The following is a 53765-nucleotide window of genomic DNA, read 5'->3' as shown; positions in this document are numbered from 1 at the left end:
CGGCGCGCAGCAGCCGTTCCGCGCCGCCGCGCCACTGGAAGAACAGCGCGTACCAGCCCTTCAGCTTTTGCATCGCCCCGTCGGTGGCGTAGGCCAGCGGATGGCCGACGGACAACGCGGCGTAACAGCACACCCGCTGCGGACAGGCCATCGCGAAACGCCAGGCGATCACCGCGCCCCAGTCATGCCCCGCCAGCCGCACCGTGTCGACGCCCAGGGCGTCCAGCAGGGCTTCCAGGTCGGCGACCAGCCGCGTCAGCCGGTAGTCTTCGGTTCGGTCGGGCGCGAAGGAGTCGCCGCAGCCGCGCAGGTCCGGGACAATGACCCGGAACCCCGCCGCCGCCAGCGCCGGAATCTGGTGCCGCCAGACCTCGCCGTCGTCCGGAAAACCGTGCACCAGCAGCACCGGCGGTCCTTCCCCGGCCAGCGTCACCCGCAGCTCGCCCTCGCCGACGGAAACGGCCTCTCGCCGCACCGTGTCCATGCGCTTAGCCCTGGAAGCTGGAAATATCGACCGGCGTCAGCCCGGTCGCCGCGCAGAAATCCAGATAGCGGCGCATCACCGTTTTCCAGTTCTCGATGGCCAGCACCTGATCGTTTTCGCCGAGGATGATCCAGTCGCCCTGCACGATGTTGAGGGTGATGATTTCCGCGTCGCCGACACCGACCGGCGTGTGCGCGGTGCCCGCTGTTTCAAAGACGAAGCTGCCTGCGGTCGCCACCCAGTCATGCTCCTGGTATTTCCAGCTGCCGCTGAGGGTGTAGACATGCACCGTGCCCGAGTGGTGGTGCTTGGGCAGCACCATGTCCGCCGGCGCTTTCAGCAGGGTGATCCATTCCCCGCGCACGGGATCGACCTTGATGGCCTTGACGAAAGCCTTGTCGGTGTAAGGCAGGAACGGCATCCAGGGCAGCGCGTCGACATCGATGACGCCGGTGTTGATACCTTCAAAGAACATGCTCATGGCAGAAACCCTCGTGATTGCGGAAATGGCGGGCCTGTGCTTGGCAGGCCGCGCTCCCGATCAATCTAGCGCGCGGCCGGGGATCAGACTTGTGATAATTGAGCAGATAACTTATGATTTTTGAGCAACCGGAGACGCCGCATGCCGCTCTACCAACCGATCATTCCCACCCGCTACGCGCAGCCGTTGATTGCCCTGCTGTCGGGCATGGACGCGTCGCTGCTGCTGGGATTGCGGGAAGACACCGGCATTGACGCCGCCCGCCTGTGCAGCCCCGACGCCGAGCTGACCATGGCCGAATTCGACATGCTGATGCAGGCCCTGCACCGCCGCACCGGGCGCAGCGACCTCGGCTTCGAACTGGGCAACAGCATCACCCTCGCGTCGCACGGGTTGCTGGGCGCGGCGATGGCGCGCTGCCGCACGGTGGGGGAGGTGCTGTCCCTGGGCGCACGGTTCACGCGGCTGATGTCGCCCAGCTTCACCCTGCGCTACCGCGCCGACGCCGATGCCCACACGCTGGTCTGGCAACCGGCGGCGGGCATGTCCAGCTTCACCCTGCATGCCTTCTACGAAATCCATATCGTTTCCCTGTACCGCCTGCTGGAAAGCCTGGTCGGGTCGCGGCTGCCGCCGTTTGAAACCCGCTTGCCGATGCCGCGCCCGCCGCACGCGGCGCGCTACGACAGCCTGCCCAAGCTGAAAGTGCAGTTCGCGGCCGCGGATCTGCCGGCCGTGCGCACGCGCATTCCGGCCTCGCTGGCGGCGTTGCCGACGGCTTGGGGGGCGGAAGGCGATTCCCCCTCCCTGGAGGATTTGCAACGGTTGCAGGCGTCGTTCCCGCCCGCGCGCCAGTGGCGGGCCTGGGTGGAGTTGATGCTGCGCGAATGCGAGGGTTGCCAGCCGACGCAGGCCGAGCTGGCGGAATTGCTGAATGTCAGCGCGCACACGCTGGCGCGGCGCTTGCGGGAGGAGGGCTGTGGTTTCCGGGAGCTGGCCGGGGAGATCCGGCATCAGCGGGCGCTGGCAATGTTGCGGGAAGGGCGGTACACGGTGGAGCAGGCGGCGGCGCGGCTGGGCTACGCGCACGTGTCCAATTTCAGCCACGCGTTCTCGCGCGCGGAAGGGGAAAGTCCGCGCGCGTCGCGCCGCCGGGGGTGAAGCCGCTTACGAGCCTCCCAACACCCGGATCAACCCCAGCATGGTGGCATACGGTGCGCGCCGCTGCACGAAGTTGGCGGCCCACAGCGGCACCTGCCCGCCGGGGTCGACCAGCAACTGGCTGCTGAAACGGCTGCGTCCGTGTTCCGCCGCCTCGATGCGCAGGCTCAGGTTCATGTCGGGAATCCGCACCGCCTCCGTGGCGTTGGCCGGAAAGCCCGGCACATCCTGCGCCTGAATCAGCGTCACGGGCGGATTCAGCGAAGTCTGGATCTGGTAGCGCAGCACCACATCGCGGTCCGGCAAGCCGCCGGGGGTGCGGAAAACCAGATGCAACAGGAATTCCTCCGCTGAAACCTGTCGCAGCACCGTGATGCTTTTCAGGTTCCACAACCAGCCGGTAAAGCCGGAGAAATCGGTCAGCACGCGCGTTACCTGCGTCACCGAGGCATCCAGCTCCGCCTCGGCCTTCATCGAACGCAGCCGCCGTCCTTCCTCGATCTTGCTGAAGATGTTGATATGGCGCAGCTTGTCCGTACGAATCAGCACCCAGCCCAGATCATGCGGCGAATTCTGCAGTTCACGCCAGTCCGGCTCGTCATCCGCGCGAACCGGCGCCTCCCTCATCCATCCCGCGATTGCCAGGATCAGCAGGCCCAGCCGGGCGGCGCGCCTGTTCACGGAGTCTCCGGCGCGGAGGAACGTTGCGGCGTCAGCCCGAAGCCTTGCACCTTTACCGGCCGATGCGATTCATGGAAGGTCTGCCGCGCTTCCCAAGCCTGCTTCATGCGGTAGAACGGCACGGTGGGGTAGAGGTGATGCACCAGATGCCGGTTCTGGCCCGCCATCAAAATGGTCAGCAGCCACTCGTGGCCCTCGCGCATCGACGACGCGCCGTAGATGTCGTCCTTTTGCAGCACATCGTGCGGGTGATGCGGCAGGTAGACGAACACGAAGACGATCAGCCACAGCCCGAGCCGCGAGGCCAAAAACCAGAACAGCAACAGCTTCCAGCCGCAGAAAACGAACAGCAGCCCCAGCGCCGCCAGCCCGGCGGGCAGTTGCCACAGGATTTGCCGCACTTCCGCCTTCGGCCGGGTGTGCGCCTGCTTCAGGTATTGCGGCAGGTAGAACAGCTCGAAGAAGGGCCACAGCACCAGCGCGCCGTACCAGTGGTTGGTCAGCAGGCGATCCGGGTCCTTGCCCACTTCATTGGTGAAGCGGTGATGCTGCATGTGCCCCCAGCGCAGCAGCTTCGGCGACACATAGGGCAGCAGCAGGTTGATGGTCAGCGCCGCGATCAGCGTGTTCACCCATTCCTTGTTGGAGGCGGAACGGTGCACCGCCTCGTGGATGGGCGTGAACAGGTAATACCCGACCAGCGCGCCGGGCAGCGCCGCCAGCACCGGGTTGATCCATTCCAGCGTCACCGCCACGATCAGGGCCAGGGCCACCGGCAGGGCGACGGACAGGATGCCCACCACCGGCCAGGAGATGGGCGGTTTGACATGTAGTTGCTTTAACCACTCGGGGTTATCGTTCTGATGTTCCACGTGGAACGCGGGGTTGTCGGCGGTCATGGTCTGCCGCTCCGTCAGGCTCGGGTTGGGCATTTCATGATCAGGCCCGGCCTGCTTGGTCGGAAGGGACATCCCTGCCAAGGGGGGAGACTTTGCTGCCAAAAGCGGTGAAAAGTCCCTTGCGCCAGGTCAAGGGTGCGTGGCCGGGCCTCAGCGGCGCTGCCGGTCCAGATATTCCCGCACCGACATGCCGAACCAGCGCTGGAAGGCGCGGCGGAAGCCGGAGGGGTCGCTGTAGCCCAGCGCCAGCGCCAGCGATTCGCCGGTATGGCGCGCGTCCTGCAAATGGATACGCGCCTGACGATGCAGTTCGGCGTCGTGCAGCGCCTGGTAGGTCTGGCCTTCTTCCTTCAGCCGCCGCATCAGCGTCCGCGCCGACAGGTTCAGCGCCTCGGCCACTTCCGGCAGCGTCCACAGGCGGCCGGGGTTGGCGCGCAACAGCGTGACGATGCGGGTGCTGATGGCGCTGGGGGCCTGCTGCAAATCCTGGAACTGCTGCTCGCATTGCTGCTCGGCCTGCAGCTTCGCCACCGGGTCGGCATGCAACGACGGCGTCTGCAACAGCCGGATCGGCAGCACCAGCGCTGTTTCCGCGCAACCGAAGCGCACCGGCATGCGGAAGTGCTCGTGATAGAGCGCCGCATGCGCCGGAGCCGGGTAGCCGATCTCCAGCCGCGCCTCGCGCAGCGGCCCGCCGGTAATGAACTCGATGCCGGTCTGGGCGCTGGCGAGGAAGGCTTCGATCAGGAACAGGCCGGTATCGTCGAAGGCGCTGCGCAGGCGCAGGCTGAAACTGAGGAATTCGCCGTCGCTGTGCAGGCCGATGTCGATGAACTGGCCGCGGATGCTGTAGAAGCGGGCGATGGTGGACAGCGCCTCGCCCAGCGTCGAACTGGTGTAGGCGGCCACGCCGATGGGGCCGTGGGTGGCGATGTGCAGTTGCTGGCCGACGCGCAGCGCGAAGCCGGGTTCGGGACGCAGTTCCATGATCTTGCGCAGCAGGTCGAGGTGTCCGTCCAGCGGCAAGTGGCTGTTCAGGCTGAACAGTTCGTCCGGAGCAATGCCGCTGCCGGACAGCAGCGCGGCCTGATCCGCCTCGTTCAGCGACAGGGTTTTTAGCAGCAGGCGTAGGTAGGTGGTGGCGACCAGCATGGCATCGGTTCGGGGGAAAACGGATTCCGATCATGCCACAGCTTTTGCTTGGTGGCCGCCACCGCCACCGTTCAGGCCGGTTGCTTCAGGTTCATCGTGATCTCGGCGGTGAAGACGACCGCGTCATCACGGTCGCGGATTTCCACCGGCACCACAATGTTTCCCTGACTCCGCCAATCGATCCCGTCGCCCCGCGCCACCGCGGTCAGGTCGCTGCCCGCCTTCTTGCGATAACTCACGGTCATGCCGACCGGAATCCAGCGCGCTTTGTCCGGAATCGACACATCCGTCATCAGCCCGCCCGCCAGTTCGGCCATGTTGCACATGGCGATGGCATGCACCGTCCGCAAATGGTTTTCAACCCTGCGGTGCTTGCGCAGGGTCACGCGGGCGTAGCCGGGCTGCAGTTCTTCCACCTGCGGCGCAATCGAGGCGAAATAGGGCGCGGTCTTGCAGACGCCCAAGGTGAACAGGCGGGTGCCGCCGGGCAGCTTCTTCAGGCGATTGAACAGGGTCAGGGTTTTCATAATCGGCTCCGGGTCAGTCCGCCAGCTTGACGTTCATGGTGATGCGGGCGGTGAACACCACCTGGCCTTCTGGATCGGTCACGATCACGTCGACTTCCTTGTCGCCGGAAGTGCTCCAGTCAACCTGGCCGCCATCCGCCACGGCGCGGACATCGCCCCTGGCCTTGGCCAGATAGGCCACGGTCATGCCCTTGGGTATCCAGCGGGCGCCCGACGGAATGGAGGCATCGGTCATCAGGCCGCCGACAAACTCGGCGACATTGCACAATGCAATCGCATGCACCGTGCCCAGATGATTGGTGATTTCCTTGCGAAAGGGTACGACCGCCTCGGCGCGGCCTGGTTGCAGCGCTGTCAGCTCCGGGTTGATGGTGCTGAAGTAGGGGGCCATGGTGCAGACCATCTGGCTGAAATGGGCGCCGCCGACACTGTTGAACATGGCAAGGGCTTGACTCATGATGCGCACTCCTTATAAAAACAGAATATAGTTCTGTAACAGAACAATATTCTTTATATGGCAGGAGGTCAAGCTTTACTTGCCGAACGGTAATGGTCACGATATCGGCTTCATCCGGCTGACGAGAACCGCAGATTGGCCATTCAAGAAGTGCTGGAGCGCCAGTATCCCGGCCGTCGCGCCCAGCTGAAACGGGATATCCTGTCGGCCGCGCTGGCCTGTTTCAATGACAAGGGTCTGGAGCCGACCACCATTGAGGACATCCGTGTCCGTTGCGACACCAGCGTCGGCAATATCTATCACCACTTCGGCAACAAGGACGGACTGATCGCCGCCCTGTATTTCTGCGCCCTGGATGACCAGGCCCGGCAGCGGACGGACTACGTGAAAGGCACCGCCTCGGCCGAAGCCCGGGTGGCGGCGCTGGTTCACGCCTATCTGGACTGGGTCACGGCCGAGCCGGAGCTGGCCCGATTCCAGTTCCAGGCTCGGTCGGCCGTGGCGCAGGGGCCAAATGCGGCTGAACTGGCAGACCGCAACCGCCAGCGCAACCGGCAGGTGCGAGAATGGCTGGCCGATCCCGAACAGCTCGGTCAATTGGCCTCGGTACCGATGGAATTGCTGCCCTCGCTGATCATCGGGCAGGCGGAAAGTTACTGCCGCGCCTGGCTGTCGGGCCGGGTGCAGTCGCCGCCGGACCGCTTCAGCGAGCCGCTGGCCCGCGCGGCCTGGGCATCCATCGCAGCTTGCCGTTAGGTTCTCCGGGGGAGTGTTTCGCAACACGAATTGAACGCGAGCCCGCTTTCACATTACCGTCCCTTGACCTGTCTGTTCCTCCTCAAGGTGACCCCATGACCCGTGACCTACCGAATCTCCGCCTCGACGGCCGCACCGCGCTGGTGACCGGCGCATCCGGCGGTCTGGGCCTGTATTTCGCGCAAGTGCTGGCCGCCGCCGGGGCCGAGGTGGTGCTGGCGGCGCGGCGGCTGGAAACGCTGCAGGCCGAAGTCGCGGCGCTGCGCGCGCAAGGGCTGAAGGCGCACGCGGTGGCGATGGATGTGACCGACAAGCTCTCGGTGGCGCAGGCCTTTGCCGACGCGGAAGCGGCGCTGGGCGGACGGCCGGTGCAGCTGCTGGTGAACAACGCCGGATGGTCCGGGCGAAGCCTGTTCGTGGATCTGGAAGAAGCGGAATGGGATGGCGTGGTCGACACCAGCCTGAAGGGCGCGTACCTGGTGACGCGCGAGCTGACCCGCCGCCTGATCGCCGCCGGGCAGCCGGGCAGCGTGGTCAATATCGCCTCGATCCTGGGCCAACGGGTGACGCCTTCGGTGTCGCCGTATTGCGCGGCCAAGGCCGGGCTGATCCATCTCACCAAGTCGCTGGCGCTGGAACTGGCGCGTTACCGCATCCGGGTGAACGCCCTGGCGCCGGGCTACATCGCCACCGACATGAACCGCGATTTCTGGGAAACCGAACCGGGGAAGCAGATGCTGAAACGCATTCCGCAGCGGCGGCTGGGCCAGCCGGAAGATCTGGCCGGACCCTTGCTGCTGCTGCTGTCGGACGCGGGGGCCTTCATGACCGGCTCACTGCTGACGGTGGACGGCGGACACGTCTGCAACAGCATCTAGCCTCCGCGTGCGGCCTTACTTCAGCGCCGCGATCGCCGCCGCGTAATCCGGCTCGTTCACCGTCTCGGCCACCTGTTCGGTGTGGATGACCTTGCCGTCGGCATCAATCACCACGATGGAACGCGACAGCAGGCCGCGCAGCGGGCCGGTGGCGAAAGTCACACCATAGTCCTGACCGAAGCTGCCGCGGAAGCTGGAACCGGTCTTGACGTTGCTGAGGCCTTCCGCGCCGCAGAAACGGCTGTGGGCGAAGGGCAGGTCGGCGGACACGCAGAGCACCACGGTGTTGTCCAGTTCGCCGGCGCTCTGGTTGAACTTGCGCACCGAGGTGGCGCAGGTGCCGGTGTCGATGCTGGGGAAGATGTTGAGGATGACGCGCTTGCCCGCGAAATCGGCCTTGCGCAGTTCGCCGAGGTCGGCGCCGGTTACGCTGAAATCCGGGGCATTGCTGCCGACGGCGGGCAGGTTGCCAACAGTTTCAAAGGGGTTGCCTTGCAGGGTGACGGTGGCCATGGGCGGAGTCCTTTTTCGGTTTGAGTTGAAGGGGGATAGTGCGGCGCGGCGGGGGAAAGATCAACGGAGCGGGAGTGTGGATATTCAGTCCCACTCGCGTAAGATGGTGCAGGAACCCCACTTGCGGAATTCCCCGCCCCCGCCATGACCACCCCGAAACCCGTCGCCCTGCCCGAGATCGACCCCGACCAATGCACCGGTTGCGGCCGTTGTGTGGCGGCCTGCCCCCCGCACGTGCTGTGGCTGGAGGCGGAACGGCCCAACGGCTGGGGGAAGAAGCGGGCGGTGCTGCATGATGAGGAGGGATGTACGGGGTGTGCGAAGTGTTATGCGGTGTGTCCCTTCGACGCCATCCGCATGGTCAAGGGCTGACCGCTCACCCGTCCTTCCGTACCCCGTCAATCAACAGCCTCAACGTCGCCTCCACCAACCGCTCCCGCCCCTCCACATCATCCGGCTTGTACAAAAACCTTAGCGCCCCGCCCAGCAGCAGCCCGATCACCGCATGGCTGGTCGCCTCCGCATCCAGGTCCGCGCGCAGGAAGCCCTGCTTCACCCCGTGCGCCAGGTATTCCGCCGTGATCCGCGCCCCGAATTCCTGCAGCAGCATGATGCGGTTCGTCATCTCCGCATCCACCGACGTCGCCTCGAACAGCACCATGCGGATCATGTCCGGGTTTTCCGCCATCACCGCCACGAAACGGTTGCCGATGCGGCGGCACTGCTCGCGGTATTCCGCCAGCGAACCGGCCGCGCCGGGCGCGTTTTCCGCCGCCAGCGTCTCCATGATCTGCCGCGACACCTCGTTGATCACGTGCTCCAGGATGTCGCGCTTGTTCTCGAAGTAGCGGTAGAAGGTGCCGTGGCCGATGCCCAGCCGCTTGGCGATGTCGGCGATGCCGGTCTGGTGATAGCCGCGCGCCGAGAATTCGGCGAAGGCAGCCTGGATGATCTCGGCGCGCAATTGCTGTTTCTGGCGCTCGGCGCGGGACAGGGAAGCGTCGGTCATAGTGGTCCTGAAAATGTGAACGGACATTCGGTTCCGATATTGACACTACATTCCGGCGGTGACAATATGATCCGACCAATGGTACGAAAGTACCACATTCATACCGACCCAACCCCGCCGGAGCCCTGCGATGACCGACGCCCCGAAAGCCGCCAAACCCCGCCGCCCGAAGGCCGCCAAAACCGCCGTCCCGGCTGCCGGGTCCGTTGCACCGACGCCGGTGCGCGAGGTGGAGGCGCTGATCATCGGCGCCGGTCCGTCCGGGCTCAGCGCCTGCATCAAGCTGAAGGAGCAGGGCGTTACTGACTCCGTCATCCTCGACCAGGCCAACCGCATTGGCGGCACCTGGGCGGTCAACGACTACCCCGGCCTGCAATGCGACGTGCCCAGCGAGATGTATTCCCTCGGCTTCGCGCCAAACCCCGAGTGGACACGCACCTACGCGCCGCAGGCGGAAATCCAGCGTTATCTGGAGCGGGTGGCGCATGACTTCGGCATCGTCGGGCAGATCCGCCTCAATACCCGCGTCGAGGACGCGCGCTGGGACGCCGCCGCCGCGCGCTGGCGCGTCACCACGGCGGGCGGTGAAGTCTACCGCGCCCGCTTCTTCATCCCCGCCGCCGGTTATATCGGCGAGGCGAAGATGCCGCACTTTCCGGGTCAGGACACGTTCAAGGGCGCGGTCTTCCATTCCGGCCTGTGGAACCACGACTACGACCTGCGCGGCAAGCGCGTGGCGGTGATCGGCTGCGGCGCGTCGGCCATCCAGTTCCTACCCGCCATCCAGCCCAAGGTCGCCCATCTTTACAGCTTCCAGCGCACGCCCACCTGGGTGCTGCCGAAGCCGGACTACGCGGTGCCGGAGCCGGTGCGCAAGCTGTTCAAGCGCGTGCCGTTGCTGGAAAAGCTGGTGCGTGAATCGGCGCTGCTCGGTTTCGAACCGTTGCTGCCGCTGTTCCTGCGGGAAAACCTGGTGAAACGCTTTGGCAACCGGTTGGGGGAAATGAACATCCGGCTGGGCATCCCGGACCCGGCGCTGCGCAAGGCGCTGACCCCGAACCATACCTTCGGCTGCAAGCGGCCGTTGCTGTCCAACGACTGGTACCCGGCGCTGGCGCAGCCCAATGTCACCGTGCTGTTCCAGGGCCTGAACCACATCACCGAAAACGGCGTGGTGGGCGATGACGGCGTGGAGATTCCGGTGGACGCGATCATCTTCGGCACCGGCTACGCGGTGGCGGAACCGGCCATCTACCGCATCATCAAGGGCGCGGACGGCCGCAGCCTCAGCGAGCACTGGCAGGGTTCCCCGCGCGCCTATCAGGGCATGGCCATCCACGGTTTCCCCAACATGTTCATGATGCTGGGCCCCAACTCGCACAGTCTGGTGGGGTCGGTGATGTGGACCTCCGAGCACCAGGCGATCTACATCGCGCAGGCGGTGAAGGCCTTGCAGCGGGGCGGTCATCGCGTGCTGGAAGTGCGGAAGCCGGTGCAGGATCAATTCAACGCAGGCATCGAAGGACGACTGGCGAAGATGCCGATCCGCGCCGATGTCTGCGAGAGCTATTACCTCGACAAGGGCGGCCGCAACCAGTTCGTGTGGCCGGAGTACGGGGTGAACATCAAGAAGCGGCTGACGCGGTTCGAGGCGGCCGATTATGCATGGGGCTGAATGTTTCATACCCCCCTGTGAAACAGGGGGGAGGCCCGCAGGGGCCGGGGGGGTCAACGGCGGCGGTCTGAACAGGTTCTTGACATGAGGATGTGTTTGGCCACTGTCCGCAACCCCCCTGTCACTGCGTGACATCCCCCCTGTTCCACAGGAGGGAAAGATTCCAATATGCCCTTTGGGGCCGGAGCAATAACATGTCAAAACCCCTGAACCTGAAGGGCGCGGTGATCGCCATTACCGGCGGCGCGCGCGGTATCGGCCTGGCCACGGCGAAGGCGCTGACCGCTGCGGGAGCGCGCGTCAGCATCGGCGATGTCGACCTGGAACTGGCGCAGCAGTCGGCGAAAGAGCATGGCCTGCACGCGGCGCATCTGGACGTGCGTGACCCGGCCAGCTTCGCCGAATTCATTGCGGCCACCGAGGCGGCGCTGGGGCCGCTGGACGTGCTGGTGAACAATGCCGGGATCATGCCGATGGGCGGTTTTCTGGAGGAAGCGCCGGGTCTCAGCGACGCGCAGATCGACATCAATTTCCGGGGGGTGATTCACGGCATGCGCGCGGCGCTGCCGGGCATGCTGGCGCGCGGTCGCGGCCACATGATCAACGTTGCCTCGCTGGCCGGACGCTTCGCCATTCCCGGCGCGGCCATCTACTGCGGCACCAAGTTCGCCGTGGTCGGCATGACCGAGGCGGTGGCGGGGGAATACCGCGATTCCGGGGTGAATTTCACCGTGATCATGCCCAGCGCGGTCAGCACCGAGCTGGCCTCGGGCACGGACGAGGCCGCGAAGGGGATGCTGCCGGTGGTGTCGCCGGAAGATGTGGCGAACGCCATAGTCAGCGCCATCCGCGCGCCGCGCCTGATGGTGGCGGTGCCGGATTACCTGAACAAGGCGCATGCCTTCTACGGCCTGATGCCACAGGGACTGGTGGACGCGGGTCGCCGTTTCATGGACGACCGGCGTTTGCTGACCAAGCTGGATCATGCCGCGCACGCGGGCTATGACAAGCGCATCAAGGGGCTGACGCGGTGATCCCATGAACAGTGCAGTGACTTTCTACGCACCCCGCCGGCGGGCCCTTTGCCATCCTCCGTGACGGCGGGGAGGTCTTCGTGCAAGTGGCCGGATCACTGCGGGAAGGCTTCCTGGTCGAATTCCGCGAGCGGTACGAAATAGGAGGCAGATCCTTATTTCCCTTTGCCTTCCACATGCCGTGCGAAGTTGTCGAGAATGGCTTGCCATCCCTGCTGTTGCTGCTCAAGGGAATGGGTTTCCTCGGCATCAAAGGTAACGCGCACATTGACCCCGTCCGGAGTCTCGATGAACTCCACTTTGGCCGACCTGTCCCCAAACGAATATTCAAGCAGCTGCTTGGGGATAACCTGGGTATAGGTGCCTGCGAAATCAAAGCCGAAGCTGCCGTCCTTGGCCTCCATCCGCGATGAAAATGCGCCGCCTACGCGCAGGTCAACGTTGGAGCGGGTGGTGTGCCAATCGTCAGAGGCGGCGTTCCATTGAACGATGTCTTCCGGGGTGGTGTATGCCAGCCAGACCTTTTCGCCGGGGGCGCGAACGAGTTTTTCTACGGTGATTTTCATAGAGGTTCCGGTAGTTTTATGGGGGCTTACGCATAGGGTTATGCTGGGGAACGTAAAAATAGGGGATAGACATCTATTCCTCTCGCTGCGCCAGCCTTTGCATCAGCAAACGTTACCATAGGGTCCAGTGTAAAGCGGGATCTTCTGAGAGTCGCACCAAGCCGTTAACTGGTTCCGAACTTCCTCCCAGTATGGCTTGGCCCAAACAGGAGCGTCACGCTCCCACGTATCTTCTGTGGGGAATTCTACAGAGACAACCCCCATAGGCATCGTAATCACGAAGGAACCAAGATCGCAGGAGCAAACGAGTTCCTCCTTCCACCGTGGCTGAAACCTAAACGTTGGAGTCTGCATAGGCCAATCCTCAGTGGGTTAACGTTTGAGCTCAGGCCGCGGCCCGTCAGGGCCGTCGCGCCTGCAGCGAATGGTTGGGCACGACGGTACGGTAACGCAAAGCCAACCAGATGATGACCCCTAACGCCGCAAACCATATGGGAAACCGGAATACCGCGAACATAAGCAGCTGAAATGAGACTTCGTTGGCATATGGGTCTGGGAGCGGACCTGGCACCAGAACGGATGAGACGTAATACCACCCGTGCGCGATTACTGCGGCCAACCAGGCCAGCATGCAAATCGCAATTTTCTTCGCGTTACTGAGCTTCATGCTCGCTCTCTCGAGAGTGCCCAACTATATTTAGGCGACAGAGTTCGCATATCACTTTGTCGCCTATAAAGATTGAGTCCCATAAAAACACTTTAAAAATTAGCCGCTTGCAAAGTGTGTCACCTTGTTAGGCGAACTAAATCCCTGGGACGGAATACTTGAAAACTAGCAGCCCCCGCCAACCCGGTCAACCTCAACGCTCCACAATCCCGTAGGGGCGCACTGCGTGCGCCCTTCATCGCTGAACAGGCAGCGATTGGCAGGGAAAATATCGTGTTTGTCGAAGAGGGCGTACTCAGTACGCCCCTACGGCCATTCTGAATAACAGCGCCTCGTTCCGCTTTGTCCAATTCCCTCATGCCGCCATTCCGATTCAAAAATGGGGACAGACCCGATCAAGCCCAACGCAATAATCGAGTCGGCACCCATACACGCCTCTCCCCAACCGTGCCGCTTGTTGCCTCTGCCGGGCTGTTTCATACTGACCGCAGCCCGGCCCCCTCCCGCTCCGTGGCGTTTTCAGGGTGAGAACCATGCCACTTTTCCGGACAAAGACTCCCACGCATCCTGCCCGAGCCTTGGGCGCTTTGCTCTCGGCAGGCATCAGCCCTGCCCAGGCGGCGGCCTCGCTGCGGGATCAGGAGGATATCCCCGCGCTGGTGCGGCGCAGGCTGGAACCCGCCGCCCGCCTGCTGGCCGAGGGCAAATCCTTTGTTGAGGCCTTCGGGCCGACCGGACTGTTCCAGCGGTATGAACTGGAAATCCTGCGGGTGTCCGAGATCGGCGGCCAATTGCCGCAGGCGTTGGTCGCGATGGCGGACCGTGCGGAAAAAGCGCAGGCGCGGATCAGCACGCTGCGCGCCCGGTTTGTCCTGCCTGCCGCCGTACTGGTGATCGCCATGCTGGCCGGGACCGTGCTGGACGCCTTCCGTGACGGCCCGCAAGCGGTGACCGTACTTGGCAATCTGGTGACGTTGCTGGCGGTCTACGTCCTGACGCGTGGGCTGATGCGGCTGGTGACCATGGACGGTCTGGCGTGGGCGGCGGTGTTCTGGCAACTGGGGCTGACCCGGCGCTTTGCGGTCTGTCGCCGCCAGTTCGAGTTTTACTGGTACGGGCTGTTCATGGCGATGATCGAGGCGGGTGTCGATTTCCAGGCCGCGCTCAACGGCATGATCGGCCTGATCCGGGTGCCGTCCTATCAGGCGCAGGCGCGCAACGGCTACCGTCAGCTGGGGCGGGGGACTGCGCTGTCGCAGGCGCTGGCCGATAATGGCCTGATACTGACCGAGCCGTTGCGGCTGGCGGTGCATGTCGGCGAGCGCTCGGGCCGCCTGACCGATGCCATCCGGCAGCATCTGGCGACGCAGCAGCGGTCCTTCGAGGTGCTGGTGCAAAGCCTGGATGACTGGCTGCCCCGTGCGTATTACCTGGTGGTGCTGGTGGTGGCTGTAAGGGCGTTTCACTGAGGGGGCGACTGATGAAGAATATCGTGTCTGACCCCATTTACCTATGACCCCATTTACCTACCTGACCATCCCGCTCGACGGAATAGTTAGGATGCTTTCGGGTTGTGCTTTGCATTGATTCTTTTGGCCAACTCAGCCATTTTCTCGGAGCGCTTATCGAGAATTTCGACTAATGAATTTTCAAGCAACTCTAGTGCGTCGAGAATGTCGTCCTTGGTAAGTGTGCTGCTGTGGCTCCCTGCATTCCCAAGCCACTTGATCGCCATCAGTTGTTGGCCTACTAGTGGATTTTCATTTGTGTACAGCTCTATTCTTCGATGCAGCGTCAGATCAACTTGCTTTCCATTTTCCTTTGTCTCTTCAGTTGGGATTCCAATATGTGATAGCAATGCTTCAATTGCAACGCGGATTCGCCCAGCGCAGGCATCTGGTTGAGACCAAAAGCACGCAAATGCATCTTCAAGAATTTGCTTTACGGCTTTTGGGCAGCGAGATGGAATCTCGATCATGCGAAGTGTTGGTGTAACGATTTTTGGATAGAAAAAAGTTACCCACTCGGTTGATCCATCTTCATCGCCTGTGTATTCCTGCTCAATGCCTCCAATGCCTGCAATCGCAAACGATTGCTTGCAATTTTCATTTATGCAATCCGCCCAAGCATTGAATGTAAATTCGATTTCTTCTGGGCACCAATCGACGGATTGTTGGCTACGTTTAGATGCCACAGTTTCTTCGTAATTGAGAGACTCTCGGCGAAGACGTAGGGAGCCTCTGCTACAAACGGGGCAACCCCATAGCGGACAGCTGCTTGGAGAAATGTGCGATTTCCAGAGGTGGCGTCTCATACCAAGCCCTAAATATATTTGGTCGACAGAGTTCACATATCACTTTGTCGCCTATAAAGGTTGAGTCCCTTAAAAACGCTATAAGAATTAGTCGCTTGCAAATCATGTCACCTTGTTAGGCGAACTAAATCCATGGGACGGAATGCCTGAAAGCTAACAGCCCCCGCCAACCCGGTCAACTTCATTTCTAGGCAACCCCGTAGGGGCGCACTGCGTGCGCCCTTTGTCGCCAAACAAGCATCGATCTACCGGGAAAACATCAAATTTTCATCATTGTAGGTCGGGCTTCAGCCCGACAACACCCTCCGATCAGGGGACATCGTCGGGCTGAAGCCCGACCTACAAGGCATCGACAATTTTGGGGGAAATCGGCGTGTTTGTCCTAGAGGGCGTACGCAGTGCGCCCCTACGATCATCATCCAAAATCACCCCGTTCCCCTTTGTCCACTTCCCTCCCGTTGCCATTCCGATTCACCTAGCACTATCGCTCCCCGAGTCGCCGCCCATGCACCAAAAACCCCACCTCCCCACCAAACCCTGCGCCGCCTGCGGCCGCCCCTTCGCCTGGCGCAAGAAATGGGAAAAGGTCTGGAACGACGTCCGCTACTGCTCCGAACGCTGCCGCCGCCAACGGAGCCGCCCGGCATGACCACCCTGCGCCTCATCCTCGGCGACCAGCTCAACCCCCGCCACCGCTGGTTCGACCAAATCCGCCCCGACGTCCTCTACGTCCTCATGGAAATCCGCCAGGAAACCGACTACGTGCTGCACCACGCCCAGAAGATCCTCGCCATCTTCGCCGCCATGCGCGACTTCGCCCGGCAGTTGAAGGAAGCGGGCCACCGCGTGCGCTACATCGCCATCGACGACGCCAGCAACCGCCAGTCGCTGCCCGCCAACCTCGACGCGCTGATCGCCCATTACGACGCGGCCGCGCTGGAATACCAGCACCCGGACGAATGGCGGCTGGACCGGCAACTGGCGGACTATGCCGCTGCCGCCCCGATTCCCGTCCGGGCGGTGGACAGCGATCATTTCTACACCAGCCGCGACGAGGCCGCCGGCATCTTCGCGGGCCGCCGCCAATGGCTGATGGAACATTTCTACCGCACGCTGCGCCAGCGCCACGGCGTGCTGCTGACGGCGGACGGCAAGCCGGAAGGCGGGCAGTGGAACTTCGACCAAGACAACCGCAAGCCCTGGCGCGGCGAGCCGCCGGAACCGCCGGACCGCCGTCGCCGCCACGACCATCGCGCCTTGTGGCAAACGATCACGGACGCGGGTGTGAAATCCTTCGGCAACCCCTCGGCCGAGGCCTTCCCCTGGCCGCTGAACCGCGCCGAGGCGCTGGCCGATCTTGATGATTTCCTGACGCAGCGCCTGCCGCATTTCGGCGATTACCAGGATGCGATGAGCCGCCATGCGACGAACCTGTTCCACTCGCTATTGTCCTTCGCGCTGAACGTGAAGCTGCTGGACCCGCGCGAGGTGGTGGAGCGGGCGGAGGCGGCATGGCGGGCCGGGCGCGCACCGCTGGCGGCGGTGGAGGGCTTCATCCGCCAGATTCTCGGCTGGCGGGAATACGTGCGCGGCGTCTACTGGGCGCGCATGCCGGGTTACGACACGCTCAACGCGCTGGACCACCACACGCCGCTGCCGCGCTGGTTCTGGGACGGCCAAACAAAGATGCGCTGCCTCGCCCACGCCATCGGCCAGTCGCTGGATACCGCCTACGCGCACCACATCCAGCGCTTGATGATCACCGGCAATTTCGCGCTGCTGGCGGGGGTCGATCCGGCCGAGGTGCACCGCTGGTACCTGGGCATCTACATCGACGCCTTCGAGTGGGTCGAACTGCCGAACACGCTGGGCATGAGCCAGTTCGCCGATGGCGGGCTGCTGGCCACCAAGCCCTATGTCTCCGGCGCGGCCTACATCGACCGCATGAGCGATTACTGCCGCGACTGCCCCTACGACCGCAAGCAGCGGGTGGGGGAGAAGGCCTGTCCCTTCAACGCGCTGTACTGGGATTTTTTCGACCGGCACCGCGAGCGGCTGGGGCGCAATCCGCGCCTGGGCATGGTTTACCGCACGCTGGAGAAGATGGGGGAAACGGAGGTCACGGCGATCCGCGAGCGGGCGGTGTTCCTGCGCGCGCGGCTGGACGAGGTGTGAGATGACGGCGGTCGGGGCAGTCGCCCTGTGGTGGATCAAGCGCGATTTCCGGCTGTATGACAACCCGGCTTACTGCCGCGCGCTGGCGGAGGCGGAGCTCGTGTTGCCGGTGTTTTTTCTGGAACCGTCGCTGATCCGGGCGGAAGACACCGGCCGTTTCCACGGGCACGCACAATACCAGGCGCTGGCGGCCTTGCAGCGCGAGCTGGCGGGCGCGGGCGGCGGTGCGCGGGTGATGGCGGCCGAAGTGGTGGACGGACTGGAACAACTCTGGCGGGAACAGCCGTTTCAGGCGATCTATGCCCATCAGGAAACCGGCGTCGGTTATACCTTCGAGCGCGACAAGGCGGTAATCCGCTGGTGCCGGGCGCGCGGCGTGCGACTGGTCGAGCTGCCGCAAAACGGCGTGATCCGGGGACTGGTCGAACGCGACGGCCGCGAGAAATTCTGGTGGGCTTACATGACCGCGCCGCGTCCCGGCCGCGCGCCGCTGCGGCCCCTGCCGCCGGACGTGCGCGCCCGTTGGGTGACGCCATTGCCTGAAATCACGGACCTCTTCCGCCCGTGGGCCGGCTCGCACGACGCCCGCCTGCAAACCGTCACTGAAAGCGCCGCCTGGTCGGTGCTCGATTCCTTCCTGCAGGAACGCGGCCTGTTTTACCGGGGCGGCATCAGTTCCCCCAACCGCGCCTTTACCGCCGGGTCGCGGCTGTCGCCGCATCTGGCCTGGGGAACGATCAGCCTGCGCGCGGTGTTCCAGGAAGCGCGGCAACGGCGCGAGGCGCTGGCGAAATCCGACCACCCCGACGATGCCCGGTTCGCCCGTTCGCTGACGGCCTTCCTGTCGCGCCTGCACTGGCACGACCATTTCATCCAGCGGCTGGAAAGCGAACCGGCGATGGAATTCCACGCCCTCAATCCGGTGTTCGAGCAGCCGCCCTACGTCTCCGGCGCGCTGGCTGACGACCGGCTGGCCGCCTACCTTGACGGCCGCACCGGTTTTCCGATGATCGACGCCTGCCTGCGCTGCCTGGCCGCCACCGGTTTCCTCAATTTCCGCATGCGCGCCATGATCACGTCCTTCGCCTGCCACGCGCTGCGGCTGGACTGGCGCGTGCTGCATCCGCCGCTGGCGCGGCTGTGGCTGGATTACGAGCCGGGCATCCATCTGGCGCAGTTGCAGATGCAGGCCGGGGTGGTGGGCATCAACACCTTCCGCGTCTATTCGCCCCTGAAGCAGTTGCAGGACCAGGACCCGCGATGCCGGTTCGTGCGGCGCTGGCTGCCGGAGCTGGCGGGGATGACGGACGAGCAGATCCTCTCCGGCCGTCACGACCTGCTGGCGGGCGTGGCGCCACCCATCATCGATTTCGCGGCGGAAACGGCGGTAATGAAGCAGTTCCTCTACGAGCGCAAGCGCAGCGCCGAGAACCGGGCGGTGCAAGGAGCGGTGCTGGCGAAGCATGGGTCGCGCAAGGCGGGGAAACCGAAAACCGTCCCGTCCGGCACCTCGCGCACTCGCCGCCGGAAGGCCCCGGAGGTTGCGCCGGTCCTGAACGATGACCTGTTCGCCGGGATGGACGGGGATCCGGCGGCGGGATGATTTCCCCGCCGCGCCGTTGTCATTCCTTGTACTTGAATGGCGTCTGGAAGTCGTTGCTCTCGTAGTACTTGACGATGCGCTGGATGCCCAAGGCGTTGCGATACGGCGCGGCGCGCTGGACGTAGTTGACCGCCCAGGCCGGTGCATTGCCGCCCGGATCGACATAACCTTCCGTCACCCCTTTCATCATCCCGTTTCCCAGCGGCGTGTATGTCGCCGTCATTTCCCAGGCGGGGATGCGCACGACGCCGGGCTGGGGCGGCAGTGCGTCCGGCGCCGCGCGCAGCACCAGTTTCAACGCGCCGGTGCGGGCGCTGTAGGGCTGGATCGTCGCTCGCACCACCACATCGCGCGGGGGTTGTCCGGGCGGGGTGTCAAAGAGTTGGTAGTACAGGAATTCGGTCGGGGAGATTTGCTTCACCATCCGGCTTTCGCGGTTCATGTGGAACCAGCGTGGGTAATTCGCAATATCCAGAAGCAGCTTGGCCGTCGCGTCGATGGAGGCCTCGAAGGTCAGTTCCTGCCGGAAGGAGCGCAGCCGCTTGTTGTCTTCCTGCTTGGCGTAGGTGGTCACCTGATGCAGGCGGTCGTTCTTGATGACGATCCAGGCGTTGGCGTCGTAGGAGCGCAGCTCTTCGAGATCGCCGCGTTCGGCGAAGGCCGCGCCGGACAGCGTCAGAGCGATCATGGCCGACAGGACGGCGGGGGAAAATTTCCGGGACATGGTGGAACCTCGTATTCGTGTTCGGCGGGGTGGGTTCAGGCTCCGTCCATGGAATCATTTGGGGTCGAAGATATCGCTCCGCCTCAGGATGGGTACAGCGGTCGCGGATGAACGGCCGGAAATACGCGCCTTGCGGAAGACCATGAAGTTAGTATGGTTTTTAGAGCATGCCGTAGCCCTTGGCCATCATCGCCGCGCAGAACAGTACGCCGACCAGTCCGGCCAGCTCCGCCCGCACGACGCGCCGCAGGCGCAGCAGCTGATCCGGTGCGACCTCCGGGCATTCCCCCTGACGCAGGCGTTTCCCCCAGCGCAGGAACACCACGGTCGGGTACGCCGACAACAACCCGACCGCGCCGAACAAGGTCATTTTCGCCATGAAGAAGACGTTATGGCCGTAATAAGACGGACCCTTTTCGAACCAGAACACCCGCGCCAGCCCCACCAACACGATCACGCCCGCCGCCAGGCCGTACCACAGGTCGGTACGTTGCAGCTGGCGCATGCGTTCACGGTCCAGCGCGCCGTTGAGCAGGGCGGCTTCCACCACCAGCGTGCTGACCAGCAGGAAGGCGGCCAGATGATGGATAAAGGCAGCGAGAGCGTTCATGACAGCCTCCAGAGGTTCAAGTTAACAGTGATTACATCTTGATCGTAAAAGTTATCAGTGTCAACATGAGCGCAACTTCCGCTTGATCCTGATGACCCGGAGCCCCGCATGACTGCTGCCGAATCCCGTCCCTTCCACCATGGCGACCTGCGCCAGGCGCTGCTCGCCGAGGCCGCGCGGCTGGTCGAGGCACAAGGGGCGGAAGCCTTCAGCCTGCGCGAGGCGGCGCGTGCGGTCGGCGTCTCACCGGCGGCGGCCTATCGCCATTTCGAGGACAAGGGCGCGCTGCTGGCCGCGCTGGCCAGCGAAGGCTTCGTGCGGCTTGCGGCGGCCATGGAAATCGCCATGGACGAGGCCGGGGCCGATCCCGTCGGGCGGTTGCGTGCCAACGGGTTGGCCTACATCCGTTTCGGCTTGGGTGAGCCGGCGATGTTCGCGCTGATGTTCGGCCCCTTTGGCGCGGGGGGGCAGTATGCCATTGGCGGCGTCGGCCCGCGCACCGGCCTGTCCGCCTACGAACTGCTGTGCCGGGCGCTGGATGATCTGGTGAAGGCCGGGCGCATCACCCCGGCGCGGCGCGCGGGCGCGGAAACCCTGCTGTGGACCAGCGTGCATGGCCTGGCGACGCTGGCCAACGCGCGTGTCCTGCACGGCCCGGCGGAGGAGGCCTTTGAGGGTATGTTCGGCATGCTTCGCGAGGCACTGGGGATGGAGCGCGCCGCGAAGCCGGGCGGGAAAGCGGCGGCGGCCGTGCCGCAGATGCCCGACCTGTTTGCCGGGATTGGGGATTAAGGCCGCCGGTTACGCCGCTTTCGGCAGACGGGCGACCGCTTCAAACAGCAGCGCCACGCCCGCCACCAGTTCCGCGCGGGGTTGGGTGTAGCCGGTCATCAGCCAGTCCTTGGCGCTTTCACTCACCGCGCCGATCAGTCCCATCGCCAGCACCCGCGCCGTGTTGCCGGACACGTCCCACTCCGGCAGGGTGAGGCGTATCAACAGCAGCATCAGGTCCGCGAAACGGCGCAGCACGCCGTTGTACAGCGTGTCGATGCGCGGACTGACGCCCAGCACTTCCAGCCAGATTACCCGCGCAGTTTCCGCATCCTCCGCCTGCCGGAAAAACGCGTCCAGCCCGTGGCGGATCAGGGTGTCCAGCGGCGCGTCGGGGCCGGTGGCGCGCACCGCCGCCAGCACGGCGGCTTCCAGTTCGGCGGCCCGCTCCTCGTAGACGGCGGCCAGCAGGTCTTCCAGCGAGGCGAAGGATTCGTAGAAGTAGCGGTCGGTAAGGCCTGCGTGCGCGCATAGCCCGCGCATGGTGGTCTTGCGGTAGCCGACGGTGCCGAACAGGATCTTGCCGCTGTCGATGAAACAGCGGCGACGGCGCGCCCGGCGGGCTTCGGGCGTTTCTCCGGCATAGGGGCGGGGAGCGGGGGCGGCGTCGGTCATCGGCGGTATCCGGCGGCAGGGGGGATGGTGCGGAAGTATCGCTGTTCGCCAAGTTGACGACAAGCGTCGTCAGTTATATTCTGACGACAATTGTCATCAGAAATGTTCCGGTGACCTTTCCTCCCCCTGATTCCGGAAGTCCAGACCATGCAGATTCCCGCCAAGGTTTTCATCACCGGCGCCAACGGCTTTATCGGCCGCGCCATTGCCGACCGTTTCCGCGCGCTGGGTTCCGGCGTGGTCGGCGTCGACCTCAACGCCAACCGCGAACTGAACGTGCATGCCGCCAATGTCGCGCAGCCGGGCGATTGGCAGCAGCTGGCCAAGGGCTGCGAGCTGGTTATCCATACCGCCGCCGTGGTGTCGAATGCGGCCCCGGCGGCGCTGTACCGCTCGGTCAGCCTGGGCAGCGCCCGGCTGGCGGTGCAGGCGGCGGTGCAGGGTGACGCCGGCCGTTTCCTGCACCTGTCGTCCATTGCCGCCTACGGTCTGGATTTCGACAGCGACCGCACGGAAAGCGACGACATCGCCCTGCTCAGCGGCTTTCCCTATTGCGACGCCAAGGCGGCCAGCGAGCATCCGGTGCTGGCGGCGCACGCGGCGGGCGAGATGGCCTGCACCATCGTGCGGCCGGGTGATGTCTACGGCCCCGGTTCGCGGCCATGGGTGCTGATTCCGCTGGACATGATGAAGAAGCGCCAGTTCCTGCTGCCGGCGGGCGGGCGCGGCCTGTTCAGTCCGGTCTACATCGACAACCTGCTGGACGGCATGGTCGCGGCGGCGCTGAACCCGGCGGGCAGCGGCCAGATCTTCAACATCACTGATGGCAAGAGCGTGCCCTGCGTCGACTTCTTTACGCCGCACTGGCGCTGGGCGGGAAATCGCGGCAAGCCGCCGGTGCTGCCGACGGCGGTGGCGAAGACGGTGACCCGTGCCGGGGAATTCCTGCTGAATGATGTGCTGAAGCAGAACACCGAGATCAGCGCCGGGTCGCTGGCGATGATGACGCGGCGCGCGGGGTATTCGATCGCGAAGGCGGAGCGGGTGCTGGGTTATCGTCCGGCGGTGGATCTGGAAACGGGCTTGCAAAGGACGGGGGAATGGTTGCTGCAGCAACGCCTGGTGTGAGGGGAAACCGCGACGCGGCTCAGGCTTCCCGCCGCGTCAGTTGCAACTCCGCCCACTTCACGTCCCGGTGCACCAGCGCCGCCCAGTCCCCCGGATTCCACACCGCCGACAGATCCTGTTCATCCCCGGACAGCGTCCAGCCCTGCGGGGCCAGCGCCCGCACCAGCCGCCACACCAGCTCCGGGTCGGTGGTGAAGCCGAGATGGAAGCCCAGGCAGTCCGGCATCTTCCAGTAACGCTCCGGCGGCGACAGCAGGTAAGGCCCGCACGGCCCCAACGCCTCCGCCAGCAGGGGCCACAGCCCCGGCGTCATGCCGTCGATATCGAAACGCACATACAGTTGCAGATGGATCGAAGCGGTCGTCATCACGGCGGTCCGGCAGGGAAGTCTGTGCCGATTCTACGACTTTCACTGCCGGAAGACAGCGCACAGGCGCGCCACAATCACGTTCCCGCCACCCGCCGGTAAAACGCCTGCAACTCCGCCTCGATCAGCGGCTCCAGCGCCAGCCCGGCGGTGTTCAGGAACCCCGCCAGCATTTCGTAATGCCCCACCAGCAGCGTCAGTTCCACCAACTGCTCCCCGGAAAACCGGGCTTGCAAGCGCTCCCAAGTCGGCGCGCTGACCCGCTTGTCCCGGCACAATTCGTCGCAGGCATCCAGCGCCGCCGCATCGTCGTCGCCCGCCCAGCCGTGTGGTCCGCGCGCCACCGCCACGATCTCCGTGTCCGTCAGCCCGGCGCGCAAGCCGATTTCCACATGCTGTCCCCACTCATAGCGGCTGCGGCAGTGCCACGCCGTGCGCAGGATCAGCTTCTCCCGCGTCACCGGCGGCAGCTTGCCGTAGGGCATCATCCGCGAGGCGAAGGCCAGCCACGGCCAGAACAGGCGCGGGTACTGGCCCAGCAGCGCGATCACATCCGGCACTTCGCTGCGGCCCATCAGTCGCGCCACGCCGGACAGGGCGCGGAACAAGGGCTTGCGGCCGGTGGGCGGGGGCGGCGTCAGTCGGTCGGACGGGGCGAACCAGCCGCCTTCGGGTTGCAGGAAATCGGTCATGGCGGGGTATCTCCGGAATCAGGGGAAAGGGCGGCGCGGCACGCCCCGGGCGTTTGCCCGGTCAGCCGCTTGAACCAGCGGACAAAGGCCGGATAGGTGGCGAAACCCAGCCGGTCGGGCAGTTCGCTCAGGGGCAGGGCGGTGTCGGCCAGCAGGCGGCGCGCTTCGTCCAGCCGCACCGTGTCCAGCAGGGCCTGGAAGGTGGTTCCGGCCTCGTCCAGCCGCCGTTGCAGCGTCTTGGCGCTGAGGCCCAGCTGCGCCGCCACGGCCTCCTTGGCGGGCAGGCCGTCCGGCAGCATCGCCGTCACCAGCGTGCGCACCGCCGTGGTGATGGAGCCGGGCCGGGGCCGACGGCGCAGCAGGGTGTCGGCCTGTTGTTCCAGCAGCGATTTCAGCACCGCGTCGCCATGACGCAGGCGGCGTTTCAGCGCGTCGGCGGGCAGCACCAGCGCGGTGTCCTGCCGGTCGAAATGCACCGGCGCGGCGAACACGGCGAAGTATTCACGCAGCAAGGCGGGATTCGCGGGCGCGGCATGCGGGAACTCGACGGCGCGCAGCAAGTCCCGGTCACTGTCTTCCAGCAGCAGCCGGATCACCGTCACGAAGATGCCCAGTACATACTCGGCGGCCTGACGGCGGAACTGTTCCCCGCCCGCCGCCGCGCGCCAGCACACCCGCACCGCGCCGGGCGCGAATTCCAGCCGGGTTTCCCCGAAGCTGGTCAGCAGGCCGTTAAAGCGGATCATGGCGTGCAGGGCGTCGGCCAGCGTGGCGCAGGACTGGAACACCAGCCCCAGCGCGCCGAAGGTGGGCGGCTGCACGGTCGCGGCCAGCTTCAGGCCGGGCAGGGGATTGCCGCCGCCGGCGAACCAGACGCCGAGCATCGTCTCGACGGCGGCCATAGGCACCATGGCGTCGGCATCGGCCAGATCGGAGCGGCTGAGGCCGCCCGCCGCCAGCACCGGGGCCATGTCCACCCCCAGCGCCTCGCCGCGCGCCAGGATATGGCGCAGGTGACGGGCGGAAATCCAGTCGCCGGGTTCGGTCGGGGCAGGCGTGTTCATGGCGGTTCCGGGGAAAAGCACGGGATGGGGCCATCCTCGCACAAAACCGCGCGGAGGGACGAGGCTGGCCCGATAAGGCACCGGAATTGTCCCGTTCGGGTAACTGTCCGCAGACCGGAGAGCGGCATGATGTGGTCATCAACCACGCCGAACGGGGATTCCGCCATGCGCTCACGGACATTCTGGACCGACAAACTCTGTTTCATCACCGGCGCTGCCAGCGGCATCGGCAAGGCAGTGGCGACGGCCGCCGCCCGGCGGGGCGCGCGGTTATTGCTGACCGATATCCGCGCCGAGGAACTGGAGCATACGGCGGCGGAAATCCGCGCCGGGGGCGGCCGGGTGGAATTCCTGCGTGCCGCCGACATTGCCGATTACGACGCGGTGAAGGCGATGGCGGACGAAATCCACGCCCGTTTCGGCAGTGTCGATGTCGTGATGAACATTGCCGGGATTTCCATCTGGGGCCGCATCCAGGACCTGGAGCACCGACACTGGCGCGACTGCGTCGAGGTCAACCTGATGGGGCCGATCCAGGTGCTGGAGTGTTTCGTGCCGCCAATGATTCGCGCCGGACGCGGCGGGGCGGTGGTCAACGTCTCCTCGGCGGCGGGGCTGTTCGGGCTGCCGTGGCATGCCGCCTACAGCGCTTCCAAGTTCGGGCTGCGCGGCGTGTCGGAAGTGCTGCGCTACGACCTGGCGCGGCATGGCATCCAGGTCAGCCTGGTGTGTCCGGGGGCGGTGGATACCGGGCTGGTGCGGACGGTGCGCATTGTCGGCGTGGAGCGGGATGATCCCCGGATGCAGGCGCTGACCGGGCGTTTCCAGAAGCATGCCATGTCGCCGGAACAGGCGGCGGCGGCGATTTTGCGCGGGGTGGAGCGGGGCAAGTACCTGGTGTTCACCTCGCCGGACATTGCCGTGGGGCATTGGTTCCAGCGCAAGTTTGCGTGGCCGTATGAACTGGTCATGCGGGGCTTGAATGCCTATGCGGAGCAGGTGCGGGGTGGTTGAGACATACGCGACTTGAACACGAATAAACATTCACGTTAATTTCCCCGCCATTCCCCCTGCCGCAATCCCGCCCCGGATCACCGCCATGCCCCAGTACGTCGCCCCACTGCGCGAGATGAATTTCGTCCTGCATGAATTGCTCCACGTTCAGGAACACTACCGCCGCCTGCCAGTCTTCGCCGACACCGACCGCGACACCCTCGACAGCATTCTCGCCCTGGCCGCGAAGTTCAACGAGAACGAACTCTCGCCGATCAACCGCTCCGGCGATGAAGAGGGCTGCACCTTCGACAATGGCGCGGTACGCACGCCGACGGGCTTCAAGGAAGCGTACGCCCAATATGTCGAACTCGGCCTCGGCGCGCTGGCCGAACCGGCATCCCGCGGCGGTTCCGGCCTGCCCGCGACGCTGGCCGCCGCCTGCAACGAGATGATCGGCGGCGCCAACCGCGCCTGGGGCATGTATCCCTGCCTCAACCACGGCGCGATCAAGACGCTGGTCCACCATGGCAGCGCCGAACAGCAGCGCGACGTCCTGCCGAAACTGGTGTCCGGCGAATGGCTGGCCACCATGTGCCTGACCGAACCGCAGGCCGGGTCCGACCTGGGGCTGGTGCGCACCCGCGCCGAAGCCAACGCCGATGGTACTTATGCCATCACAGGCACCAAGATCTTCATCTCCGGCGGCGAACACGACTTCACCGACAACATCGTCCACATCGTGCTGGCGCGCCTGCCGGACGCCCCCAAGGGCACCAAGGGCATCTCGCTGTTCCTGGTGTCGAAGCATCACCTCAATGCCGACGGTTCCCTCGGCGCGCGCAACGCCGTCAGCTGCGGTTCCATCGAGCACAAGATGGGCCTGAAGGGCTCCGCCACCTGCGTGATGAACTTCGACGGCGCCACCGGCACGCTGATCGGCCAGCCGCACAAGGGCCTCAGCTACATGTTCCTGTTCATGAACTCCGCCCGTCTGGGCGTGGCCTTGCAGGGCGTGGCGGGTATGGAGGCCGCGTGGCAGGCCTCGCTGACGTATGCGAAGGACCGGCTGGCGCTGCGTGCGTTGTCCGGCCCGCAGTACCCGGACAAGCCCGCCGATCCTATCGTGGTTCATCCCGCCGTGCGCGCGATGTTGCAGACGCAGAAGGCCTTCACCGAGGCCGGGCGCGCGCTGGTCTACTGGCTGGCGACGCAGGAAGACGTGCTGCTGGGCAGCGACGACGAGGAACAACGCCGTCACGCCGAAGCCGTGCTCGGCCTGATGACGCCCATCGCCAAGGCGGTGCTGACCGAACTGGGGCTGGAAGCGGCCAAGCACGGCATCCAGATTTACGGCGGCCACGGCTTCATCCGCGAATGGGGGCTGGAACAGATGGCGCGCGACGCCCGCGTGGCGACCCTGTACGAAGGCACCACCGAGATCCAGGCGCTGGACCTGCTGGGCCGCAAGGTGCTGGCCACGCAGGGACAATCGCTGCAGCTGGTCACCGGCGAGATTCGCGCCTTCTGCGCGGCGGAAGCCGGGCACGCGGCGGTGGCGGAATTCCTGCCGCCGCTAGCCGCGCTGTGCGATGAATGGGAAAGCCTGACGCAACGCATCGGGATGAAGGCGCTGACCAACCCGGACGAGGTGGGCGCGGCGGCGGTGGATTACCTGTACTTCGCCGGTTACACGGTGCTGGCCTGGTTCCAGGCGCGCATGGCGGCCGTGGCGGCGCGCGCGCTGGCGCAAGGCGCGGCGGAGGCGGATTTCTACGAGGCCAAGATCCACACGGCGCGTTTCTACTTCCGGCGCATATTGCCGCGCACGCGCGGGCATGCCGAGGCGGTTGACGCCGGGCTGGACACCTTGATGCCGGTGAAGTTTTTCTGAGATTCCGGAGCTGATACCCATGAAAGAAGCCGTCATCATCGACGCCGTGCGCACACCCATCGGGCGCGGTCATGCCGAAAAGGGCAGTCTGCGCGGCTGGCATCCCGTCAACCTCTACGCCCACGCCATCAACGCGCTGCTGGCGCGCACCGGGCTGGCCCCGGCGAAGGTGGAGTCGCTGATTACCGGCTGCGTCACGGCGCGCGGCGAGCAGGGCAACAACGTGTCGCGGCTGGCCGGTCTGTTGTCGAACCTGCCCCCGTCCACCGACGCCTTCACCGTGGTGCGCGCCTGCGGTTCCTCGCAGGAGGCGGTGCATCTGGCGGCGCTGAAGGTGATGGCGGGTGATGCCGAGTACGTGATCGCGGGCGGGGTGGAGAGCATGGGCCGGGTGCCGATGTTTTCCGATATCGGCTCGCCGGACAATGTGAATCCGGACCTGAAGCTCAAATACGAAATCATCCATCAGGGTGAGTCCGCCGAGCGCCTGTGTGAAATCCACGGCCTGATACAGGATGATCTGGACGGCTTCGCGGCGGAGTCTCACCGGCGAGCCTGGGCGGCGCAGCAGGCGGGGTTTTTCCGGTCGCAGATTGCGCCGCTGACGGGGCTGGATGCCGCCGGGCAGCCGGTGACAGTGGCGACGGACGAGGGCATCCGGCAATCGGTGGACGCGGCGAAGATGGCGGCGCTGCCGCGTCCGTTCCGGCCGGGCTCGGGGCTGATTTCGGCGGGCAATGCGTCGCAGATTGCCGACGGGGCGGGGGTGATGCTGGTGGCCGACCGGATGGCGGCGGAACGTGACGGTTTCCGGCCGCGGGCGCGGATTCTGGCGCGGGTGTGCGCGGCGGGTGATCCGACGCTGGCCCTGATGGAGGTGATTCCGGCGACGGAGCGGGCGGTGAAAAAGGCGGGCTTGTTGCTGGCGGATATCGACCTGTTTGAGATCAACGAGGCCTTTGCGCCGGTGCCGTTGATCTGGATGAAGGCGCTGGGAATTCCGGCGGAGAAGGTGAATGTGAACGGCGGGGCGATTGCGCACGGGCATCCGCTGGGGGCGACGGGGGCGATTTTGATGGGGAAGCTGCTGGCGGAGATGGAGCGGCGGGGCGCGCGCTATGGCTTGCAGACGATGTGCATTGCGCAGGGGATGGCGACGGCGACGGTGATTGAGCGGTTGTAGCCTGTGGGTCGGGCTTCAGCCCGACGCTGCTGACAGGGCGGAGGGTCGTCGGGGGAAAATTGGGGACAGGTGCCTATTCCCTCCCGATTGGTTCCGGTTGTTTTATGGCGATAACGTAGAATTGGGCTTTTCAGCGTTCATAGAACCACTCCATGAACTCGCCGGCCACCTCGGGCGAAAGCTCCAACACTGCTTCGGCAACTGAGGGCTGCCCTTTCGCCGCGGCAACCGCTGAAAGAGCGCAACATAGAAACCCTTCGTCCCATGGGCGCGCGGCTGCTGCACCCACAAGCGAGGGCAGCCGAGACAAGGACTCAAAGTAGGCTGGGGCAATGTCTTCAGGAACCGAAACGCTCTTCTTGGTGCGGCAGACTTCAACCCAGGCCGGAAATTGAAAATAGGAGAAATCGGCTTTTAACGGGGCAGAGGCGAGCGCCTCTATTACGTGTGGCACGGCAGCGAAAGAAGCTGTGTAGACGTCGCCTTGATGCGCCAATGCGCTCCAGATGGAGAACCAAGGCTCGTTGTCGTTTTCGGAGGACGGTAGATCGGCGAGTTGTTTTAACAACGCAGGGATATCCGCAGCCGTGCCATAAGCATGTTTGAGCTCGTACCAACGAGGATCATCAAGATCGAGCAAAATGTGGCTCCTCTAAAACGCCCAGGTTAGGCAGCAAGTGACCGCTGGGACTTGGCGAGTCATGTTTGTTGCTGAAGTTCAGAGGCAAAGCGCAAACGGTTGCCGTCCGGATCGGTCAGCAGAAATTCGCTTGTACCCCACGATGTATTTGACAGTGGGTTGGTGGCAACGACACCATGTTGCTCAAACTCGGACAAAGTGTGTCCGGCATCTTGGACGATGAAGTAGACGGCGCCTCCGACTTCACAGTCGCCCATATGCTCTGTCAGAAAGATCGTTTGGCCTTGCCTCGTGAGTTGAACAAAAAGCGGGTAGCGGGGACCGAATCGGTGCTGCCAGTCAATCTTGAAGCCGAGGCCGTTGACATAGAAGCCAAGGCTTTGTTCTGAGTTTGTGATGCGTAGTTGCGGAATGACTGTTTGCGGCACTGTTCGTCTCCCTTGATGCCTAACTATATTTCGGCGACAGAGTTTGCATAACAATCCATTCGCCTAAACAGCAATGAGTCAGAGTCATTTGCCTTTCAAATTAGCCGCTTGTCAGGAAGCCTCACCTTGTTAGGCGAACTAAACCCATAGGATGAAGTTCCTGAAAGCTAGCAGCGCGCGCCACCCTCCGTCAACCTAAGCTAAACACAGGGGGACTGGCCCCTATTTCTGATTCCGCCCCGGCTAAGGGACTACAGCCTCCAAGGGGAAAATCTTCCAAACGGCCACGCTTGTCGTTTGCCTAGGACAGCCATAACATTCGCAAGGGTCGCGCTAGCCGACTTGCCGAAAATCATAAGAACGGATTTCACATGCATTTAAATTTCAGTAAACGTCGCATTTTCCCGTCAGTTGCGGCAGTCCTCGGATTGGGTCTGACACTGACAGCCGGCGTGTATGCCTACAACCACTGGCAGGAAAACCAACCCACGGCCGCCAATTTCGATCCTGTAGTCCGCGCCCTTTGGGAACAGCATTCCGGGGGCGAGCAAGGAAAACGGTTGTGTCTTTCCCTGCCGTCCTATCCTGCTCCGGATGTGGGCACGAAGACCCGTGAACCGTTGGCGTGGTCCATGGATTTCTATACCGATGCTCCGGAGTCTGCTCCCCGTCAGGAGCAATTGCGGAAACTGGATGCACTGAGCCAGGCCGGTTTGCTGGAAAAACTGACATTGACCCTGAACGGTCGCCCGGCTATCCGTTACCGGCTGTCTGAGTCGGGCTGGCTGAAATCGGGTCCGAACCGCAATGCCAGCTGTTTCGAATACGGACAGCCACATTACCTCGGCATCGATCAAATCACTCCGCATCCGCCGGGCAGTCAGGCAGGGCAAAGCCAGCCGTTTTACGAGGTCACGGCCCGGATCGGGCTGGATGCAACATCAGCAGAATCCGCATGGGTAAGAAATCCCGCGCTGCTGGCGGCTTTCCCGGAAATCGAAAAGAACAGTGCCGGGCAGATGTTCAAGGTTCAGTTGGTTCGTCAAAACAAATCCTGGGTTGAGTGTCGGCACTTGGTCCGGGATGGGCAAGGGCCGTGTGGTCGCGCCCCTACGGTTTACAGCCGCGATTACAAGGATGCTTATGTGGATGCCACGCAAAAGGATGGCGGCCGGGCCGAATACGAAGCGATGCTGTCGCGGCTGGCTGCCCTGCGTATCCGCAAGATGGAGGCCCTGAAAGCCTTTGCACCACCGACGGTGGATGAAATTCGACGTCTGCTGGCGGAGATGCATGGTCATGGCAAGGCTGGTCAGTGGCCCGGTACCTGTCTGGCCCTGCCGGGCAGGGGAAACTTGCCGGTGGACAAATCGCTGTTTGAAGGCGAGTCGGACCACTACGCCGTGGCCATTTTCCCGTCCAAGGGGCGATCAGGCTGGGATCCGGTTGCCCGCAAGACGATACCCTATCTCGAATTACTTGAACGCCTGGGGGTGATGCAAAGGAGGGCTGGACAAGACATTCAGCTTGAAGATGGCCGGCGCCAAAAGGCCGATATCTTTGAGCTGACGGCAGGCTATGCAACCGCGGTCGATCCCAAACGCCCGGATTGTCTGCCCTTGGGGGTTGCTTCGGTCGATATTGTGGATGCGCAGCTGATCAATGATGACCCCTATGACACGGAAGGAGATGCGTTCCGGTACAAGTTGCGGATCAAATACGCGAATCCCCCCGAGTGGGCGAAGAACAAGGATTTGCTGGGGCAGTGGGATGAACTGCGTGGTGCGCTGGAAAGAGGGCGGGCCTGTCAGGGCGAGTTCCATTTTGACCGGAAGACACGGCATACGTTTGGGGGCGGCGGTTCATGCTGGTGGGCGTTTGACAGCTTGGACGGGGGCTAAGGTTTGAAGATGAAAAACTGGGGCAGGGACCAGAAGTAGCCAAGCAGGCCTGAGCTTTCCGGGGCTGTTCGTGAGTTCCGTTCCTGTCCGTACCTAACGAATGAGCCCAGCTCGCGGCCCGTCAGGACCGCCGCACCTGCCGCGAATGGTTAGAGCCAACTCGTTCATTTATCCGATTCTCTTGGAGAGAAGCGCGCGAATAACGCATAGCCCAGACCAGGTATGCCTGCCAGTATGAAAAACTTAGCCGCGTTAAGAATGGATGGGTCGGCGTCCATGCCTGAAATGATCGGCCCGGAAGATAACTCTGAGACTAGATACCAAGCCGCAGCCATGAAAACCAGCGCTCCGATGAGCCTTCCAAAAAAGACCCTGACTTTTCCGGTTGTAATGCAAGCCACCGTAATAAAAAGACAGAACGAGCCAAAGACATAGAAGAACCAAGGAGCCTTGGCCGCATGCCCCATAAAAATCATTCCAACACCAAACAGGCCGGCGACGACGCCCAATAAGATCCGGCTGAACAAGCTTAAGCCCTGCTCAAGAACCTCTTTTCCTGCGCTATACATATGAACCTCCTTGTTGGCTCTAACGGTTGCTTAAGGAGTGGGCTTTAGCCCGTCCCAGTGAGCGCAGCGAACGATGTGAACGAACCACTAGTTAGGGCTGCTCTCCAAATGTAACTTCATAAAGCCCTTGATCCCAAGCGTTTGCTAGTGGGCTGGGCTTTGATATGGCTTTAGAAAAGCCATATTTTTCTGAGGCTGAAGCAAATGCAATCGGTTTTCCATTTCGGAGTAATGCTACGGCGTTACCATCAGATGACCATTTAAAAGAAAACTCAACCTCTGAAGGGTTTGCAATAACTGCCTCTGAACTTGCAACATCTTTTGATAGTGGCGGGGTATCGCCCTTCTCTTTGATTTTTTCCCAATCGACTTTCAGAGCGAGGGGATGGCGAGAGTAGGCAACGGCATCTTTGATGGGGCGTTGAGTTCCGACTTCCGTTAGATAAAGAAAAGCAATGCTTTCATTATCCTCTAGTATGGCGAATCGATTGGAGGTGGGATTGTGAGAGTGGATAAATATTTCATTTGCATTTGAGCTCATAGAAACCCCAATAAATATTGCAAATCTGATGGCTTTGATCATGTTTAGCCCTAACTACCGGCGCTAAGGGGTAACGCCCCACAGCAAAATAAAATCTGAGACGTACCTCAGAACCATCAAAAAATGCCCCATAAGTGGCTGGGGCGTTATCCCACTTGAGCGCAAAGTTGGGCAAGTGCAGCGCTAAAAGCTTTGGACAACTAGGGTCAGTTTAAAGCTCTATAGCACACGCCTCAATAACTTAAACAACAGCAGCGATTACCTCGCGAAGTGGCTGAACAATATCAAGCACAATGCTATTTTGCTCTTCGACTGAGCAGCCAGATCGAACAATTTTCAAAAGTTCGGATGTAGTGGTGTTTAAGAGTACTGCAAACGATGAATTAGGTAGTGCCTTGGTTGTGGCAAACAGAAGCGCATAAATGTCTACAACACTCGATTCTTGATCGTAAAGTCTGTCAAACGAATCAAGTAGATTTTCGAACAGAGCTATTTCATCAACATCCACGATTTTGGTGCCCAACTATATTTCGGCGACAGAGTTCGCATATCAAACCGTTCGCCTAAACAGGAATGAGTCCCCATAATTTGCCTTTAAAATTAGCTGCTTGGCAGGAAGCCTCACCTTGTTAGGCGAACTAAATCCATGGGACGGAATGCAACAACGCTAGCAGCCCCCGCCAACCCGGTCAACTTCAACTCCCGGCAATCCCGTAGGGACGCACTGCGTGCGCCCTTCATCGCTGAATGTACGGTTTGTCCGGCTAAGCCAGGCTCCCCCCTCCCAACGTCTCGATGATTTTCCCGCACGGATACCGCACAATGGCAGCCCGTCCGTGCCGGTGCCCTATCCCATGACCCCCGCCGCCAAATCCGACCTCATGCTCGTCGGCGTCACCCTGCTGGCCGCCGTCAGCTGGATCATGTCGCGCGAGGCGGTGCTGCTGATGCCGCCGCTGCTGTTCATGTGCCTGCGCTTCCTGCTGGCGTCGGCGTTGCTGGCCGCCATCGGCCACCGCACCCTGCGCAGTCTGGATCGTCATGCCCTGCGCCGCAGCATCGGGGTCGGACTGGTATTCGCGGTGGCCATGAGCTGTTGGGTCATGGGCATCTTCACCGGCAGTCACGTCGGCGAGGGCGCGTTCCTCACCAGTCTGGGCGTAGTGCTGGTGCCGGTGATGGGGCGGCTGTTCTTCGGCGAGCGACCGCCGCGCAGTACGTGGATTGCGCTGCCGGTGGCGGCCGCGGGCCTCGGCCTGCTGTCCCTGCGCCACGGTTTCCGTCCCGAGGCGGGGCAGGTGTTCTACGTCACCTCCGCCGTGCTGTTCGCCCTGTTTTTCCGTTTGAACATGCAGGCGGCCAACGCCCGCCAGCATCGCCGTCCGGACGGCAGCCACAAGCACGTTCCCGGCGTGCCCGCCATTGCCTTGACCTCGGTGGTGCTGGCCATGGTGGGCCTGGTGTCCGGCGTCCTGTCGCTGGCCTTCGAGGCCTGGACGCCCGTGTTCGGTCATTTCACCCCGGCCATGGGCGGCTGGATCGCGGCCAGCGCCGTGATCGGCACCGCCATGCGCTTCCTGTTGCAGACGCACGCGCAAAGCCTGTCCGGCCATACGCATGGCGTGGTGATCATGGTGGTGGAGCCGGTGTGGGTGGCGCTGCTGGCGGTGGCCTGGCTGGGGGAAACCATGGGCGGCGTGCAGCTGGCGGGCTGCTCGCTGATTTTCGGTTCCCTGCTGATCAACCGCGCCGCCCTGTTGCGGGAGTGGCTGCGGGTCTTGTTTCAGCCCCGGCCGGTTTCCTGACACCCAGCGGTGATATCAGGACGTTGCGGTATGGCGGGGTTTCACTTCAGTAACCCGGGCCAGACCATGCTGAGCAAGCCGAGGATGACGATGACCCATAGCGCCACTCCCAGCACAATCCAGACGTAATTGGCGGCGGTCAGCTTATGGTTGGACGTGCCTTCGGCATCACCGGCAGCCAGGTTCAGGCCGTTCTGGGCTTGGGCGAGGGTGCGGTAAACCCCGTACAGCATCCCCAGTGCCAGCAATTGCGGGAAGGGTTGGCTGATCGTGATCCGTTCCAGCACGTTCTTGCCGATCACCAGCACAATGTATTTGGTCGCCAGGCTGTGGATATCCCAGGGATGCGTTTCGCCTTTTTCAGTCAGCCGCTTGTCGGCCAGCTGATACAGGTCGAGGACGAAGAAAATCGAAAAGAGGCCGCGCATGACCGGCATGATGTCCGCGCCGGTGGCCTGCTTCTGCAAGGCCCAGTTCTTGTAAAACAGATACAGCACGTAGTTGCCGAAAGTACCCCAGAACAGGATGGCCAGTTTCCGCGGTGAAACGACGTAGAAGGTTTGGGCGTTATCTTGCCCGGCGTCGATGGCGGTGATGGTTTTGGGCGGTGCGTAGAGGTTGTCCGTCACGGCTACGTCCTTGATTCAGTGATAGCGGGTGCACAGTGTAACCGAGCGCCGGGGCGGCTGCCTCCGCTTCCTCCGGCCGCCGTTACAAAGCAGTTGGGCTGAATGGCAGTCCTGGTCAAAAATCGGCAGGGGCCGTCAATACGCCGTTAATCCCGAGGGAGGATCATTAATACCAGCATTTTGTATGGCTTTTGTCGGAAGTCCGGCGAGCCGTGTTCCATTTCCGAGCGGGCGTCAGACCCTTGCGGGGTGAGGACAATCCGCCCGGGGCGGACAGGGGGAAGGGAAGCGGGGATGAAATTCATGAGCCTTTTGTTGTCCGACGTCAGTGCGGTTTGCCGCCTGGCTGACGAGAAAGAGCGCCATGGACCGCCTGTGGTTCCCGACGCTCACGATATCCTTCCCCTGTTTATCGACCATGAACAGTTTGACCGGCAGATGGTTGCCCGGCTGTCTCCCGCCGGTATCGCCTTGCTGCGTTACCTCCAGCGTTTGCAGCCATCGGCGGTCGCCGAGTTGGCGGCGCTGGCCTGGTTTGGTCGCGGCGATGCCCCGATCGACCAGCTTCGCCATCACGCCGAATCCTCCTATCACCCTTCCCTGAGCTATTACCTGGCGGAGATGCCGTCGCTGGGGGATCACTTGCGGGCAGCGTTGGCGCGGTTGCCGCTTTAGGCCCGCTCAGGCGGTATCACCTGCCCGCCGCCCGCAATTGCAGCAGGTCACGGTGAAGAGGACGACATGTTCCCGGCCGACAAAAATATGGCTGCAGACCGGGCAGCGCAGGCGGCGGATCACCACCGTCAGCACGGCTCCGGCCGCCAGCGCTGCGATCAGGATCATCACCATCCCGTTGCTCAGGCAGAGATTCTCTACCAGGAATCCCGGCAGCATCAGCATGGCGGTGATGAGGCAGAACCGACAGAGATTTTGCAGCAGGCGGATACGGGCGATGGTCATCGGGTTCCTCCGGACAGATGAGGGGCGCCGCCGGAGGGGAATCCGGCGTCCGGTCATGATCGCGCCGCCGTTCCGGGCTGTCTTGACCGTACCGTCACTTTCTTGACCAGACCTGCCGGGCTTCCGGGATTGTCGATGATTTGTTGGATGGACGCCGGTAGTTGCGACGTGATCGGCGCAAACGATTCCTCAACCCCGATATCCGGATAATCGCCGCCCGCCATGCGGGAGCAAGTGTTTCCGGTGACATCAAGGATTTTCCGCCGCCTAAGACGAGGAGACAGATAGCCGCATGTTTGACCCTTGTGAGCCCCCGGCCATGTATGTCGCCGGTACCGCCGCTGCGTTGTTGCTGGACTTCATGGGCCGGCAGGGACTGGAGTTGCCGGCGTTGCGCCAGCAATTACTGGATCTGGCGGCGCAGCGCATCATTCCGTTCCGGGAATGGTGGCGTGCTATCGAGGCGATTCGGGAGTCCTGCGTTTTGCCGGCGCTCGGGCTGGAAATCGGGCGCTGCATTCGTCCTCATCACATCGGTGTGGTCGGTTATGTGGCGATGTATTCCGGTACGGCCATGCATGCCCTGATGCGTTTCAACCGGCTGGAGCCGCTGCTGCACAACCTGACACCGTCTGCAGTGTCCGTTGAAGGGGATGATGTGGTGCTGACCTGGGACCACGGAGACTCCACACTGGTCGTGGACGAGCTTCTGGCGGCCGGGCTGTATACGCTGCTATGCCAGTTCCTGGAGGGTTGTGAGAAGCCGGTGGCGCGGGTGGAGTTCCGCTATCCGCCGCCACCGGATACGTCACCGTATGAAGCCTTTTTCGGGTTGCCGCCGGTCTTTAACGCCCTCAGGCAGGCTATTCACCTGCCGGTCAGGTGCCTGAACCAGTCCTTGAACCGTTATGACCCCTTCCTGGTGCAATTGCTGGAACAGCAGGCGGAAGCGGCGCTGAAATCCATACCGACCAGTGACGCCCTGCTGCAGTCATTGCAGCAGCAGATCATGTCGGTATTGCAGGACGGCCAGCCGGAGCTGGCGTATGTGGCGGAGCGTCTTGGGATTTCCGAGCGCTCGCTGTACAGGCAACTGCGTGAACGCGGGCTGCGCTACAAGCAGGTTCTCAACTCCCTGCGCTATGAACTGGCGAAGGACTACCTGCGTAATCCGTTGCTGGCGTTGCCCGAGATCGCCCTGCTGCTGGGGTTTGCCGAACAGAGCGCGTTCAGCCGGGCCTTCAAGTCCTGGTCGGGCATGTCGCCGCTGCGCTATCGGCGGCGACAGTCGGAATGAGCGCGTCGGCTAGACTGCCCGCCGCAGCCGCACGCGCGTAATCTCCGACGGCGCGCCGAAGCGCATCGGCGGCCCCCAGTAGCCAGTGCCGCGGCTGGTGTACACCCACAGGCCGCCCAACTGTTTCAACCCCGCCACGAACGGTTGCTGCAAGGGTACGAAGTGGTTCCACGGCCAGAACTGCCCGCCGTGGGTATGCCCCGACAGTTGCACATCAAAACCCGCCGCCTCGGCCGCCGCCGCCGAGCGCGGCTGGTGCGCCAGCAGCAGTTTCGGTCCCTGTTCCGGCGCGCCCGCCAGCGCGCGGTGCGGGTCGCTGCGATGCGCCTCGTCAAACAGGTGGGCTGAATAGTCGGTGACGCCGGCCAGCGTGACCGGATGGCCGTCGTGATCCAGCGCCACATGTTCGTTGATCAGCACGGTCACCCCCAGCCGCCGCAGCTCCACCACCCAGGCGTGCGCGCCGGAGTAGTACTCGTGGTTGCCGGTAACGAAGAAGGTGCCGTGGCGGGCGTTGATGTTCGCCAGCGACGCCGTGTGCGCCGACAGGTCCTCGACGCTGCCGTCGACCAGATCGCCGGTAATCGCCACCACATCCGCTTCCAGGCTGTTCACCCGCGCTACGATGGCTTCCAGGTAATTGCCCTTGATGGTCGGCCCGACATGGATATCGCTGATCTGCACGATGGTGAAGCCGTCCAGCCCCGGCGGCAAATCCGCGACCGGAATGTCCACCTCCACCACCTTGGCGGTGCGGCGGGCGAACACCAGCCCCAGCAGCGTCACCAGCACCGACAGTCCGGCCACGGCCAGCGCGCTGTCCCGCACCACGGCTTCGGGCAGCGGCATCGCCAGCCCGGCCAGCCCCAGCGCGGCGTCGCGGATCACGGTCAGCACCAGCACCCACGAGAAGAAGCCCATCGACAGGGTCGACAGCCAGATCAGCAGCGGGTGGTCGGTGCGCCAGAAGCGCGGCACCATCGGCATCAGCAGGCAGGAGGCCGCCAGCATCAGCAGGCCCAGCGCCTGCGCGGGCAGCGGCAGCCACGGCAGCAGGCGCAGGCCGATATAGGTGTGCAACAGCACCAGCAGGCTGATGAACACGATCAGGACAGGACGAATTTTCATGGATGGCGGGCCTGCAGTCGGCAGGCGCTTCCTCGGACGGTAGGGCTGTGGTATTGAAGGGGGTTATGAGGTTGCGACGGCCGGGTTGCAAGGGGCGACACCTGCCGTTCGTCGGGAGAATTTGATGATCGTCGAACTGAAGGAGCGGAAACCGGTGACCGTCGCCTGCCTGCGCTACACCGGACCTTATGGTGCGGGCATCGAACCGTTCTGGCGCAACACGGTGTACGAGTGGTTGCGCGAAGAAGGTTTGCTGGGGCGGGGCCGGTATGGCATCAGTCTGGACAACCCTGGCGTGACGCCGCCGGAACAGTGCCGTTACGACGCCGGGGTGGAAGCGCCGCTGGGCTATTTCCCGACGCAGAACGCGCATCTGACCACGCTGCCGGGCGGTTTGTACGCCGTGACCCGTTTTCAGGGCAAGCCGTCGCAGATCGGCGCGGTGTGGCAGGCGTTGCTGGAGGCATGGCTGCCGGACAGCGGCTACCGCCACGCCGGGTCGCCGCCCTATGAATATGTGCCGCCGGATGCGGCCTTCAATCCCGTCACCGGCGAGATCAGTTGTGAGATCTGCGTGCCGGTGGTGAAGTGCTAGCCGTGCGGCTGACGCAACGGATGAGGCATGATGGCTTACGATACCGAACTGGCTGATCGCATTTACCGCGTCTATGGCGACTGGTCCGCGCTGCACCGCAAACGCATGTTCGGCGGTCTGGCGTACCTGTTGCACGGCAACATGGCCTTTGGCCTCATCGGGGACGAACTGATGGTGCGTTGCGGTCCCGTGCATTACGCCGAATGCCTGGGTCGCGAAGGCGTGCGCGAATTCGATTTTACCGGGCGGCCGATGAAAGGCTGGGTGGTGGTCAGCGGCGACCTGCTGGAAAGCGAGTCCGAACTGCGCGCCTGGATGAAACTGGGACTCGATTTCGCCGCCACCCTGCCGCCCAAGGCCTGACGCCGTGACCCGCACCGAACGCCTGCTGCAGCTGATGCAGATCCTGCGCCGCCACCGCTACCCGGTCAGCGGCGCGACACTGGCCGCCGAACTGGGCATCAGCCTGCGCAGTCTCTACCGGGATATCGCTACCCTGCAGGGTCAGGGCGCGCGCATCGAGGGCGAAGCCGGGGTGGGTTACCTGCTCTTGCCCGGCTACCTGTTGCCGCCGCTGATGTTCAGCGATGAGGAAATCGATGCCCTGGTTCTGGGGTCGCGCTGGGTGGCGCAGCACGGCGATCCGGCGCTGGCGGCGGCCTCGCGCAGCGCCCTGTCGCGCATCCTGTCGGTGTTGCCGGAAGAGCGCCGCCAGGATCCGGACAGCGCCGCGTTGCTGGTCGGGCCGACCGGGGGCGATCATGCTGATGACAGCCGGCTGACGCTGCTCCGGCAAGCGCTGCGCAGTGAACGCAAGCTGGCCTTCGGCTACCGTGATGCACGGGGCGAGGTCACGCAGCGCACGGTATGGCCGGTGGCGCTGGGGTATTTCGAACAGGTGCGGATGCTGGCCGGCTGGTGTGAGCAACGGCAGGCCTTCCGCCATTTCCGGGTTGATCGCATGCACGATGTCCGGATCCTGGACGATCGTTATCCCCGTCACCGCCGGCAATTGCTGCATGAATGGCGGCGGCAGGAACAACTGCGCCCCCAGTAACCGCTTTCCGCCTCCTGCTGACAAAAACTGGCAGCACGCCCTGTCATCCTGACTTCGGACAAATCACCGGAGTATCGTCATGAACAAATCGTGGATTGCCGTCGCCTCGGCGGAGCATGTGCGGCGCGGCCGGGCGGAGGGTTTCATGCAGGTCTGCCATGGCAAGGCCGGGCCGCTACGGCGGTTGCGGCCGGGAGACCGCGTGGTCTATTACTCGCCCACTGTCACCTTTGGCGGCAAGGACCGCTTGCAGGCGTTCACCGCCTTGGGCGCGGTGCGTGCGGGTGAGCCTTATCCCTTCGACATGGGCGGCGGTTTTGTGCCGTTCCGCCGCGATGTCGATTGGCTGGCGGTGGGACAGGCGTCGATCCTGCCGCTGCTGGCGCGTCTGGAGCTGACGGCGGGGAAGAAGAATTGGGGTTATGCCTTCCGCTTCGGGTTGCTGGAAATCAGCGCGGCGGACATGGACCTCATCGCCGCCGCCATGCAGGCGGCGGCGATTGCGCCGGACTAGCCCGCGATGAAGGCCTCCACGGCCGCCGTAGCCAGATGGTCGCCGATATCCTTGCCATAGAAGGCGGTACGGATGATGCCCGCTTCATCAATCAGGAAGTCGGCGGGTACGCGGTTCATGTCGCCTTCCACCTTGCCGGGCAGGAAACCCTTTGCCGTCGCCTTGGCGATATCGGCGGCGCGCAGGCCGGACTTGGCGAAGGCCAGCCATGAACTCTCCACGCCATAGGTCTTGTACAGTGTCATCTCCGGATCGGGAATGATCGGGAACTCGACCGTTTCCCCGGCGCTGTATTCCAGGATCGAGGCGGCGGGCGACTGGAACACCGCCAGCATCACCAGCCCCTTCGCTTCCCAGACCGCCGCCTGCTGCCGCAGCTGATGGATGCGCAGGTTGCAGAACGGGCAGGAGGCATAGCGGTAGAAGGACAGCAGCACTTTCCGGCCGCGATAGTCGCTCAGGCTGCGGGAGACGCCGGTGAAATCGGTGACGGTGAAGGCAGGCGCGGCTTGGCCGGGTTGCAGGCGCATGGGAATTCCTCGCGGGGTGGGTGAAGGATAATGGTTTGATGCTGGTCGAACTGTTTTGTTACAGCGGCCAGCCGACATTCCTGTCGGTCCGGCCGCTGATCTTCAACCGCGGATGAATGCCACCACGACTTCCGCCAGCTTCTCTCCCTGATCTTCCTGCAGGAAGTGCCCGCCATTCTCGATGGTGGTATGCGGCTGACCGGCGCAGCCCGGAATCAGCTTTTGCAGCACCGGCGCGGCCTTGGCGGTGATCGGGTCCTTGTCGCTGAAGGCGCAGAGGAAGGGCTTGTCGAACTTCATCAGCGTTTCCCACGCAGCGCGATTGGCGGGCGCGGCGGGGTCCTCCGGCGTCACCGGCACCAGCAGCGGGAACTGGCGCGCGCCCTCCTTGTAGCTTTCGTCGGGGAAGGGGGCGTCATAGGCGGCGATCACTTCCGGGGCCATCGGCGTGGCGCAGCCGCCCATCACAATGAAGCCAACGCCGAATACCGGCGTCTTCTGCGAGAAAGCCTGCCACTTCAGGAAGGCCTCGCCGGGATGGTGGTCACCGGTGGGCAGCATGGTGTTGGCCGCCACCACCCGCGCAAACCAGTCCGGATGTTCCCCCGCCAGCCGCAGGCCGATCAGCCCGCCCCAGTCCTGGCACACCAGCGTCATGTCCTTCAATGCCAGTTGCCGCAGCAGCGAGCGCACCCAGTCGACATGGCGCTGGTAGGTGTAGTCCGTGCGCTGCGTTGGCTTGTCCGACTTGCCGAAACCGATCAGGTCCGGCGCGATCACGCGGTAACCGGCGGCGGTGACAATCGGGATCATCTTGCGGTACAGGTAGCTCCACGACGGTTCGCCGTGCAGCATCAGCACCACCGGCGCACCGGCGGGGCCTTCGTCCAGATAGTGCATGCGCAGGCTGCCGCCTTCGCTGTCGTCCACTTGGACGTAGTGCGGGGCGAAGGGGTAGCCGGGGAGGTTGGCGAAGCGTTCATCGGGAGTGCGCAGGAATTCCATGGGGGTTACTCCGGGGTGGCGGGAACAAGGGGCAACAGTGCGAGGATCAGGCCCACCTGACGGTCGAGGCGGGCCTTGTCGGGGTCGGCCTTGCTGCCCACCAGCAACCCCTGCAGGCAGAGGTAGAGGGTGTCGGCGAGGTCGTCCAGGTGGGTGTCCGGGCGCAGGCGGCCGCTATCGCGCAGGCGGGCCAGATTGGCGAGGAAGGCGGCGCGCAGGCGGGCGTGGCTGCGTTGCAGGATGGTCTGCACCGCCGGGTCGCGGGCGCCGAATTCGGCGGCGGTGTTGACCATCAGACAGGCCAGCGGCGGGTGGTCGGCGTCGAGGTAGTCGTAGGTGGTCTCGAAGAATCGGCGCAGGCCGTGCAGGGCGTCCGGGTCTTCCAGGTAGCGGCTGATGCGGCGGCCGACGATGCGTTCCAGATAGTGTTCCAGCGTGGCGCGGAACAGGCCGTCCTTGTTGCCGAAGCGGTGGTAGAGGGCGGGCGCCTTTAGGCCCAGGGCTTCTTCCAGGTCGCGCAGGGCGGTGTTGGCGTAGCCTTTCCGCCAGAAAAGTTGCATCGACTGGCTGAGCAGGTCGCTGTCGGCTTGCAGGCGGGGACGGGGCATGGCGGTGGCCGGGTATTTTGTAGTGATTGATACAAAATAGGCGAAAAAAAAGCCCGGGTCAACCCCGGGCGTCGGTTCGCTTAATCCGGATTGGCCGGTGCGGCGGGCTTGGCGATGTCCTTGGGGGCGAAGCGCGCGGCTTCCGCGTTGCAGCCGGTTTCGCATTCCAGCAGTTTTTGCGCATTGCCGAACAGGCCGGTGTATTTCTTGCGGCAAGCCGCCAGGCAGACGTCTTTTTCGGCCAGCTTGCGGGTATAGGTATCCCGTGCCTCCCGGTCCTGCTGTTCCCAGGCGGCCAGTTCATTGCGGTATTTGGCCTGTGCGGCCTCTTGGGCCGCCTCGCGTTCATCCAGGCGCTGGGCCAGTTCGTCGGCCTGGGTCTGCCCGATCAGGTCTGCCATGAACAGCTTCACTTCGGCTTTTTTCATCCAGCCGCCGATGCCTTTCAGCGCCAGCAGGGCGTCGGGGGTGGCCAGGTTCAGGCGGGCCATGCCTTTCAGGTTGTGCCGCAACTGGGCGAGGGTGGTGATGCAGGTCATGCGTTGCTGATAGATGGTTTCCAGCGTCGGGTCGGCCCCTTCGGCCAGATCCAGATGTACCAGCGCCTTGTCGCAGGGCCCGTTCTTGGCGGCGGCCACCCGGGCCAGGGCAATTTTCTGCAAGGTTTCCGCCTGTTGCGCCAGCGCTGTCCGGGCTTTCTCCGCTTCCGGCGATCCGGGCAGCGTGCTGCGGATCTGGCGCAGCACCCGCGCGGCGTCCACCGGCTGGTTCAGCCGCGTCGTGTACAGGTCGGCGGCTTTCAGAGCGGCCTCGGCGTTCAGGTGCTCGGCATTCCAGGCATTTTCATAAAGACGCGCGGCCTTGCCGTTCAGGCCGTCGGCCAGCGCGGCATCGGCTTCTTGTGCGCTGGTCACAGCCAGGCGCCGAGCCTTGATGGTGGCCGCCAGTTTTTCGATCGAGGGCCGCAGCGTCGCGTCCGCCAAGGCCAGCGCCTGGATCGCGCTGGCTTCCGCCTCGTCAAAGCGCGACAGTCCCAGATAGGCCATCGCCATATAATACGGGCTCCGGTAATCGCTCGGCTCCAGCCGCGCCGCCTCCTTGGCGCTGGTCAGGGCCTCCACAAAATCCTCACCCTGCACCTGCTCGCGCGAGGTGCTGATCAAGTCTTCGTAAGGCGTGGCGAGGGACGGGATCGACCAGAGCAACGTCAGGCAGACCAGCCCCAGACGCAGGGCGGGGAATCGGCGCGGGAGTCCGGGGTTCATGAGTGTTTTTCCTGAGCAGGTTGCGCGGCATGATTCGAGGCCGCCGCCCTAAAGGCAGCCACGGGGATCTTTACAGTGTAGCGCGGCGAGGCGTCACGCCCCAAGCGCCCGCGTGCACCGTCCGCCGTCATTTCGTCTTGAAAACCACCACCCCCGTCCCCTCATCCTTGTGTTCCTCCACCGGCGTCACCTCCGTCGGCCGTTCCTCCTCGTAGCCGCAACTCACGCATTCCATCCACTCCCGCTCCGCCGATACACACGAGCGGATCACATCTGTCTTCTCACAGCGGGGACACTTCGCCCCCGCGATGAACCGCCGCTTCACGCTCATGCCGTCAGCCCCGTGTGGCGCAGCAGCGCGTCAATCTTCGGTTCGCGGCCGCGGAAGGCGACAAACAGCTCCAGCGCCGGTTGGCTGCCGCCCTTGGCGAGAATCTCGCGGCGGAAGCTGCGGCCGGTTTCCGGGTTGAAGATGCCTTCTTCCTCGAAGCGCGAGAAGGCGTCGGTGGACAGCACTTCCGCCCACTTGTAGCTGTAGTACCCCGCCGCGTAGCCGCCCGCGAAGATGTGGCTGAAGCTGTGCTGGAACCGGTTCCACGACGGCGGCGGCAACAGGTTGACCTGCGCGCGCACCGCGTCCAGTTCGCGCTGGATGCCCACGGCGCTGAGCGGCGACTGACGGTGGATGCGCAGGTCGAACAGCGCGAATTCCAGCTGGCGCAGCGTCATCAGGCCGGACTGGAAATTCTTCGCGGCCAGCAGGCTGTGCAGCAGGTCGTCGGGCAGCGGCGCGCCGGTCTCGATGTGTTTCGTCATCCGCGCCAGGCCCTCGCTTTCGGCGCACCAGTGTTCCAGGAACTGGCTGGGCAGTTCCACGGCGTCCCAGGCCACGCCGTGGATGCCGCCGACGGCGCTGATGTCGACCTCGGTCAGCATGTGGTGGATGCCGTGGCCGAATTCGTGGAACAGGGTGGTGACTTCGTCGTGGGTCAGCAGCGCGGGCTTGCCGTCCACCGGGGGGTTGAAGTTGCAGGTGAGGAAGGCGACGGGCAGTTGCAGCGAGCCGTCCGCCAGGCGGCGGCGCGAGCGGCAGTTGGCCATCCACGCGCCGCCACGCTTGTTGGCGCGGGCGTAGGGGTCCAGGTAGAAACCGGCAATCAGCTCCCCGTGCTCGCGGATCTCGTAGTAGGTGACGCCGTCGGCCCAGACCTCGGCTTCCGCTTCGGTGATGCTGACGCCGAACAGGGTCTCGGCGATGCTGAACAGCCCGGCGATCACCACCGGTGCGGGGAAGTAGGGCCGCAGCGCTTCCTGCGACAGGTTCAGCTTCTGCTGTTTCAGCTTTTCCGCGACGTAGGTGGTGTCCCACGGCTGCAGGTCGGTGATGCCCAGTTCGGCGGCGGCGAAGGTCTTCAGTTCGGCCAGGTCGCGTTCGGCGGCGGGACGGGCGCGGTCGGCCAGTTCGTGCAGGAAGGCCATCACCTTGTCCACCGATTCCGCCATCTTCGGCACCAGCGACAGTTCGGCATAGCTGGCGTAGCCCAGCAGTTGCGCCTGTTCGTGGCGCAGTTCCAGAATTTCCGCCATCAGCGCCGAGTTGTCGAATTCGGGTTTGTCCCCCTGGTCGGAGGCGCGGGTGACATAGGCGCGGTAGACCGTCTGCCGCAGCTCGCGGGTGTCGGCGTGCATCATCACCGCCAGGTAGGCGGGAAAGTCCAGCGTCGCCATCCAGCCCTCGTGGCCGCGCTGTTCGGCCAGCTGCGCCAGCAGCGCGCGGTGGCTGTCGGGAATGCCTGCCAGTTCCGCTTCGGCCAGCGGCCGTTGCCAGGCTTGGGTGGCGTCCAGCAGGTTGTCGGCGAATTTCGAGCTCAGCGCCGACAGCCGTTCCTCGATGGCGGCGAAGCGCTGCTTCTGCGCTTCCGGCAGGGCCACGCCGCTCAGGCGGAAATCGCGCAGGGCGTTGCTGACCGTTTGTCGCTGCGCGGCGCTGAATCCGGCGAACGCCGGGCTTTGGGCTAGTCTTTCATAACTGCCGTACAACGCCGCGTTCTGGCCCAGTTCGGTGTAGTAGGCGGAAATCTTCGGCAGGTTGTTGTTGTAGGCCTCGCGCCAGGCCGGGCTGTTGGTGACGGCGTTGAGATGGCTGACCAGCGCCCAGGCCTTGCTCAGTCGGTCTTCCAGGATTTCCAGCTTGCCGGGCAGGCTGCCCCAGTCCGGTGCATCCTGCGCCGCCAGGGCGGCTATGGCTGCGCGGTTCTCCGCCAGCAGGGTGTCAATGGCGGGGGTCACCAGCTCGGGAGTGATGGCGCGGAAGGCCGGGAGGTCGGGGGCGTCAGACAGCAGCATGTTCATGTCAGGGGTCCTGCGGTTCGCATAGCACTACGTTTTGTACGGATTTGGCGGGCCTGCCGCCGGTCAGCGTGCACCGGATCGGGGCGCGGTATTTCGATTCAGTGCCGGAATTCTTGGCAAAGCTTTTGCAACGTATTGAGTCTATAACACAGATTCTACCGGGAGATGTCATCATGGCCTGCCAAAACCTTGCCAGCAACGAACACGATTATGGCTATTTTCCCAACCCGGAACACTATGACGAAATGGCGGTCGGCAACGAACTGCGGCCGCATTACCGTCGGGTGGGCGAGTGGCTGAACCGCACCCCGCTGGAGAACCTGCTGCGCTGTCGCCAGCAGTCCGAGGCGGTGTTCCGCCAGGAAGGCATCACCTTCACTGTCTATGGCGAAAGCGCGGGTACCGAGCGCCTGATTCCCTATGACATCATGCCGCGCGTCATTCCCCACGCCGAATGGAAGCTGATGGCGAAGGGCTGCGAGCAGCGGGTGCGGGCGCTGAACGCCTTCCTGCATGACATCTACCACGACCAGCGCATCCTCAAGGCGGGCATTGTGCCGCCGGAATTCATCCTCGGCAACGAGCATTTCCAGCCGGCGATGCAGGGGCTGGACCTGCCGAACCGCATCTACGCGCAAATCTCCGGCGTGGATATCGTCCGCCACAGCGACGGCACCTACTACGTGCTGGAGGACAACCTGCGCACGCCGTCCGGGGTGTCGTACATGCTGGAAAACCGCGCCATGACCGAGCGGCTGTTCCCCGGCATGCTGGCGGAAAACCGGGTGCTGCCGATTGACCATTATCCCGCGCTGCTGAAGCAGACGCTGACGGAATCGAGCCGGGTGGAAAACCCGACCATCGTCATCCTGACGCCGGGTCGCTTCAACAGCGCCTATTTCGAACACGCCTTCCTGGCGCGGGAAATGGGCGTGCCGCTGGTGGGCGGCGGCGATCTGGTGGTCTATGACGATACCGTCTACATGAAGACCATCGACGGCCTGAAGCGCGTCGATGTGATCTACCGCCGCCTGGATGACGCCTTCCTCGACCCGCTGGCCTTCCGTCCGGATTCGATGCTGGGCGTGCCGGGGCTGATGGCCGCCTATCGCGCCGGCAACGTCATCCTCGGCAACGCGGTCGGCACCGGCGTCGCCGACGACAAGTCGGTCTATCCCTTCGTGCCGGACATGATCCGCTTCTACCTGAGCGAGGAGCCGGTGCTGCAGAACGTGCCGACCTGGCAGTGCCGCAAGCCCGCCGATCTCAGTCATGTGCTGGCCAACCTGCCACAACTGGTGGTGAAGGAAGCGCAGGGTTCGGGCGGTTACGGCATGCTGATCGGTCCCGCCGCCACCAAGGCCGAGCTGGAAGATTTCCGAGCCCGGCTGAAGGCGAAGCCGGAAGCCTACATCGCCCAGCCGACGCTGGCGCTGTCGACCTGCCCCACCTTTGTCGGCGCGGGCATTGCGCCGCGCCACATCGACCTGCGGCCCTTCGTGCTGGCGGGCAAGGACACGGTGCGGCTGGTGCCGGGCGGCCTGACGCGGGTGGCGCTGAAGGCGGGCTCGCTGGTGGTGAATTCCTCGCAGGGCGGGGGCACCAAGGATACCTGGGTACTGGCCGACTGATTCCCGAGGAGAGAGTTCATGCTTTTATTGTCATCGGCGGCCGACCTGTACTGGCTGGGGCGTTACCTGTCCCGCAGCCGCACGTTGTCCGCCCTGTTGCTGGACTGCCTGTCGTCGGCCTCGACCGAACGACTGGGGCTGCCCCTGAGCCTGACCGGCGCCTGGGCGTCCTTCTACCAGCAATACGAAACCTTCAGCCCGGAAGGCGTGGCTGAATTCTTCATCGCCGAGGGCAATCCCTCCAGCCTGACCGTCGGCCTGCAGTCGATGCGCGGCGACGCCCAGGGCACCCGTGCCTGCATCAGCGGCGAGCTGTGGCTGGCGGTGAACAGCCTGTGGCTGGACTGGCAGGCGCAGCTGCCGCGCCTGCGCACCCTGACCGAAAACCAGGCGCTGTACCGTCTGGCCACGGAGCGGCTGGCCGTCATCCAGCAGGAAGTGGACACGCTCGGCTCGATGGATGCCTTGCGCTTCATCCGGCTGGGGCAAACCGTGGAAGGCCTGGACAACTGGCTGCGGCAACTGGCGCTGTCGGTGACCCCGCCGGAAGACCCGGCCGTGCTGGTGCAGGCGCTGATCCGCGACCTGACCGCCCTCAACCCCGAGACCTGGGGCCAAGTGCAGGCCATGGCCGGACGGCTGGTCGAGGCCTGCCGCCATCCGGCGCTGGCTAGTCCCGACCAGGCGGCGCTGCGCGAGGCGCAGGCGCAGCTGCAGCAGATGACCTACCGGCTGGCGGATGCCTTCGCCATGTAATGAACCCTCCCCGCAGGCGGGGAGGGAACCCGATTCACTCACGAGACAAGCAAATGACTTACTGTGTCGCCATGCGTCTGGCCGAAGGACTGGTCTGTGTCAGCGACTCCCGCACCAACGCCGGGGTTGACCATATCGCGGTATTCCGCAAGCTGCACCGTTTCGGCATTGACGGCGAGCGCCTCATTGTCCTGCAAAGCGCGGGCAACCTGGCGACCTCGCAGTCGGTGGTGACGCTGCTGCGCCAGCGCATCAACAGCGACGACGGCCTGCATCTGGACAACGTGCCGACCATGTTCGAGGCGGCGCGGCTGGTGGGCAAGACCCTGCGCGAGGTGCTGGCGCACGATGATATCGACCGCGATTTTTCCTGTTCCTTCCTGCTCAGCGGCCAGATTGCCGGTGAAGCGCCGCAGCTCTACAACATCTATCCGCAGGGCAACTTCATCGCCGCGACCGAGGACACGCCCTATTTCCAGATCGGCGAAAGCAAGTACGGCAAGCCGATTCTGGACCGGGCGCTGAACTACCAGCTGTCGCTGGAAAAGGCCTTGCGCTGCGCGCTGATTTCCTTCGATTCGACCATTCGCAGTAATTTGTCGGTGGGCACGCCGCTGGACCTGCTGGTCTATCGCCATGACTCGCTGCGGCTGCCGACCGGTCGGCGGTTGTATGACGATGATCCCTATTGGGCGATGATCCGCACGCAGTGGTCGGAAGGCTTGAAGCAGGCGATGGCGAGCATGCCGCCGCCGCCGGAGGAGTATTGGGTCTAGGTGCGGTTACGCCCCCCCTGCCCGGCAGGGGGGCTGCCCGCAGGGCTGGGGGGTAACAGCGGTAGGCTGAGCATGGTGACTGTGGCGGAGGGTGTGTCCGGCGGGAGCAACCCCCCGATGCCTGCGCATCGCCCCCCTGTTGCACAGGAGGGAAGGTCTAGGCTGAAGTCTTCTCCAGCAACGCATAAAAGAAACCGTCGCCGCCGCCAATAGTGGGCAGGATCTGCCGTCCGTGCGGCCGTTCCAGTCCCCAGACGGCGTCAATCGTCACTTCCCGCGCATCGGGCGTTTCCTTCAGGAAATGCCCGATCTGGTTTTCATTCTCGGCGCGGATCACCGAGCAGGTGGCGTACAGCAGGCGGCCGCCGGGCTTCAGCCGCGTCCACAGCGCCCGCAGGATTTTCGCCTGCAAGTCCACCGTCCGGCCGATGTCGTCGGGTTTGCGCAGCAGCTTGATGTCGGGGTGACGGCGGATGACTCCGGTGCCGGTGCATGGCGCGTCCAGCAGGATGGCGTCGAACACGGTGTCGCCCGCCCAGGCGTCGGGGTCGGCGGCGTCGGCGGCCAGCAGGGTCAGCGCCGGATGATCCAGTTGCAGGCGGCGCAGGTTATCGCGCACGCGTTCCAGCCGTCCGGCGTCGCTGTCGATGGCCCACAGCTGTTGCGGGTCGGCGGTTTCCAGCAGGTGCGCGGTCTTGCCGCCCGGCGCGGCGCAGGCGTCCAGCACCACCGATCCGGCGGCCGGGGCCAGCAGACCGGCGGCCAGCTGCGCCGATTCATCCTGCACCGAGAACTCGCCCTCGGCATAACCGGGCAGGGCGGTGACATCGTGCAGTTCGTGCAGGCGGATGCCTTCCGGCGACAGCGCACTGGGTTCGGCGCTGATCCCGGCTTCCTTCAGCTTCACCAGATAATCGTTGCGGGTCAGGCGGCGGCGGTTGACACGCAGGGTCAGCGGCGCGGGCTCGTTGTTGGCGGCGAGGATGGCGGCGGCGTGGTCCGGCCAGTCTTTTTCCAGGCGTTTCTTCAGCCAGCCCGGATGCGCATGTTCAAAGCCGACCCCGGCCACCAGCAGGTCCTGTTGTTCGCGCAGGAAGCGGCGCAGCAGCGCATTGATCAACCCGGCGGCGCGGGCGAAGCCCAGTTCCTTGGCGGCTTCCACGGTTTCACCGATGGCGGCGTGCGGCGGAATGCGGGTGCGCAGCAGTTGATAGAGTCCCAGACCCAGCAGCGCCAGCACCGCCTTGTCCTTCACCGGCTGTTGCAGCAGCGGCCGCAGCAGCGCTTCCAGATATACCCATTCGCGGGTGCAGCCCAGCACCAGGTTCTGCAACAGGGGACGGTCGCGCGGCAGGCAGGCCTGCTGGGCGGGCGGCAGGGTGGCCCCCAGCGAGGACTTGCCCGCCAGCACCGGGGCCAGCGCCTTGGCGGCCAGGGCGCGGGTGGAGAGTTTCTTCATGCGCCGAGCACCACGCCGGGCTGCAGCAGCTCGCGGCGGGCGTTCAGCACGTCGGCATAGCCCAGGGCCTTGCCGTTGGGCAGTTGCAGGGTATCGATGGCGACAACGGTGCTGTTGCCCGCCGCCACGCGCAGACCCTTGCGGTCGGCCTGCACGATCATCCCGGCGGGAGCGGTGGTGGTTTCCTCGATCACCCGCGCCGACCACAGGCGCACGGCCTGGCCCTGCAGCAGGGTATAGGCCACCGGCCACGGGTTATAGGCGCGGATGGCGCGCACCACCTCGATGGCGGGCAGCGACCAGTTGACCAGGCCTTCTTCCTTCACCAGTTTGGCGGCATAGGTGGCCTGTGCGCTGTCCTGCGGTTCCGGGGTCAGGATTTCGCCGTTTTCCAGCGCGTCGACCACGTGCAGCAGCGCATCGCCGCCCAGCAGCGCCAGCCGGTCGTGCAGGCTGGCCGAGGTGTCGTGGCCGGAAATGGGACAGGTCAGCTTGTAGAGCATGTCGCCAGTGTCCAGTCCGGCGTCCATCTGCATGATGGTGATGCCGGTCTCGCGGTCTCCGGCCAGGATGGCGCGCTGGATGGGCGCTGCGCCGCGCCAGCGCGGCAGCAGCGAGCCGTGCACGTTGATGCAGCCGAGGCGGGGAATGTCCAGCACCGCCTGCGGCAGGATCAGGCCATAGGCGGCCACCACCATCAGGTCGGGTTGCAGCTCGGCCAGTTCGGCCTGGGCGGCGGGGTCGCGCAGCGAGAGCGGCTGGTAAACCGGTAACTGGCGGTCGATGGCCAGCTCCTTCACCGGGCCGGATTCCACCTTGCGGCCGCGACCGGTGGGGCGGTCGGGCTGGGTGTAGACGGCAACGACGTCATGACCGTTCTGCAACAGGGCGCGCAGCGATTCGGCCGCGAAAACCGGCGTACCGGCGAAGACGATGCGTAACGGACTACTGGGACTGGACAAGAAACAAACCTCTCCTTTGGAATTCGGTGCGCCTAGGCGCGTTGCTTTTGCAGTTTTTCAAGCTTGGTCTTGATGCGCTGGCGTTTCAGCGGCGACAGGTAATCGACAAAGAGCTTGCCGTCGAGATGGTCGACTTCGTGCTGCAGGCACACCGCCAGCAGGCCGTCGGTTTCCAGGGTGAAGGGCTTGCCGTTGCGGTCCAGCGCCTCGACGCGGATGCGGGCCGGGCGCTGCACTTCGTCGTAGGAGCCGGGCACGGACAGGCAGCCTTCTTCATAAGGCACGCAGTCCTGCGTCAGCGGGGTGATGACGGGATTGATGAACACCATCGGCGCGCTCTTGTCCTCGCTGATGTCCAGCACCAGCAGGCGGATGTGCTGGTTCACCTGGGTTGCCGCCAAGCCGATGCCCGGTGCGTCATACATCGTTTCGAGCATATCTTCGGCAAGCTGGCGGATGTTATCATCCACCACGGACACGGGTTTGGCCCGGGTTCGCAATCGCGGATCGGGGAAATGGAGTATCGGAAGCTTTGCCATATTTGCCAACCACCTGCCGTTAAATCACAACAATGCTTGATAAGCACTTGAGCATGTTGTAAAAGTGCGTCTATTAGGCCGTAAAGAGTAAGGACGGATTGTTGCTTATTATAGCGGCCTTGACTCCTTGCGACCATAAGTCCCGCCAAGAAGGGAATTGATAATGAAAAAACCGGTTCTATTACTCGTTGCCGGCCTGCTGGCCGGTAGCGCCATGGCTGCCAGCCCCAAGCCTGTCGATGTCAAGGACACGGCGCCTGAGCGCTACACGGTCCAGAAGGGCGACACCCTGTGGGACATTTCCAACCGATACCTGAAGGATCCGTGGCGCTGGCCGGAAATCTGGGAAGTGAACCCGCAGGTGCGCAATCCCCACCTGATCTATCCCGGCGACAAGCTGGTGCTGTGCCGTATCCAGGACCGTAACGTGGTCGCGGTGGATACCGGCGGCGGGTGCGCGGATGTGGCGCAGCGCCTGACCAACAAGGCGACCGGCCGTGTTGACGGCGACTCCGGCAAGCTGTTGCCGCAAATCCGTTCCGAACCGATGAGCGTGGCCATTCCCGCCGTGCCGCTGCAGGCCATCCGCGCCTTCCTGTCCGGCAGCCGCGTGGTCGGGCCGGAAGACTTCGAACGCGCTCCCTATGTGCTGGCCGGTCTGGGTCACCGCATCATCGCCGGCGCC

General features: G+C 64.0%; 60 protein-coding genes and 1 pseudogene (2 of these 61 cut by a window edge). 27 read left to right on the top strand and 34 right to left on the bottom strand.

Annotated elements, in window-relative coordinates; translation table 11 throughout:
• Both EV700_RS13265 and EV700_RS13260 read right to left on the bottom strand, forming a co-directional pair.
• On the bottom strand, nt 1-484 hold the 5' portion of the coding sequence (locus EV700_RS13265; RefSeq protein WP_130414538.1) for an alpha/beta fold hydrolase. It extends 359 nt beyond the left edge of the window; the window shows 484 of its 843 coding nt (coding positions 1-484); its start codon is at nt 482-484; the stop codon falls past the left edge of the window.
• Between the two features lie 4 nt (nt 485-488).
• Nucleotides 489-965 (bottom strand): 2,4'-dihydroxyacetophenone dioxygenase family protein, encoded by a 477-nt coding sequence (locus EV700_RS13260; protein ID WP_242610263.1) that lies wholly within the window; start codon nt 963-965, stop codon nt 489-491.
• Between the two features lie 141 nt (nt 966-1106).
• Between EV700_RS13260 and EV700_RS13255 the strand changes: the two genes are divergently transcribed.
• Nucleotides 1107-2126, top strand: coding sequence for an AraC family transcriptional regulator (locus EV700_RS13255; RefSeq protein WP_130414536.1), 1020 nt, complete (start codon nt 1107-1109; stop codon nt 2124-2126).
• A 6-nt stretch (nt 2127-2132) separates the two neighbouring features.
• On the opposite strand, the gene EV700_RS13250 is transcribed toward EV700_RS13255, so the two are convergent.
• The 5 genes from EV700_RS13250 to EV700_RS13230 all read right to left on the bottom strand — a co-directional run bounded on the left by EV700_RS13250 (nt 2133) and on the right by EV700_RS13230 (nt 5842).
• Nucleotides 2133-2807, bottom strand: coding sequence for an SRPBCC family protein (locus tag EV700_RS13250; RefSeq protein WP_130414534.1), 675 nt, complete (start codon nt 2805-2807; stop codon nt 2133-2135).
• Nucleotides 2804-3739: a fatty acid desaturase gene (locus tag EV700_RS13245; RefSeq protein ID WP_165391478.1), complete on the bottom strand. Its 936-nt coding sequence runs from the start codon at nt 3737-3739 to the stop codon at nt 2804-2806. The genes EV700_RS13250 and EV700_RS13245 overlap by 4 nt, the downstream gene beginning before the upstream one ends.
• Nucleotides 3740-3856: 117 nt before the next feature.
• Nucleotides 3857-4858, bottom strand: coding sequence for an AraC family transcriptional regulator (locus EV700_RS13240; RefSeq protein ID WP_130414529.1), 1002 nt, complete (start codon nt 4856-4858; stop codon nt 3857-3859).
• Nucleotides 4859-4929: 71 nt separating this feature from the next.
• A complete protein-coding gene (locus EV700_RS13235; RefSeq protein WP_130414527.1) occupies nt 4930-5385 on the bottom strand; it encodes a hotdog fold domain-containing protein in 456 nt (151 codons plus the stop codon).
• A gap of 13 nt (nt 5386-5398) precedes the next feature.
• Nucleotides 5399-5842, bottom strand: a complete 444-nt coding sequence (locus EV700_RS13230; protein WP_130414525.1) for a hotdog fold domain-containing protein — start codon at nt 5840-5842, stop codon at nt 5399-5401.
• A 135-nt stretch (nt 5843-5977) separates the two neighbouring features.
• Between EV700_RS13230 and EV700_RS13225 the strand changes: the two genes are divergently transcribed.
• Nucleotides 5978-6598, top strand: a complete 621-nt coding sequence (locus EV700_RS13225) for a TetR/AcrR family transcriptional regulator (protein WP_130414523.1) — start codon at nt 5978-5980, stop codon at nt 6596-6598.
• Between the two features lie 95 nt (nt 6599-6693).
• Nucleotides 6694-7476 carry an SDR family NAD(P)-dependent oxidoreductase gene (locus tag EV700_RS13220; protein WP_130414521.1) on the top strand — a complete coding sequence of 261 codons (783 nt, stop codon included), beginning with the start codon at nt 6694-6696 and terminating at the stop codon, nt 7474-7476.
• 15 nt (nt 7477-7491) lie between these two features.
• Here EV700_RS13220 and tpx read toward each other — a convergent pair whose 3' ends face one another.
• A complete protein-coding gene (gene tpx, locus EV700_RS13215; RefSeq protein WP_130414519.1) occupies nt 7492-7989 on the bottom strand; it encodes a thiol peroxidase in 498 nt (165 codons plus the stop codon).
• Between the two features lie 144 nt (nt 7990-8133).
• On the opposite strand from tpx, the gene EV700_RS13210 reads away from it, so the two are divergent.
• Nucleotides 8134-8361, top strand: coding sequence for an ATP-binding protein (locus EV700_RS13210; protein ID WP_130414517.1), 228 nt, complete (start codon nt 8134-8136; stop codon nt 8359-8361).
• 4 nt (nt 8362-8365) lie between these two features.
• On the opposite strand, the gene EV700_RS13205 is transcribed toward EV700_RS13210, so the two are convergent.
• Nucleotides 8366-8998: a TetR/AcrR family transcriptional regulator gene (locus tag EV700_RS13205; protein WP_130414515.1), complete on the bottom strand. Its 633-nt coding sequence runs from the start codon at nt 8996-8998 to the stop codon at nt 8366-8368.
• Nucleotides 8999-9128: 130 nt separating this feature from the next.
• On the opposite strand from EV700_RS13205, the gene EV700_RS13200 reads away from it, so the two are divergent.
• Together EV700_RS13200 and EV700_RS13195 are read left to right on the top strand one after the other, a co-directional pair.
• Nucleotides 9129-10673, top strand: coding sequence for a flavin-containing monooxygenase (locus EV700_RS13200; RefSeq protein ID WP_130414513.1), 1545 nt, complete (start codon nt 9129-9131; stop codon nt 10671-10673).
• Between the two features lie 194 nt (nt 10674-10867).
• On the top strand, nt 10868-11707 hold the full coding sequence (locus EV700_RS13195; protein ID WP_130414511.1) for an SDR family oxidoreductase: 840 nt from the start codon (nt 10868-10870) through the stop codon (nt 11705-11707).
• Between the two features lie 155 nt (nt 11708-11862).
• Here the strand turns inward: EV700_RS13195 and EV700_RS13190 are convergent, their stop codons facing one another.
• Nucleotides 11863-12273 (bottom strand): SRPBCC family protein, encoded by a 411-nt coding sequence (locus EV700_RS13190; RefSeq protein WP_130414509.1) that lies wholly within the window; start codon nt 12271-12273, stop codon nt 11863-11865.
• Nucleotides 12274-13473: 1200 nt separating this feature from the next.
• Here EV700_RS13190 and EV700_RS13180 point away from each other — a divergent pair.
• Nucleotides 13474-14409 carry a type II secretion system F family protein gene (locus tag EV700_RS13180; protein WP_130414504.1) on the top strand — a complete coding sequence of 312 codons (936 nt, stop codon included), beginning with the start codon at nt 13474-13476 and terminating at the stop codon, nt 14407-14409.
• Nucleotides 14410-14495: 86 nt separating this feature from the next.
• Here the strand turns inward: EV700_RS13180 and EV700_RS13175 are convergent, their stop codons facing one another.
• Entirely contained in the window at nt 14496-15134 is a 639-nt protein-coding gene (locus EV700_RS13175; RefSeq protein WP_165391477.1) for a DUF4145 domain-containing protein, read from the bottom strand.
• Nucleotides 15135-15759: 625 nt separating this feature from the next.
• Here EV700_RS13175 and EV700_RS13170 point away from each other — a divergent pair.
• From EV700_RS13170 to EV700_RS13160, 3 genes are read left to right on the top strand one after another with little or no spacing between them, the layout of a single operon-like run.
• Nucleotides 15760-15903 (top strand): DUF2256 domain-containing protein, encoded by a 144-nt coding sequence (locus EV700_RS13170; RefSeq protein WP_130414501.1) that lies wholly within the window; start codon nt 15760-15762, stop codon nt 15901-15903.
• Nucleotides 15900-17429 carry a cryptochrome/photolyase family protein gene (locus EV700_RS13165; protein ID WP_207224675.1) on the top strand — a complete coding sequence of 510 codons (1530 nt, stop codon included), beginning with the start codon at nt 15900-15902 and terminating at the stop codon, nt 17427-17429. The genes EV700_RS13170 and EV700_RS13165 overlap by 4 nt, the downstream gene beginning before the upstream one ends.
• Nucleotide 17430: 1 nt before the next feature.
• Nucleotides 17431-19032: an FAD-binding domain-containing protein gene (locus tag EV700_RS13160; protein WP_130414499.1), complete on the top strand. Its 1602-nt coding sequence runs from the start codon at nt 17431-17433 to the stop codon at nt 19030-19032.
• Between the two features lie 19 nt (nt 19033-19051).
• Here EV700_RS13160 and EV700_RS13155 read toward each other — a convergent pair whose 3' ends face one another.
• Both EV700_RS13155 and EV700_RS13150 read right to left on the bottom strand, forming a co-directional pair.
• The gene (locus tag EV700_RS13155; protein ID WP_130414498.1) at nt 19052-19756 is read right to left on the bottom strand and encodes an SRPBCC family protein; all 705 of its coding nucleotides are present in this window, start codon (nt 19754-19756) and stop codon (nt 19052-19054) included.
• Nucleotides 19757-19916: 160 nt separating this feature from the next.
• Nucleotides 19917-20366 (bottom strand): DUF2214 family protein, encoded by a 450-nt coding sequence (locus EV700_RS13150; protein ID WP_130414497.1) that lies wholly within the window; start codon nt 20364-20366, stop codon nt 19917-19919.
• A 108-nt stretch (nt 20367-20474) separates the two neighbouring features.
• On the opposite strand from EV700_RS13150, the gene EV700_RS13145 reads away from it, so the two are divergent.
• A complete protein-coding gene (locus EV700_RS13145; protein WP_130414496.1) occupies nt 20475-21158 on the top strand; it encodes a TetR/AcrR family transcriptional regulator in 684 nt (227 codons plus the stop codon).
• Nucleotides 21159-21167: 9 nt separating this feature from the next.
• Here the strand turns inward: EV700_RS13145 and EV700_RS13140 are convergent, their stop codons facing one another.
• The gene (locus EV700_RS13140) at nt 21168-21812 is read right to left on the bottom strand and encodes a TetR/AcrR family transcriptional regulator (protein WP_130414495.1); all 645 of its coding nucleotides are present in this window, start codon (nt 21810-21812) and stop codon (nt 21168-21170) included.
• 147 nt (nt 21813-21959) lie between these two features.
• On the opposite strand from EV700_RS13140, the gene EV700_RS13135 reads away from it, so the two are divergent.
• Nucleotides 21960-22940: an NAD-dependent epimerase/dehydratase family protein gene (locus EV700_RS13135; RefSeq protein ID WP_130414494.1), complete on the top strand. Its 981-nt coding sequence runs from the start codon at nt 21960-21962 to the stop codon at nt 22938-22940.
• 19 nt (nt 22941-22959) lie between these two features.
• On the opposite strand, the gene EV700_RS13130 is transcribed toward EV700_RS13135, so the two are convergent.
• From EV700_RS13130 to EV700_RS13120, 3 genes are all read right to left on the bottom strand, one after another.
• Nucleotides 22960-23307, bottom strand: coding sequence for a hypothetical protein (locus tag EV700_RS13130; protein WP_130414492.1), 348 nt, complete (start codon nt 23305-23307; stop codon nt 22960-22962).
• A gap of 77 nt (nt 23308-23384) precedes the next feature.
• The gene (locus EV700_RS13125; RefSeq protein ID WP_130414490.1) at nt 23385-23999 is read right to left on the bottom strand and encodes a carboxymuconolactone decarboxylase family protein; all 615 of its coding nucleotides are present in this window, start codon (nt 23997-23999) and stop codon (nt 23385-23387) included.
• Nucleotides 23996-25063 (bottom strand): AraC family transcriptional regulator, encoded by a 1068-nt coding sequence (locus tag EV700_RS13120; RefSeq protein ID WP_130414488.1) that lies wholly within the window; start codon nt 25061-25063, stop codon nt 23996-23998. Before EV700_RS13120 ends, EV700_RS13125 begins: the two co-directional genes overlap by 4 nt.
• 126 nt (nt 25064-25189) lie before the next feature.
• Between EV700_RS13120 and EV700_RS13115 the strand changes: the two genes are divergently transcribed.
• From EV700_RS13115 to EV700_RS13105, 3 genes are all read left to right on the top strand, one after another.
• Nucleotides 25190-26077, top strand: a complete 888-nt coding sequence (locus EV700_RS13115; RefSeq protein WP_207224674.1) for an SDR family oxidoreductase — start codon at nt 25190-25192, stop codon at nt 26075-26077.
• A gap of 85 nt (nt 26078-26162) precedes the next feature.
• Nucleotides 26163-27950 carry an acyl-CoA dehydrogenase C-terminal domain-containing protein gene (locus EV700_RS13110; protein ID WP_130414486.1) on the top strand — a complete coding sequence of 596 codons (1788 nt, stop codon included), beginning with the start codon at nt 26163-26165 and terminating at the stop codon, nt 27948-27950.
• A 19-nt stretch (nt 27951-27969) separates the two neighbouring features.
• Nucleotides 27970-29133, top strand: coding sequence for a thiolase family protein (locus EV700_RS13105; RefSeq protein WP_130414484.1), 1164 nt, complete (start codon nt 27970-27972; stop codon nt 29131-29133).
• A 130-nt stretch (nt 29134-29263) separates the two neighbouring features.
• On the opposite strand, the gene EV700_RS13100 is transcribed toward EV700_RS13105, so the two are convergent.
• Together EV700_RS13100 and EV700_RS13095 are read right to left on the bottom strand one after the other, a co-directional pair.
• Entirely contained in the window at nt 29264-29773 is a 510-nt protein-coding gene (locus tag EV700_RS13100; protein WP_130414482.1) for a hypothetical protein, read from the bottom strand.
• Nucleotides 29774-29832: 59 nt separating this feature from the next.
• Complete coding sequence (locus tag EV700_RS13095) at nt 29833-30201, bottom strand: bleomycin resistance protein (RefSeq protein WP_130414479.1); 369 nt, start codon at nt 30199-30201, stop codon at nt 29833-29835.
• Between the two features lie 371 nt (nt 30202-30572).
• On the opposite strand from EV700_RS13095, the gene EV700_RS13090 reads away from it, so the two are divergent.
• Nucleotides 30573-32102, top strand: coding sequence for a hypothetical protein (locus EV700_RS13090; RefSeq protein WP_130414477.1), 1530 nt, complete (start codon nt 30573-30575; stop codon nt 32100-32102).
• Between the two features lie 164 nt (nt 32103-32266).
• Here the strand turns inward: EV700_RS13090 and EV700_RS13085 are convergent, their stop codons facing one another.
• The 3 genes from EV700_RS13085 to EV700_RS13075 all read right to left on the bottom strand — a co-directional run bounded on the left by EV700_RS13085 (nt 32267) and on the right by EV700_RS13075 (nt 33735).
• Complete coding sequence (locus EV700_RS13085; RefSeq protein ID WP_130414475.1) at nt 32267-32671, bottom strand: hypothetical protein; 405 nt, start codon at nt 32669-32671, stop codon at nt 32267-32269.
• A 91-nt stretch (nt 32672-32762) separates the two neighbouring features.
• A complete protein-coding gene (locus EV700_RS13080; RefSeq protein WP_130414473.1) occupies nt 32763-33254 on the bottom strand; it encodes a hypothetical protein in 492 nt (163 codons plus the stop codon).
• 199 nt (nt 33255-33453) lie between these two features.
• Nucleotides 33454-33735: a hypothetical protein gene (locus EV700_RS13075; protein ID WP_130414471.1), complete on the bottom strand. Its 282-nt coding sequence runs from the start codon at nt 33733-33735 to the stop codon at nt 33454-33456.
• 331 nt (nt 33736-34066) lie between these two features.
• Here EV700_RS13075 and EV700_RS13070 point away from each other — a divergent pair, with 331 nt between their 5' ends.
• Nucleotides 34067-35017: a DMT family transporter gene (locus tag EV700_RS13070; RefSeq protein ID WP_130414469.1), complete on the top strand. Its 951-nt coding sequence runs from the start codon at nt 34067-34069 to the stop codon at nt 35015-35017.
• 41 nt (nt 35018-35058) lie between these two features.
• On the opposite strand, the gene EV700_RS13065 is transcribed toward EV700_RS13070, so the two are convergent.
• Entirely contained in the window at nt 35059-35646 is a 588-nt protein-coding gene (locus EV700_RS13065) for a hypothetical protein (RefSeq protein WP_130414467.1), read from the bottom strand.
• 303 nt (nt 35647-35949) lie between these two features.
• Between EV700_RS13065 and EV700_RS13060 the strand changes: the two genes are divergently transcribed.
• Nucleotides 35950-36321, top strand: coding sequence for a DUF3775 domain-containing protein (locus EV700_RS13060; protein ID WP_165391476.1), 372 nt, complete (start codon nt 35950-35952; stop codon nt 36319-36321).
• 6 nt (nt 36322-36327) lie between these two features.
• Here the strand turns inward: EV700_RS13060 and EV700_RS13055 are convergent, their stop codons facing one another.
• On the bottom strand, nt 36328-36606 hold the full coding sequence (locus EV700_RS13055) for a hypothetical protein (protein ID WP_130414463.1): 279 nt from the start codon (nt 36604-36606) through the stop codon (nt 36328-36330).
• A 292-nt stretch (nt 36607-36898) separates the two neighbouring features.
• Between EV700_RS13055 and EV700_RS13050 the strand changes: the two genes are divergently transcribed.
• On the top strand, nt 36899-37903 hold the full coding sequence (locus EV700_RS13050) for an AraC family transcriptional regulator (protein ID WP_130414461.1): 1005 nt from the start codon (nt 36899-36901) through the stop codon (nt 37901-37903).
• A gap of 9 nt (nt 37904-37912) precedes the next feature.
• Here EV700_RS13050 and EV700_RS13045 read toward each other — a convergent pair whose 3' ends face one another.
• A complete protein-coding gene (locus EV700_RS13045) occupies nt 37913-39031 on the bottom strand; it encodes a metallophosphoesterase (protein ID WP_130414459.1) in 1119 nt (372 codons plus the stop codon).
• Between the two features lie 124 nt (nt 39032-39155).
• On the opposite strand from EV700_RS13045, the gene EV700_RS13040 reads away from it, so the two are divergent.
• From EV700_RS13040 to EV700_RS13025, 4 genes are all read left to right on the top strand, one after another.
• Complete coding sequence (locus EV700_RS13040; RefSeq protein WP_130414457.1) at nt 39156-39626, top strand: AraC family transcriptional regulator; 471 nt, start codon at nt 39156-39158, stop codon at nt 39624-39626.
• A gap of 27 nt (nt 39627-39653) precedes the next feature.
• Nucleotides 39654-39989 (top strand): TfoX/Sxy family protein, encoded by a 336-nt coding sequence (locus EV700_RS13035; protein WP_207224673.1) that lies wholly within the window; start codon nt 39654-39656, stop codon nt 39987-39989.
• Nucleotides 39990-39993: 4 nt separating this feature from the next.
• Nucleotides 39994-40683, top strand: a complete 690-nt coding sequence (locus EV700_RS13030) for a helix-turn-helix transcriptional regulator (RefSeq protein ID WP_130414455.1) — start codon at nt 39994-39996, stop codon at nt 40681-40683.
• 79 nt (nt 40684-40762) lie between these two features.
• On the top strand, nt 40763-41197 hold the full coding sequence (locus tag EV700_RS13025) for an EVE domain-containing protein (protein ID WP_130414453.1): 435 nt from the start codon (nt 40763-40765) through the stop codon (nt 41195-41197).
• On the opposite strand, the gene EV700_RS13020 is transcribed toward EV700_RS13025, so the two are convergent.
• The 6 genes from EV700_RS13020 to EV700_RS12995 form a co-directional block, all read right to left on the bottom strand.
• A complete protein-coding gene (locus EV700_RS13020) occupies nt 41194-41727 on the bottom strand; it encodes a peroxiredoxin family protein (RefSeq protein WP_165391475.1) in 534 nt (177 codons plus the stop codon). The two genes, EV700_RS13025 and EV700_RS13020, sit on opposite strands and share 4 nt — an antisense overlap.
• Before the next feature lie 102 nt (nt 41728-41829).
• Nucleotides 41830-42732, bottom strand: a complete 903-nt coding sequence (locus EV700_RS13015; protein WP_130414449.1) for a haloalkane dehalogenase — start codon at nt 42730-42732, stop codon at nt 41830-41832.
• Between the two features lie 5 nt (nt 42733-42737).
• Complete coding sequence (locus EV700_RS13010) at nt 42738-43340, bottom strand: TetR/AcrR family transcriptional regulator (protein WP_165391474.1); 603 nt, start codon at nt 43338-43340, stop codon at nt 42738-42740.
• Between the two features lie 80 nt (nt 43341-43420).
• Nucleotides 43421-44605, bottom strand: coding sequence for a tetratricopeptide repeat protein (locus tag EV700_RS13005; protein ID WP_130414445.1), 1185 nt, complete (start codon nt 44603-44605; stop codon nt 43421-43423).
• Nucleotides 44606-44732: 127 nt separating this feature from the next.
• On the bottom strand, nt 44733-44936 hold the full coding sequence (locus tag EV700_RS13000; protein ID WP_130414443.1) for a YheV family putative zinc ribbon protein: 204 nt from the start codon (nt 44934-44936) through the stop codon (nt 44733-44735).
• A complete protein-coding gene (locus EV700_RS12995; RefSeq protein WP_423201218.1) occupies nt 44933-46951 on the bottom strand; it encodes a M3 family metallopeptidase in 2019 nt (672 codons plus the stop codon). Before EV700_RS12995 ends, EV700_RS13000 begins: the two co-directional genes overlap by 4 nt.
• Nucleotides 46952-47235: 284 nt before the next feature.
• Between EV700_RS12995 and EV700_RS12990 the strand changes: the two are divergent.
• The 3 genes and pseudogenes from EV700_RS12990 to EV700_RS12980 all read left to right on the top strand — a co-directional run.
• Nucleotides 47236-48588: pseudogene (locus tag EV700_RS12990) on the top strand (circularly permuted type 2 ATP-grasp protein); the annotation flags it as partial.
• 18 nt (nt 48589-48606) lie between these two features.
• Entirely contained in the window at nt 48607-49344 is a 738-nt protein-coding gene (locus EV700_RS12985) for an alpha-E domain-containing protein (RefSeq protein ID WP_130414437.1), read from the top strand.
• Nucleotides 49345-49397: 53 nt separating this feature from the next.
• Entirely contained in the window at nt 49398-50120 is a 723-nt protein-coding gene (locus EV700_RS12980; RefSeq protein WP_130414435.1) for a proteasome-type protease, read from the top strand.
• A 157-nt stretch (nt 50121-50277) separates the two neighbouring features.
• Here the strand turns inward: EV700_RS12980 and rsmB are convergent, their stop codons facing one another.
• The 3 genes from rsmB to def are packed head-to-tail and all read right to left on the bottom strand — an operon-like array spanning nt 50278 to nt 53080.
• The gene (gene rsmB, locus EV700_RS12975; RefSeq protein ID WP_130414433.1) at nt 50278-51579 is read right to left on the bottom strand and encodes a 16S rRNA (cytosine(967)-C(5))-methyltransferase RsmB; all 1302 of its coding nucleotides are present in this window, start codon (nt 51577-51579) and stop codon (nt 50278-50280) included.
• Complete coding sequence (gene fmt / locus EV700_RS12970) at nt 51576-52541, bottom strand: methionyl-tRNA formyltransferase (RefSeq protein WP_130414431.1); 966 nt, start codon at nt 52539-52541, stop codon at nt 51576-51578. Before fmt ends, rsmB begins: the two co-directional genes overlap by 4 nt.
• 32 nt (nt 52542-52573) lie before the next feature.
• Nucleotides 52574-53080 (bottom strand): peptide deformylase, encoded by a 507-nt coding sequence (def, locus tag EV700_RS12965; protein WP_130414429.1) that lies wholly within the window; start codon nt 53078-53080, stop codon nt 52574-52576.
• Between the two features lie 163 nt (nt 53081-53243).
• Between def and EV700_RS12960 the strand changes: the two genes are divergently transcribed.
• Nucleotides 53244-53765 carry the 5' end (the start) of a LysM peptidoglycan-binding domain-containing protein gene (locus tag EV700_RS12960; RefSeq protein ID WP_130414427.1) on the top strand. It continues 576 nt past the right edge of the window, so 522 of the gene's 1098 nt are visible here — the first part of the coding sequence; the start codon lies at nt 53244-53246; its stop codon lies beyond the right edge, outside the window.

It is taken from the genome of Fluviicoccus keumensis (assembly GCF_004217445.1).
In the GTDB taxonomy this organism is placed as follows: domain Bacteria; phylum Pseudomonadota; class Gammaproteobacteria; order Pseudomonadales; family Moraxellaceae; genus Fluviicoccus; species Fluviicoccus keumensis.
The sequence above is the reverse complement of the archived record's forward strand: the minus strand, read 5'-3'. Positions and strand labels throughout refer to the sequence as shown.

Bases quoted from the DNA above. Each gene is read 5' to 3' on its own strand.
- EV700_RS13150 (WP_130414497.1), bottom strand. From the start codon at position 20,366: ATGAACGCTCTCGCTGCCTTTATCCATCATCTGGCCGCCTTCCTGCTG.
- EV700_RS13045 (WP_130414459.1), bottom strand. From the start codon at position 39,031: ATGAAAATTCGTCCTGTCCTGATCGTGTTCATCAGCCTGCTGGTGCTG.
- EV700_RS13255 (WP_130414536.1), top strand. From the start codon at position 1,107: ATGCCGCTCTACCAACCGATCATTCCCACCCGCTACGCGCAGCCGTTG.
- EV700_RS13235 (WP_130414527.1), bottom strand. From the start codon at position 5,385: ATGAAAACCCTGACCCTGTTCAATCGCCTGAAGAAGCTGCCCGGCGGC.
- EV700_RS13055 (WP_130414463.1), bottom strand. From the start codon at position 36,606: ATGACCATCGCCCGTATCCGCCTGCTGCAAAATCTCTGTCGGTTCTGC.
- EV700_RS12995 (WP_423201218.1), bottom strand. From the start codon at position 46,951: ATGCTGCTGTCTGACGCCCCCGACCTCCCGGCCTTCCGCGCCATCACT.
- EV700_RS13230 (WP_130414525.1), bottom strand. From the start codon at position 5,842: ATGAGTCAAGCCCTTGCCATGTTCAACAGTGTCGGCGGCGCCCATTTC.
- EV700_RS13155 (WP_130414498.1), bottom strand. From the start codon at position 19,756: ATGTCCCGGAAATTTTCCCCCGCCGTCCTGTCGGCCATGATCGCTCTG.
- EV700_RS13090 (WP_130414477.1), top strand. From the start codon at position 30,573: ATGCATTTAAATTTCAGTAAACGTCGCATTTTCCCGTCAGTTGCGGCA.
- EV700_RS13050 (WP_130414461.1), top strand. From the start codon at position 36,899: ATGTTTGACCCTTGTGAGCCCCCGGCCATGTATGTCGCCGGTACCGCC.
- EV700_RS13085 (WP_130414475.1), bottom strand. From the start codon at position 32,671: ATGTATAGCGCAGGAAAAGAGGTTCTTGAGCAGGGCTTAAGCTTGTTC.
- EV700_RS13245 (WP_165391478.1), bottom strand. From the start codon at position 3,739: ATGCCCAACCCGAGCCTGACGGAGCGGCAGACCATGACCGCCGACAAC.
- EV700_RS13145 (WP_130414496.1), top strand. From the start codon at position 20,475: ATGACTGCTGCCGAATCCCGTCCCTTCCACCATGGCGACCTGCGCCAG.
- EV700_RS13120 (WP_130414488.1), bottom strand. From the start codon at position 25,063: ATGAACACGCCTGCCCCGACCGAACCCGGCGACTGGATTTCCGCCCGT.
- EV700_RS13005 (WP_130414445.1), bottom strand. From the start codon at position 44,605: ATGAACCCCGGACTCCCGCGCCGATTCCCCGCCCTGCGTCTGGGGCTG.
- EV700_RS13210 (WP_130414517.1), top strand. From the start codon at position 8,134: ATGACCACCCCGAAACCCGTCGCCCTGCCCGAGATCGACCCCGACCAA.
- EV700_RS13025 (WP_130414453.1), top strand. From the start codon at position 40,763: ATGAACAAATCGTGGATTGCCGTCGCCTCGGCGGAGCATGTGCGGCGC.
- EV700_RS13135 (WP_130414494.1), top strand. From the start codon at position 21,960: ATGCAGATTCCCGCCAAGGTTTTCATCACCGGCGCCAACGGCTTTATC.
- EV700_RS13205 (WP_130414515.1), bottom strand. From the start codon at position 8,998: ATGACCGACGCTTCCCTGTCCCGCGCCGAGCGCCAGAAACAGCAATTG.
- EV700_RS13080 (WP_130414473.1), bottom strand. From the start codon at position 33,254: ATGATCAAAGCCATCAGATTTGCAATATTTATTGGGGTTTCTATGAGC.
- EV700_RS13070 (WP_130414469.1), top strand. From the start codon at position 34,067: ATGACCCCCGCCGCCAAATCCGACCTCATGCTCGTCGGCGTCACCCTG.
- EV700_RS13130 (WP_130414492.1), bottom strand. From the start codon at position 23,307: ATGACGACCGCTTCGATCCATCTGCAACTGTATGTGCGTTTCGATATC.
- EV700_RS13200 (WP_130414513.1), top strand. From the start codon at position 9,129: ATGACCGACGCCCCGAAAGCCGCCAAACCCCGCCGCCCGAAGGCCGCC.
- EV700_RS13240 (WP_130414529.1), bottom strand. From the start codon at position 4,858: ATGCTGGTCGCCACCACCTACCTACGCCTGCTGCTAAAAACCCTGTCG.
- EV700_RS13110 (WP_130414486.1), top strand. From the start codon at position 26,163: ATGCCCCAGTACGTCGCCCCACTGCGCGAGATGAATTTCGTCCTGCAT.
- def (WP_130414429.1), bottom strand. From the start codon at position 53,080: ATGGCAAAGCTTCCGATACTCCATTTCCCCGATCCGCGATTGCGAACC.
- EV700_RS13000 (WP_130414443.1), bottom strand. From the start codon at position 44,936: ATGAGCGTGAAGCGGCGGTTCATCGCGGGGGCGAAGTGTCCCCGCTGT.
- EV700_RS13260 (WP_242610263.1), bottom strand. From the start codon at position 965: ATGAGCATGTTCTTTGAAGGTATCAACACCGGCGTCATCGATGTCGAC.
- EV700_RS13015 (WP_130414449.1), bottom strand. From the start codon at position 42,732: ATGGAATTCCTGCGCACTCCCGATGAACGCTTCGCCAACCTCCCCGGC.
- EV700_RS13105 (WP_130414484.1), top strand. From the start codon at position 27,970: ATGAAAGAAGCCGTCATCATCGACGCCGTGCGCACACCCATCGGGCGC.
- EV700_RS13115 (WP_207224674.1), top strand. From the start codon at position 25,190: ATGATGTGGTCATCAACCACGCCGAACGGGGATTCCGCCATGCGCTCA.
- EV700_RS13060 (WP_165391476.1), top strand. From the start codon at position 35,950: ATGAGCCTTTTGTTGTCCGACGTCAGTGCGGTTTGCCGCCTGGCTGAC.
- EV700_RS13170 (WP_130414501.1), top strand. From the start codon at position 15,760: ATGCACCAAAAACCCCACCTCCCCACCAAACCCTGCGCCGCCTGCGGC.
- EV700_RS13165 (WP_207224675.1), top strand. From the start codon at position 15,900: ATGACCACCCTGCGCCTCATCCTCGGCGACCAGCTCAACCCCCGCCAC.
- EV700_RS13040 (WP_130414457.1), top strand. From the start codon at position 39,156: ATGATCGTCGAACTGAAGGAGCGGAAACCGGTGACCGTCGCCTGCCTG.
- EV700_RS13195 (WP_130414511.1), top strand. From the start codon at position 10,868: ATGTCAAAACCCCTGAACCTGAAGGGCGCGGTGATCGCCATTACCGGC.
- EV700_RS13140 (WP_130414495.1), bottom strand. From the start codon at position 21,812: ATGACCGACGCCGCCCCCGCTCCCCGCCCCTATGCCGGAGAAACGCCC.
- EV700_RS12980 (WP_130414435.1), top strand. From the start codon at position 49,398: ATGACTTACTGTGTCGCCATGCGTCTGGCCGAAGGACTGGTCTGTGTC.
- EV700_RS12985 (WP_130414437.1), top strand. From the start codon at position 48,607: ATGCTTTTATTGTCATCGGCGGCCGACCTGTACTGGCTGGGGCGTTAC.
- EV700_RS13180 (WP_130414504.1), top strand. From the start codon at position 13,474: ATGCCACTTTTCCGGACAAAGACTCCCACGCATCCTGCCCGAGCCTTG.
- EV700_RS13160 (WP_130414499.1), top strand. From the start codon at position 17,431: ATGACGGCGGTCGGGGCAGTCGCCCTGTGGTGGATCAAGCGCGATTTC.
- EV700_RS13035 (WP_207224673.1), top strand. From the start codon at position 39,654: ATGATGGCTTACGATACCGAACTGGCTGATCGCATTTACCGCGTCTAT.
- EV700_RS13125 (WP_130414490.1), bottom strand. From the start codon at position 23,999: ATGACCGATTTCCTGCAACCCGAAGGCGGCTGGTTCGCCCCGTCCGAC.
- EV700_RS13020 (WP_165391475.1), bottom strand. From the start codon at position 41,727: ATGCGCCTGCAACCCGGCCAAGCCGCGCCTGCCTTCACCGTCACCGAT.
- EV700_RS13190 (WP_130414509.1), bottom strand. From the start codon at position 12,273: ATGAAAATCACCGTAGAAAAACTCGTTCGCGCCCCCGGCGAAAAGGTC.
- EV700_RS13010 (WP_165391474.1), bottom strand. From the start codon at position 43,340: ATGCCCCGTCCCCGCCTGCAAGCCGACAGCGACCTGCTCAGCCAGTCG.
- EV700_RS13220 (WP_130414521.1), top strand. From the start codon at position 6,694: ATGACCCGTGACCTACCGAATCTCCGCCTCGACGGCCGCACCGCGCTG.
- rsmB (WP_130414433.1), bottom strand. From the start codon at position 51,579: ATGAAGAAACTCTCCACCCGCGCCCTGGCCGCCAAGGCGCTGGCCCCG.
- tpx (WP_130414519.1), bottom strand. From the start codon at position 7,989: ATGGCCACCGTCACCCTGCAAGGCAACCCCTTTGAAACTGTTGGCAAC.